At 62.2% G+C, this 57,671-nt stretch carries 52 protein-coding genes, 1 tRNA gene and 4 pseudogenes (2 of these 57 only partly in view); 36 read left to right on the forward strand and 21 right to left on the reverse strand.

Features of this window, described 5'->3' with window-relative positions; genetic code table 11:
* The 5 genes from paaD to C479_RS00295 all read right to left on the reverse strand — a co-directional run.
* Window positions 1–31: the beginning of a 1,2-phenylacetyl-CoA epoxidase subunit PaaD gene (gene paaD / locus C479_RS00275; protein WP_007696227.1), read on the reverse strand. It extends 386 nt beyond the left edge of the window; 31 of the gene's 417 nt are visible here — the first part of the coding sequence; the start codon lies at window positions 29–31; the stop codon falls past the left edge of the window.
* 88 nt (window positions 32–119) lie between these two features.
* Window positions 120–1,037 (reverse strand): 1,2-phenylacetyl-CoA epoxidase subunit PaaC, encoded by a 918-nt coding sequence (gene paaC / locus C479_RS00280; RefSeq protein ID WP_007696228.1) that lies wholly within the window; start codon window positions 1,035–1,037, stop codon window positions 120–122.
* On the reverse strand, window positions 1,037–1,360 hold the full coding sequence (gene paaB / locus C479_RS00285) for a 1,2-phenylacetyl-CoA epoxidase subunit PaaB (protein ID WP_007696230.1): 324 nt from the start codon (window positions 1,358–1,360) through the stop codon (window positions 1,037–1,039). The genes paaC and paaB overlap by 1 nt, the downstream gene beginning before the upstream one ends.
* A 2-nt stretch (window positions 1,361–1,362) precedes the next feature.
* Window positions 1,363–2,304, reverse strand: coding sequence for a 1,2-phenylacetyl-CoA epoxidase subunit PaaA (gene paaA / locus C479_RS00290; protein WP_007696232.1), 942 nt, complete (start codon window positions 2,302–2,304; stop codon window positions 1,363–1,365).
* Window positions 2,305–2,560: 256 nt separating this feature from the next.
* Window positions 2,561–4,360 (reverse strand): NAD(+)/NADH kinase, encoded by a 1,800-nt coding sequence (locus C479_RS00295; RefSeq protein ID WP_007696235.1) that lies wholly within the window; start codon window positions 4,358–4,360, stop codon window positions 2,561–2,563.
* 361 nt (window positions 4,361–4,721) lie between these two features.
* Between C479_RS00295 and C479_RS00300 the strand changes: the two genes are divergently transcribed.
* Both C479_RS00300 and C479_RS16390 read left to right on the forward strand, forming a co-directional pair.
* Window positions 4,722–4,904: a hypothetical protein gene (locus C479_RS00300; RefSeq protein WP_049906992.1), complete on the forward strand. Its 183-nt coding sequence runs from the start codon at window positions 4,722–4,724 to the stop codon at window positions 4,902–4,904.
* Between the two features lie 113 nt (window positions 4,905–5,017).
* Complete coding sequence (locus C479_RS16390; protein ID WP_169317765.1) at window positions 5,018–5,191, forward strand: hypothetical protein; 174 nt, start codon at window positions 5,018–5,020, stop codon at window positions 5,189–5,191.
* A gap of 190 nt (window positions 5,192–5,381) precedes the next feature.
* Here C479_RS16390 and C479_RS16395 read toward each other — a convergent pair whose 3' ends face one another.
* Window positions 5,382–5,546, reverse strand: coding sequence for a DUF7838 family putative zinc beta-ribbon protein (locus C479_RS16395; RefSeq protein WP_007696241.1), 165 nt, complete (start codon window positions 5,544–5,546; stop codon window positions 5,382–5,384).
* A gap of 89 nt (window positions 5,547–5,635) precedes the next feature.
* Here C479_RS16395 and C479_RS00305 point away from each other — a divergent pair, with 89 nt between their 5' ends.
* The 4 genes from C479_RS00305 to C479_RS00320 all read left to right on the forward strand — a co-directional run bounded on the left by C479_RS00305 (window position 5,636) and on the right by C479_RS00320 (window position 7,273).
* A complete protein-coding gene (locus C479_RS00305; protein WP_007696243.1) occupies window positions 5,636–5,908 on the forward strand; it encodes a hypothetical protein in 273 nt (90 codons plus the stop codon).
* Between the two features lie 184 nt (window positions 5,909–6,092).
* Entirely contained in the window at window positions 6,093–6,506 is a 414-nt protein-coding gene (locus C479_RS00310; protein ID WP_241430139.1) for a hypothetical protein, read from the forward strand.
* A 97-nt stretch (window positions 6,507–6,603) separates the two neighbouring features.
* Entirely contained in the window at window positions 6,604–7,140 is a 537-nt protein-coding gene (locus C479_RS00315) for a cob(I)yrinic acid a,c-diamide adenosyltransferase (RefSeq protein WP_007696246.1), read from the forward strand.
* A gap of 58 nt (window positions 7,141–7,198) precedes the next feature.
* Window positions 7,199–7,273: transfer RNA gene (locus C479_RS00320), tRNA-Val, on the forward strand.
* A 382-nt stretch (window positions 7,274–7,655) separates the two neighbouring features.
* Here C479_RS00320 and C479_RS00325 read toward each other — a convergent pair.
* Window positions 7,656–8,840, reverse strand: a complete 1,185-nt coding sequence (locus C479_RS00325; protein WP_007696247.1) for a trans-sulfuration enzyme family protein — start codon at window positions 8,838–8,840, stop codon at window positions 7,656–7,658.
* 671 nt (window positions 8,841–9,511) lie between these two features.
* Here C479_RS00325 and C479_RS16700 point away from each other — a divergent pair.
* From C479_RS16700 to C479_RS16180, 3 genes are all read left to right on the forward strand, one after another.
* Window positions 9,512–10,006 carry a hypothetical protein gene (locus C479_RS16700; protein ID WP_241430141.1) on the forward strand — a complete coding sequence of 165 codons (495 nt, stop codon included), beginning with the start codon at window positions 9,512–9,514 and terminating at the stop codon, window positions 10,004–10,006.
* A gap of 6 nt (window positions 10,007–10,012) precedes the next feature.
* The gene (locus C479_RS15915; protein WP_152415765.1) at window positions 10,013–10,348 is read left to right on the forward strand and encodes a hypothetical protein; all 336 of its coding nucleotides are present in this window, start codon (window positions 10,013–10,015) and stop codon (window positions 10,346–10,348) included.
* Between the two features lie 226 nt (window positions 10,349–10,574).
* On the forward strand, window positions 10,575–10,799 hold the full coding sequence (locus C479_RS16180; RefSeq protein ID WP_338034083.1) for a plastocyanin/azurin family copper-binding protein: 225 nt from the start codon (window positions 10,575–10,577) through the stop codon (window positions 10,797–10,799).
* A 118-nt stretch (window positions 10,800–10,917) separates the two neighbouring features.
* Here the strand turns inward: C479_RS16180 and C479_RS00340 are convergent, their stop codons facing one another.
* The 5 genes from C479_RS00340 to C479_RS16705 form a co-directional block, all read right to left on the reverse strand.
* The gene (locus C479_RS00340) at window positions 10,918–11,931 is read right to left on the reverse strand and encodes a hypothetical protein (RefSeq protein ID WP_007696261.1); all 1,014 of its coding nucleotides are present in this window, start codon (window positions 11,929–11,931) and stop codon (window positions 10,918–10,920) included.
* Window positions 11,932–12,073: 142 nt separating this feature from the next.
* Entirely contained in the window at window positions 12,074–12,850 is a 777-nt protein-coding gene (locus C479_RS00345) for a hypothetical protein (RefSeq protein ID WP_007696264.1), read from the reverse strand.
* Between the two features lie 90 nt (window positions 12,851–12,940).
* Window positions 12,941–13,885, reverse strand: a complete 945-nt coding sequence (locus C479_RS00350) for an SDR family NAD(P)-dependent oxidoreductase (protein WP_007696265.1) — start codon at window positions 13,883–13,885, stop codon at window positions 12,941–12,943.
* A 63-nt stretch (window positions 13,886–13,948) separates the two neighbouring features.
* Window positions 13,949–14,251, reverse strand: coding sequence for a hypothetical protein (locus tag C479_RS00355; RefSeq protein ID WP_007696267.1), 303 nt, complete (start codon window positions 14,249–14,251; stop codon window positions 13,949–13,951).
* A gap of 153 nt (window positions 14,252–14,404) precedes the next feature.
* Window positions 14,405–14,734 (reverse strand): hypothetical protein, encoded by a 330-nt coding sequence (locus C479_RS16705; protein WP_007696270.1) that lies wholly within the window; start codon window positions 14,732–14,734, stop codon window positions 14,405–14,407.
* Window positions 14,735–14,833: 99 nt separating this feature from the next.
* On the opposite strand from C479_RS16705, the gene C479_RS00365 reads away from it, so the two are divergent.
* From C479_RS00365 to C479_RS00380, 4 genes are all read left to right on the forward strand, one after another.
* Window positions 14,834–15,295 (forward strand): ArsR/SmtB family transcription factor, encoded by a 462-nt coding sequence (locus C479_RS00365; RefSeq protein ID WP_007696272.1) that lies wholly within the window; start codon window positions 14,834–14,836, stop codon window positions 15,293–15,295.
* 41 nt (window positions 15,296–15,336) lie between these two features.
* Entirely contained in the window at window positions 15,337–15,528 is a 192-nt protein-coding gene (locus C479_RS00370; RefSeq protein WP_007696274.1) for a hypothetical protein, read from the forward strand.
* Between the two features lie 213 nt (window positions 15,529–15,741).
* Window positions 15,742–18,960, forward strand: a complete 3,219-nt coding sequence (locus C479_RS00375) for an MrcB family domain-containing protein (protein WP_083893766.1) — start codon at window positions 15,742–15,744, stop codon at window positions 18,958–18,960.
* Window positions 18,953–20,302, forward strand: a complete 1,350-nt coding sequence (locus tag C479_RS00380) for a hypothetical protein (protein ID WP_007696278.1) — start codon at window positions 18,953–18,955, stop codon at window positions 20,300–20,302. The genes C479_RS00375 and C479_RS00380 overlap by 8 nt, the downstream gene beginning before the upstream one ends.
* Before the next feature lie 79 nt (window positions 20,303–20,381).
* On the opposite strand, the gene C479_RS00385 is transcribed toward C479_RS00380, so the two are convergent.
* On the reverse strand, window positions 20,382–20,615 hold the full coding sequence (locus C479_RS00385) for a hypothetical protein (protein WP_007696280.1): 234 nt from the start codon (window positions 20,613–20,615) through the stop codon (window positions 20,382–20,384).
* A gap of 639 nt (window positions 20,616–21,254) precedes the next feature.
* Between C479_RS00385 and C479_RS16995 the strand changes: the two are divergent.
* From C479_RS16995 to C479_RS00440, 15 genes and pseudogenes are all read left to right on the forward strand, one after another.
* A pseudogene (locus tag C479_RS16995) lies at window positions 21,255–21,890 on the forward strand (eCIS core domain-containing protein); the annotation flags it as partial.
* A gap of 930 nt (window positions 21,891–22,820) precedes the next feature.
* Complete coding sequence (locus tag C479_RS17005; protein ID WP_394295135.1) at window positions 22,821–23,927, forward strand: eCIS core domain-containing protein; 1,107 nt, start codon at window positions 22,821–22,823, stop codon at window positions 23,925–23,927.
* Window positions 23,927–24,424: an ankyrin repeat domain-containing protein gene (locus C479_RS00395; protein ID WP_007696283.1), complete on the forward strand. Its 498-nt coding sequence runs from the start codon at window positions 23,927–23,929 to the stop codon at window positions 24,422–24,424. The genes C479_RS17005 and C479_RS00395 overlap by 1 nt, the downstream gene beginning before the upstream one ends.
* Window positions 24,425–24,500: 76 nt before the next feature.
* Window positions 24,501–24,857 (forward strand): HNH/ENDO VII family nuclease, encoded by a 357-nt coding sequence (locus C479_RS17050; protein WP_083893768.1) that lies wholly within the window; start codon window positions 24,501–24,503, stop codon window positions 24,855–24,857.
* Window positions 24,854–25,360 (forward strand): ankyrin repeat domain-containing protein, encoded by a 507-nt coding sequence (locus tag C479_RS00400; RefSeq protein ID WP_007696285.1) that lies wholly within the window; start codon window positions 24,854–24,856, stop codon window positions 25,358–25,360. The genes C479_RS17050 and C479_RS00400 overlap by 4 nt, the downstream gene beginning before the upstream one ends.
* Window positions 25,361–25,467: 107 nt before the next feature.
* A pseudogene (locus tag C479_RS15705) lies at window positions 25,468–25,761 on the forward strand (eCIS core domain-containing protein); the annotation flags it as partial.
* 207 nt (window positions 25,762–25,968) lie between these two features.
* Window positions 25,969–26,343, forward strand: a pseudogene (locus C479_RS16715) (MarR family transcriptional regulator).
* Window positions 26,344–26,454: 111 nt separating this feature from the next.
* The gene (locus tag C479_RS16190; RefSeq protein WP_161607154.1) at window positions 26,455–26,604 is read left to right on the forward strand and encodes a hypothetical protein; all 150 of its coding nucleotides are present in this window, start codon (window positions 26,455–26,457) and stop codon (window positions 26,602–26,604) included.
* A 131-nt stretch (window positions 26,605–26,735) separates the two neighbouring features.
* Entirely contained in the window at window positions 26,736–27,101 is a 366-nt protein-coding gene (locus C479_RS00410; protein WP_007696288.1) for a group I truncated hemoglobin, read from the forward strand.
* A gap of 170 nt (window positions 27,102–27,271) precedes the next feature.
* A complete protein-coding gene (locus C479_RS00415) occupies window positions 27,272–27,499 on the forward strand; it encodes a DUF7860 family protein (protein WP_007696290.1) in 228 nt (75 codons plus the stop codon).
* A 322-nt stretch (window positions 27,500–27,821) separates the two neighbouring features.
* Window positions 27,822–28,715 (forward strand): DUF6159 family protein, encoded by an 894-nt coding sequence (locus C479_RS00420; protein ID WP_049906985.1) that lies wholly within the window; start codon window positions 27,822–27,824, stop codon window positions 28,713–28,715.
* Between the two features lie 348 nt (window positions 28,716–29,063).
* Window positions 29,064–29,747, forward strand: a complete 684-nt coding sequence (locus C479_RS00425) for a hypothetical protein (protein WP_049906986.1) — start codon at window positions 29,064–29,066, stop codon at window positions 29,745–29,747.
* Between the two features lie 86 nt (window positions 29,748–29,833).
* Entirely contained in the window at window positions 29,834–30,451 is a 618-nt protein-coding gene (locus C479_RS00430; protein ID WP_007696295.1) for a GAP family protein, read from the forward strand.
* A gap of 172 nt (window positions 30,452–30,623) precedes the next feature.
* Window positions 30,624–31,643 (forward strand): AI-2E family transporter, encoded by a 1,020-nt coding sequence (locus C479_RS00435; protein WP_007696297.1) that lies wholly within the window; start codon window positions 30,624–30,626, stop codon window positions 31,641–31,643.
* Window positions 31,644–32,425: 782 nt separating this feature from the next.
* Window positions 32,426–34,201, forward strand: a complete 1,776-nt coding sequence (locus C479_RS00440; RefSeq protein WP_007696299.1) for an ammonium transporter — start codon at window positions 32,426–32,428, stop codon at window positions 34,199–34,201.
* Window positions 34,202–34,251: 50 nt separating this feature from the next.
* Here C479_RS00440 and gltB read toward each other — a convergent pair whose 3' ends face one another.
* A complete protein-coding gene (gene gltB, locus C479_RS00445; protein ID WP_007696301.1) occupies window positions 34,252–38,868 on the reverse strand; it encodes a glutamate synthase large subunit in 4,617 nt (1,538 codons plus the stop codon).
* Window positions 38,869–39,284: 416 nt separating this feature from the next.
* Between gltB and C479_RS00450 the strand changes: the two genes are divergently transcribed.
* The 5 genes and pseudogenes from C479_RS00450 (at window position 39,285) to C479_RS00470 (ending at window position 44,250) form a co-directional block, all read left to right on the forward strand.
* The gene (locus C479_RS00450) at window positions 39,285–40,025 is read left to right on the forward strand and encodes a formate/nitrite transporter family protein (protein WP_049906994.1); all 741 of its coding nucleotides are present in this window, start codon (window positions 39,285–39,287) and stop codon (window positions 40,023–40,025) included.
* A 135-nt stretch (window positions 40,026–40,160) separates the two neighbouring features.
* Window positions 40,161–40,713 (forward strand): annotated as a pseudogene (locus C479_RS00455) (DoxX family protein).
* Between the two features lie 111 nt (window positions 40,714–40,824).
* Window positions 40,825–41,250 carry a CBS domain-containing protein gene (locus tag C479_RS00460; RefSeq protein ID WP_007696307.1) on the forward strand — a complete coding sequence of 142 codons (426 nt, stop codon included), beginning with the start codon at window positions 40,825–40,827 and terminating at the stop codon, window positions 41,248–41,250.
* Window positions 41,251–41,930: 680 nt separating this feature from the next.
* Window positions 41,931–43,745: a glutamine--fructose-6-phosphate transaminase (isomerizing) gene (gene glmS / locus C479_RS00465; protein WP_007696309.1), complete on the forward strand. Its 1,815-nt coding sequence runs from the start codon at window positions 41,931–41,933 to the stop codon at window positions 43,743–43,745.
* Window positions 43,746–44,043: 298 nt separating this feature from the next.
* Window positions 44,044–44,250, forward strand: a complete 207-nt coding sequence (locus C479_RS00470; protein ID WP_007696311.1) for a DUF7563 family protein — start codon at window positions 44,044–44,046, stop codon at window positions 44,248–44,250.
* A 60-nt stretch (window positions 44,251–44,310) separates the two neighbouring features.
* Here C479_RS00470 and C479_RS00475 read toward each other — a convergent pair whose 3' ends face one another.
* A complete protein-coding gene (locus tag C479_RS00475) occupies window positions 44,311–45,315 on the reverse strand; it encodes a GNAT family N-acetyltransferase (protein WP_007696313.1) in 1,005 nt (334 codons plus the stop codon).
* A 4-nt stretch (window positions 45,316–45,319) separates the two neighbouring features.
* On the reverse strand, window positions 45,320–46,942 hold the full coding sequence (locus C479_RS00480) for an alkaline phosphatase family protein (RefSeq protein WP_007696315.1): 1,623 nt from the start codon (window positions 46,940–46,942) through the stop codon (window positions 45,320–45,322).
* Between the two features lie 221 nt (window positions 46,943–47,163).
* On the opposite strand from C479_RS00480, the gene C479_RS00485 reads away from it, so the two are divergent.
* Window positions 47,164–48,384 carry a DegT/DnrJ/EryC1/StrS family aminotransferase gene (locus tag C479_RS00485; RefSeq protein WP_007696317.1) on the forward strand — a complete coding sequence of 407 codons (1,221 nt, stop codon included), beginning with the start codon at window positions 47,164–47,166 and terminating at the stop codon, window positions 48,382–48,384.
* Window positions 48,385–48,439: 55 nt separating this feature from the next.
* Here the strand turns inward: C479_RS00485 and C479_RS00490 are convergent, their stop codons facing one another.
* Window positions 48,440–50,356 carry a DEAD/DEAH box helicase gene (locus C479_RS00490; RefSeq protein WP_007696318.1) on the reverse strand — a complete coding sequence of 639 codons (1,917 nt, stop codon included), beginning with the start codon at window positions 50,354–50,356 and terminating at the stop codon, window positions 48,440–48,442.
* Between the two features lie 210 nt (window positions 50,357–50,566).
* Between C479_RS00490 and C479_RS16410 the strand changes: the two genes are divergently transcribed.
* Window positions 50,567–50,743, forward strand: a complete 177-nt coding sequence (locus C479_RS16410; RefSeq protein ID WP_007696319.1) for a hypothetical protein — start codon at window positions 50,567–50,569, stop codon at window positions 50,741–50,743.
* Between the two features lie 148 nt (window positions 50,744–50,891).
* On the opposite strand, the gene C479_RS00495 is transcribed toward C479_RS16410, so the two are convergent.
* A complete protein-coding gene (locus C479_RS00495) occupies window positions 50,892–51,845 on the reverse strand; it encodes a transcription initiation factor IIB (RefSeq protein WP_007696320.1) in 954 nt (317 codons plus the stop codon).
* 1,025 nt (window positions 51,846–52,870) lie between these two features.
* On the opposite strand from C479_RS00495, the gene C479_RS00500 reads away from it, so the two are divergent.
* Window positions 52,871–53,467, forward strand: coding sequence for a DUF7344 domain-containing protein (locus tag C479_RS00500; RefSeq protein WP_007696321.1), 597 nt, complete (start codon window positions 52,871–52,873; stop codon window positions 53,465–53,467).
* A 204-nt stretch (window positions 53,468–53,671) separates the two neighbouring features.
* Here C479_RS00500 and C479_RS00505 read toward each other — a convergent pair whose 3' ends face one another.
* The 3 genes from C479_RS00505 to C479_RS00515 all read right to left on the reverse strand — a co-directional run.
* Complete coding sequence (locus C479_RS00505) at window positions 53,672–55,198, reverse strand: hypothetical protein (RefSeq protein ID WP_007696322.1); 1,527 nt, start codon at window positions 55,196–55,198, stop codon at window positions 53,672–53,674.
* Between the two features lie 397 nt (window positions 55,199–55,595).
* On the reverse strand, window positions 55,596–56,615 hold the full coding sequence (locus C479_RS00510; RefSeq protein ID WP_007696324.1) for a hypothetical protein: 1,020 nt from the start codon (window positions 56,613–56,615) through the stop codon (window positions 55,596–55,598).
* Between the two features lie 290 nt (window positions 56,616–56,905).
* Window positions 56,906–57,671, reverse strand: partial view of a hypothetical protein gene (locus C479_RS00515; protein ID WP_007696325.1) — the 3' portion only. Its footprint extends 164 nt past the window's final position; 766 of the gene's 930 nt are visible here — the last part of the coding sequence; its start codon lies beyond the right edge, outside the window; the stop codon is at window positions 56,906–56,908.

The following is a 57,671-nucleotide window of genomic DNA, read 5'->3' on the forward strand; positions in this document are numbered from 1 at the left end:
CGTCGGTCTCGGGCTGTGTTTCGGATGTCATCTATTGTGGTGTGTGGCTCGTGTCCGGTGATGTGGATCGTGTCCGGTGGTATGTTGGTTGTGTCGGGTGGTCGCTGCGGGTCGGTCACTCACTCGGGGCGGTCCATGATCATCGTCGCATCCTCACGGCCGAGCTCGCGGTAGGTGTGCGTGAAGTCCGCGTAGAGGGTGTCCCAGTCGTCGGTGTGGCGCCCGTTGCGACCGCACGCGTCGGGGACGAGTTCGTCCGTAATTTCGCCGTCTGCGGGTACGGGCGTGCGGAGGCCGTGGGATTCGAGCGTCGGCACGACGCGGTCGAGCCAGCGTTCGCCGAGCGTCGCGAGGGAGTCGGTCCGATACCCTTCGGCGACGATGGTCTCCTCGACGGTCGCGGCGTCGGGGAGGGCGTCGGTGTCGGTGTACTGGGACCCCGCTCCGTCCCCACTGACCGTCTCAGCACCGAACGGGACGGGCTCGGTCGGGACGAACAGGGCCAGTGCGTGTGGGAAGAGCCGGTCGACGGCGGCCTGGAGGTGGTCGCCTCCCTCGTCATCGGTGGCCAGCCGTTCGAGCCAGTTTTCGGCGTGTTCTGTGTGGTAGCCTTCCTCGCGCTGGATCTTGCCCACGCGGTCCGCGATGGCCGGGTAGGCCGATTCCTCGAGGGACTCGAGGCGGAGCCCCTCGGCCACGTCGAACAGATACGAGCGAACGATCGCGTCGGCCCACTCGCCCTCGGGGAACGGCAGTTCCGAAAGCGTCGCGTGGCGGAACGTGTCGGGGTCGCGCTCCCAGAGCAGGTCGGTCTCGTCGTAGCCCAGTTCCTCGAGCAGGTCGTACCAGAGGCGAGCGTGACCGAGTTCGTCCTGGGCGATGTTCGCGAGCGCGAGGTCGGATTCGAGCGTCGGCGCGTGGACCTGCCACTCGGTGTAGCGTTCGGCGAGGACGAACTCGTCGTCGGCGAGCGTGCGCAGTTCGGTTTCGAGCGCGAGGCGCTGGTCGGGTGTGAGTTCGATCTCGGTGGCTGCCATCAGTCATCACCTCGCTGGCGGTCGGCTTCTGCCTGTTCCTGTTCCTGCTGGGAGGCGATGACCTCCTTCGCGTGTTCCGTGCTGGAGGTGTACGCCATCGCCCAGCGGTAGGACTTGTCGGTGGTGCCGCCGAAAGCGACCTCGTCGGCGTCGACCTCGCCGACCTCCTCCTGTGGGACGACCCAGAGGCTTTCCGTCGGCTTGCGTCGACCGTGTTGGATTACCGCAAACTGTTTCGCCATCTCGCGGTCGGGCGCGTGGACGTTCCCGCAGTGGGTGTGATAGTCGCCGGGTTTCTCCTGGCGGAAGACTTCCCAGATCATGGTCAGTCGGCCGCCGGGGCGGCCTGGCTCCCGGGTAGGTTGGCGTCGCCTTCGATCGTGTCACGAACCCAGTCGACGGCCTCCTGGGCGGCCTTGCGCGAGTCGATCTGGCCCTTGCCGGGCTCGTACTCGTTCTTCGAGACGGTGAAGAACTCGTCCCAGTCGAGGTCGTCCTCTTCGACGTGGTACTCGCCGTCGCCGACCTCCTCGATGCGCGGGTACTCCGGAATCTCGAGGCCGTAGGACTTCGCCTTCGGGACGTAGGCGTCTAAGAAGGCGTTGCGGAGTTCGTCGTTGGTCTTCTGTTTGAGGCCGACTTCCGCGGAGAAGTCGTGGTGGGTGGACTTGTCGTCGGTCGGGCCGAAGAACTGGATGATGCGCGGCCACCACTCGTCGAAGGCGTCTTGGAGCATCTGTTGTTCCTTGCGCGAGCCGGTCGCCATCCGGGCCATGATGTCCTCGCCGTGTTTGACGTGGAAGCCCTCCTCGAAGCACACCTTGTCCATCGCGTGGGCGTACGGTTCCCAGCTCGAGGACTTGAGCGTCGCCTGCCGGCGCATCGCGGCGCCGTCGACGAAGAAGGCGATCATCGGCACCTCGGCCCACGACTCCATCGGGTAGTGGAAGCAGTTCAAGAACTTCCCTTCCCCGTTCGCGAGTTCGTCTAACATCTCCTCGCGGGTCTTGATGCCCAGTGACTCTGCGGCGCGGTATAGCAACTGGCCGTGGCCGATCTCGTCCTGAACCTTCGCGGAAAACGCCAGCTTACGGTCGATCGACGGCGCCTGGCGGATGAACGGCTTTTCGAGGTACGCCCCCATGATCTCGCTGTTGGCGTGGAACTGGATCATCCGTGTCGCCGCCTTTCGGTACTTCTCGGGCATGTCGTCGGCGGGCGAGAACTCCCGCGGTCCTGCCCGCTCTTTGACGGTTTCGACGTCCATTGCTATCTCTGACTACTTGTCCCACCCCGTAAGTGATTCTCCCGTATGTATGGGGGTTTTATAAAGGAATGTGAAACAGCGTGCGAATCGGCTGTAATGTCAGACGAACTGGCATTTTCGACGCGATCGTCACATTGGTGGTCAGGTGGATACGAACCGGTGCTCTCGTCGAGCGATCGAAGCTGGCACTGGTGACTGGCGCTTGCCTGGGAGGTTCGTCGACAGGAGAGGCACTGCTGATAGCAGTGGGTGGCCGTTAGTCGTCCACGGCGGTTGTCTCCCCGAGGTGATCCAGCAGTCGCTCGTGGAGCGGACCGTTCGAGCCGAGAAGCGGGGTTCGACCGTTCCGCTCGAGTTCGAAGGGGTACGGATCGCCAGCGTCGTCGGTGATCGTCGCGCCCGCCTCGCGCGCGATGACGATCCCGGCGGCGACGTCCCACGGGTAGGTATCGTACTCCCAGATTGCGTCGGTGCTGCCACTCGCGAGGTAGCAGAGGTGGAGTGCGGCACAGCCCAGTCGGCGCACGCCCCGGGCCTGCTGGTAGAACTGGGTGAGAAACGAGCCGTCTGGATCGTAGCCCGATAAGAGCATGCTCTCGTCGAGTCGGGTCCGATCAGTCGTTCCGAGCGGGGTGCCGTCGACGTAGGCGCCCTCTCCGGCGACCGCGCTGAACGTCTCGTCGGTCTCGGGGACGTGGACCACGCCGAGGATCGGCTCGGCGTCGGCGACGAGCGCGATCGAGACGGCGTAGTTCGGATTGCCGTGGGCGAAGTTGCCCGTCCCGTCGAGTGGATCGACGACCCAGGTGTAGGTGGTGGCGTCGTCGCCAGTCTCCGCGTCGTTATCGTAGGGAAGCTCGTCCGTCGTAACCGCTTCGTCGGGAACCGCTGGGCCGCCGGCTGTCCGCGTCGACGCCCGTTCCCCGCCGGCGATCCGGCCTTCACTCTCCTCGGAGACGATGGCGTGACTGGGGAACTCGTTCGCGATCACGGTCGTAATGATCCGATCAGCCTGATGATCGGCCTCGGTGACGAGGTCCGATTTGTCGGATTTGTAGGTGACGTCCTCGACGCGACCGTGGAGTTCGCGGAGGGGCTCTGCGGCGCTGTGGGCCGCTTCGACGGCGATGCGTCGGGCACGTTCGATCATGGACTCGGGTCGGGCTTCGGTGAGCGCCTCGAAGCCGGTCGGCGGCTCGGCGTCGTCCTCGCGGATGGACCAGCCGAGTTTCTTCGTGATCGCGGTGAAAAAGCCGTAGCCGTAGGAGGTACGGACGATGTGGGCGCGAGTGTCGGCACCGGTGATCAGGACGTCGTCGGTCGGGTCGAGGACCGTGTGAACGCGACCGCCGTCGACGGTGAGGCTGGTCTCGCCGTCGGGTCTGACATGGATCTCGCTGGTCGGCGAGCAGACGATCGGCCGGACGCCGAGGGCGTGGGTCTGGAGCGGGATGAGCTGCAGCGCGTAGTTGTTCGCCGGGTAGTGAAGCGGTCCGTTCGCGGAGAGGGAGACGCCGGTCGATCCGGTCGGCGTCGACACCGCGAGGCCGGTCCCCTCGAACTCCCCGACGTACTCGTCGTCGATGGTGACGTCGAGCGTCGTCACCTTTCGGCCGATCGGGCTCTCCGGCGGGACGTGCTCGACCATGACGTCGTTGATCCCCGTAGTGTCGATACCCGGCGCATCGATCGCGAGTTGCTGTCGGCTGTCGACCCGGGCACGCCCGCGGATCGCCTCGTCCAGCGCGGCTTCCATATCGGACGGATCCACTCGGGCCAGGAAGGAGAGCGTCCCTAGGTCGATGCCGAGCATCGGCACGTTCCGCGGAGCGAACGTCTTGATCCCCTCGAGGAAGGTGCCGTCGCCGCCGAGCGTGACCCCCAGCGTGGCCCGGTTCTCGTCGTAAACGGTCCCGATGTCGTCGCCCACGTCGACGGTCGAGAGGCCCAGCCCGCGGTCGGTACACCACGCCTCCAGACGCGCGAGCGCGTCGCCGGCGTCCGGACTGACGATCGCGACTACCTCGTCCGTCGTCGCCAGCCTGCGTCCCTGCATCGTGCGACGGATGGGTCGTGATGGGTAAATTCCTGTCGCACGGTGGCGACCGACCTGGGGTTCACTATAGGCGGCCCCCTCCTTCGTCTCGATGTGATGGGGATCTCTGTCACCATTCGTCTGGGAACCGGACAGCGGTGTTCGTCTGGTCGGGCCACTGTCGGTGGCGATAGAATTCATATTTCAGACAGATCCAATAGGCAAAAGACTCGTCAACTCGACACACTCGTATGAGCGATTCGCTACTCTTCGTCTACGAACGAACGGGGAAATTAGACTTCGACCAACTCAAGGCAGCGGAGATCCCGATCGCGTAGTTGATGGGGTTCTTCTTCGTGTTCGCGCTCTCTGGGTGCTGTTCATGAGTCGGTCGGTGGGTGCGCTCGGATTTTTGTTCCTCGTCGCCGGGCAGTTTTGGCTCGTTCTCGGCGGGGCTATCGTCCTCATGTACACGGCTTTGCGGGCGATCACTCTCGCACGCGTCGACATACCTGCGACCGGCGCCGACTCGGCGGGGCGCTCAGACCTCTCGGACCGACCGTGAACAGGCATCCCTCCAGCGAACGTGGCCGGTTCGTTCTTTCGAGCGTGGGCGGGGTGGCGCCGGAGCGCAGATCAGGGGCAAGAACGGAGCCGATCGAGCCCATCCATGTTCGTATGGGAATGGTCTGTGCGTACTGCGCCAGTGACGTCGACCGCCACGAGCCCGTCTACGTCACCGAGAACCCGACAGACACCGAGCACGAAGCGTTCTGCAACTACGCGTGTCTCTCGGCGTATATCGAGGCCAATCAGCTCACGTTCGGTGCGGCCTGTGAGTGGGAGTCATAAGTACACTGGGACGTTCACTTCGACCCGTACCCCTTCTGGGGCCTCGTTCCGGGCAAGGCGATTCCGTTACGTGGTCACGATGGGTGGCCCCACGTTGTACTCGCGACTCGAGCGTCGCGTGCCGAAAATAGGACGGTAGTGGAGTACGAACTGGCGGTCACCGACACTCAGAGCGGAGGAGCAGGCCGATCTAGGCCGCGCTGGAGTCGATTCCGTCGATCTGGACGAAGCCGTAGTCGCAGTCGGGACAGTGCCACTTGACCTTCTCGCCTAAGTGCACCATCGTGCTCGCGGCGCGGTAGAAGACCTTCTCCTCGCCGCAGTCGGGACACTCGTGCTCAAGTTCGAGGCTCATGTGTGGGTTTCCTTCGTGGACAGAATTGAGTGTGTTGGTTTCTCCGGCAGGTCGGAACCTAGACGACCCGGCGGAACGTTCGGACGGATATGAGTACGACCGTCCACGAACTGCGAAACGAGATCCGTCTGGCCGTCGGGAGACACGGGCGAATCGAATCGACGGCCTTCACCAAGGAGGCCCTCGCTGCGATCTGTGAAGCTGTCGACTACCGACCAGAGAGCGACGGCCGCCCGTCCAAGTCGGAGATGCGCGCCGGAATCTTGTGGACGCTCGACGAATTGGATACCGACGATCCTGCCGAGGCCGACCGTCCGTTCCGCAAGACCGAACTCGAATCCATCCTCGCGGCGCTTTCCTGAGGTGGGCGTCTCGCCGCCCGCCATTCGGGACGACGATCCGACTGGGCCTGCGGCGGGCTGGTCGTCGGTGAGTCGGTGACGACGAATTCGGGTCCGTCATACCCACCGGTGTCTGTTTTTGCGGGGTCGACCCCACTTCAAATCTTCACAGGATAAAGTTTGAGCCTATGATTGTTCGGCGCTCATGTCCGAACGTATGCCGCAACCGTATCGAGGTGGGCCCGACGGCACGTCTAGATTTGTGTTTGCCGATGGGCGAGAGGCGATACACGTTCCACGGGACAAAACGGACTATTCGGCTCTACAAGAAGGGTATCCGCTGGCGGAGGAGTTTCTGGACTATCTCTCCGAGGAGGATGTCGTCCTCCTCGCGATCGACGACGGCGAGCAGGTCTACGTGTTCGAACGGTCGCAGTATCAGCGGGGGAGCCGCGTCGGACACGCTCCGTACCCGATGAAGCGGGTCGCTCCGTTGGACGACGCGACTGTCGGACTGCAAACGAGCGGCGACGGTGGGACGGAGTCGTTCGAGGGGCTCGTCGACGGCGAACGTGAATCTAGATCGGACCGGGACGTATCTAGAGGACCTGATCACTGACGGGTACCGACGTGACGCACCCTGAGGGTTTCGTTCGGTCCCAGCCAGCTGGGTGCGGTGGCCCGGACTTATAGTGTGCCGTCGCAATGGCTCGCGTATGCCCATCTACACCGGTCGCGGCGACGAGGGGAAGACGGATCTGCGGGATATGTCCCGCGTCTCCAAGGCGAGCGAGCGGATTGAGGCCTACGGCACCGTCGACGAACTGAACGCGTTGCTGGGGACGATCCGCCCGACCGGTCACGAGGACGTCGACGACAAACTCGCGACCGTGCAGAATCACTTGCACGTCGTCCAGGCGGACCTCGCGAATCCGGACCCCGACGAGGGGGATCCACAGGTCGGCCCCGAGCACGCGGAACTGATCGAGACGTGGATCGACGAGTACGACGAGGAACTCGAACCGCTGACGTCGTTCATTCTCCCGACCGGCAGCGACAGCGGCGCTGCGTTACACCACGCCCGAGCCGTCAGCCGCCGCGCGGAACGGCGCGCCGTCGCGCTCTGGAACGAAGACGAGTCGATCAACGCCGACGCCGTCCAGTACCTGAATCGGCTCTCGGACGGCCTGTTCACCCTCGCGCGCGTCGTGAATCAGCGTGACGGGGAGGTCGAGGAAGCACCCGAGTACTGAGTCCGCGCTGGAATCTAACGGAACGTATAAGGGCAGCCGTTCGGTACAATCGGGTACCGGGTTGGTGATCTAGTCCGGTTATGATACCTCCTTCACACGGAGGAAGTCGGCAGTTCGAATCTGCCCCAACCCATCTCTCCGACGCACCAACGAGGAACGGAGTGACGAGTCTGCGTCGGAGAGGTGGTTGACAACGATTCGGACCCTGGAAGTCGCAGCGCCGAACGAAGTGAGGCGACCGTCTTCCTCCGGTTCGAATCTGCCCCAACCCACTGATTTTGCTGCGAGCAAATTCGCGAGCTGCAAATCCGTTCCGTTGGACAGTTCGAACTACGCAAGTCGCGCGCAGCGATGCGAGCACGTCTTGCAGCAGTTCGAATCTGCCCCAACCCACTTCTCCGACGCACCAACGAGGAACGGAGTGACGAGTCTGCGTTGGTAGCGTGATTATCGGGTAGCACAGGACGTCTTCCCGCTTGCTGACTGGGACGGTCGGGCAAATAAAGAACGTGCGGCTACGGGAGCGCCGTCTGGAGGTCCTCACAGAGGTCATCGGCGTCTTCGAGGCCAACGGATACTCGGACGAGGGTCTCGGAAATCTCCGCTGACTCCGCACTCCGACTGAATTCGTCGGGAAGCATCAGTGACGGCACCTCGATAAGGCTCTCGACCCCGCCGAGACTGGCTCCCGGCGTGAATATCACAAGTCCCTCGACGAACGCTTCGAGTTCGATGAGTGTCCCATCAAACTCGAAGGAGAGCATCCCGCTGTATCCCGACATCTGCTCGCTCGCAAGATCGTGTTGTGGGTGGCTCTCGAGGCCTGGATAGTGCACACGAGCGACGTGATCGTGGTTTTCGAGGAATCTGGCGACTGTTAGCGCGTTCCTCTCGTGGTGTTCCATCCGGGCAGGTAGTGTCTTGATGCCTCGCGCGACGAGATAGCAGTCGAACGGCGAGAGCATATTCCCGAACCCGACCCGCTGTGCGGATGACAATTGCTCGAAAACCCCACCGTCGTCGGTGATGACGGCGCCACCGATCGAGTCGGAGTGCCCGTTGAGATACTTGGTGGTGCTGTGTACGACGATGTCGGCTCCCAGTTCGAGCGGGGCTTGGTAGTACGGACTCGCGAAGGTGCTGTCCACCCCGAAGGGGGTATCGTAGTCATCGGCGATGGTGGCTATCGTTTGGATGTCGCATACCCTGATCAAGGGGTTCGACGGGGTTTCTGCCCAGATCAAGTCGGTATCCACATCGACTCCATCGGCGACGTTCTCGGGATCACGGGCGTCGACGAAATCGGTAGTAACGCCGAGTTGGCCGGCCATGTATTCCGTGAGCAGTTTTTCGGTTCCGCTATAGATGCTGTCCGAGGAGACGACGTGCCCTCCCGGGGGAACCAGTGACAGCATCGTCGTCGATATGGCGGCCATTCCGGAGGCGAACGCCAGCCCATGGTCGCCGCCTTCGAGGCGTGCTAGCTGCGCTTCGAGGGCTGCCCGCGTCGGATTGCTCTCGCGCGAATAGTCGTGTTCATTGGCGTCTGGCTCGTCAGCCCACTCGAACGTCGTCGAGAGGTGGAGCGGCGGGACGACGTCGTTCGTTCCACCTCGGTGCGGATGCGGTTCGGTCTGGCCTGTGCCGACCGCGATGGTTGCGAATCGATTCCGTTCGGATCGGTGCTTGTGTCTTGTCATCGGATGCTCACCACGGGACCCGCTCGGACCCATTTAGCGCGGTGTACAGAGGACTGTTCCCGGTTGTGAAAGATATGCATGAAGGTCCCGGCGAGGATGGCCAGTGACCAACCCCGATCACCCACTCCTTTTGCTGTGGCGGCGCGGCCGCCACGCGAGCGCCGCAAAGGATTTTCACTCGCGATCAGTGCTAAAGCAGCGCTTCTTCGCCCGCCAACCGTTTTCCCCGCACGTGGCATCGTGTGCCGTCCACCGTCGATCGTTGACCATCGGCGTTCGAATCTGCCACAGACTACTTTCGCACCTTATCTAGTGTAAACTAGTAAATTACAGAGACTGGTGAATTCGTCTCGCCTCCTCCAATAATTCACTGAGCTGCTTCACAACCCTTTGCGGAATCGCAGCACCTGCTCCGGTGCTCATTAGCAATCCGGTATATCTGGTGTATTCGCCAACTGTGGAGATTTTTACCATTCCACCACTTCGTCATATATACAACAAAAATAGAAACACCACTTCATCTGTATGGATAACTGTCTGATACCAGACATCATGGTGGCCGGAATATCCCCTTTTACGCGGCTAGAGGCCTTGGAGAGAACGTAGACAAATTGTCTGACCTTCAATATGTTGCCAGTATATTTACAAATGATCCGTCATACTGATCATATGTGACTAGAATATCACTTGAACAGCCTCGCGATGACGCGAAAACAATCTTAAAAGCCAGTTTGGAACTGACTGATGCCATTGATGCGTATACTGATGACGGTCAGCGTATTGTCGGAAAGCAAAACGCATCAGTCTTCGGTGGAAACGGAGCAAGGTTGATTGTTGAGATCCCAGAAATGCAGGAAAAGGATAAAGAAACGGTAGTGGAGGTGACTGCAGAGAAGAATGTGGCGATAGATATGGCCACAAGCCCTGAAGACATAAAGTCGGATTTCTTGAATGTAGTGAATAATTTGCGAAGAAAAGACCCGGAGGACGTATTGGACAATCTGAGTAAACGGATGTCTCCCAGCGACTCGAAAGAGGTTGGTAGCTCAAACGGGTTTGGCAATGACGCTGCAACTATGGGAAAAGGGTTTGCCATCAATTATATTGTGGTCATGGTCTTCATGGTTTTGTTCACATTCTTTATGATGGCTATGATGATGCCGTGACTACCCATGTCTAACGATCAAAATACTAACTCGGTTGGATGGGTGATAGTGGCTATAGGCGTCATCGTTCTTCTTATTGGACTTGGCATCCCTTCTACGCAAACCCACTCTGCTGAAACATGTGTTGATAGTCCATATGGGGGCCAAGATTGCTATACTAGTTCCGCTACCACGGCAAACCCATTATCTGGCTGGGCAACTGGCATGGGTGTATTTGCCATTATTGGTGGAATTGTTATTCTTCTACTCGGATCGGATGAAGCGGAATCTGTTACTTCTAACCCGCAGCAAACGGGGGATCGAAGTTTTGCAGAACAATTGGAAGAGCGCCAAGACGATTAGTTAATTAGTAACAGCAAGATTGAGACGTGAGTCGACTGGATCTACGGATACAACCGACGATCGGTACTGAAAAATTCCACGCTCGGGGCGAGCCCCCTGGCACTCAGGGGCACAGGAGCGACCGGACAATCGTCGATCAACGGGACCAAGAGGCCGTTACCGTCGGTGTCGGCACTGGCAGTCAAGGCTGGGAGTTCGATCCCGTCGCCATCGCCATCTCCCGGGAATCACCGTCCGCTGGGAGTTGACCGGTCGGGGTGGCGCACACAACGTCGAGGCCGAACCGGACGGGCAGATCGGCGGATCGGATTACGAGTTTAACTCCGGCGGCCCGACCGCCGCGAGCGGGACGACCTACGAGCAGCCATTCGACGATGCGGGTCTCGCCCTGTACCACTGCGAGCCATACCTGTCCGTCGGAATGAAGGGCGCGATCGTGATCGAATCGTAAGTCGGGGGACCAGCCGCTGGTACCCACCGATCACGATTGTTGGACGTCAGCGTCTCCCGTTTCGCGGCAATTTTCTACGGAAGCGAACTCTAGCAGGGGTATCAAGCGCAAGTGACGGTCAGACTACCCATTCGACCGGTTGGAGGGCGTACCATGTCCCCTCGTACTCGATATAGTGCGCGCCGCCATGGGGAAGCGAAAAGACGTCACGGGTGTCCTGGCCCATCCGATCGACACTCTGGAGGTGTGATTCGAGGGTTTCCAATGCTGAGGTGTAGAACGCATCGTCCGATTCCCCGTCGTATTCAGCACAGAACTCCAGCCCATCGGCATCGATTGCGTCGTCGAGCAAGGTTCGGACGTCCTCGTCCGGGTTCTCCAGGGTGATACCGTACGTATCCAGGAAGTGTGTCTCGAACGCATTCTGGTCACCGATCTGCCTCGAGACGTACCGCGTTCGCTCGATAGTACTCGATCTTGTACCGATTCGCTCGACCACGAAATATCGACCGAAGTGTTCGATTTCGTCGGGGAATTCCACGACGAGCCGATCTTGCCCACCGGCGAGGATCGACTCGTCTCGTGCGCTCTGGTCCAGATAGGCGGCGACGAAGGTGTCCGTCGACGACCGAATTCCTTCGACGAGCCGCCACAGATCGGGATCCGGGAGCGCGGTGGACTGGGTGCGCTCTTCGTCGCGTATCTCGTGGTACGATGTCTCAGTCACGCGGTACTTGGGGCCGGTGATCGACTCCGCGTCCGTGATCGTCGCGTCGAACGTGTACACCGTCTCCCCCCGGCGAACGTACGGCGAGGGCTGGAGCGGCGGGGCCCGATCGACCTCGATCGTCGTCGGTTCGCCATCGAGCACTCGGTCGATCCGCTCGGAGAGCCGAGGGATCCGGAGCGTCGGGTCGGCCGTTTTGATTTCTGCTCGCGAGACGGTGATCGATTCGACGAGCCCCTCAGCGGATACCGGGTCGATAGCCAGAGATGTCCCGTTGTCACAGCCACCGGTATCCATGTCGGATGACCCATCGTCCGGTTCATCCGGATCGCCTTGGCTGTCGAGACAACCGCCGACGAGAACCGTTGTGGCCGTGAGCGACGAGAGGAGGGCACGTCGTTTCATATCTCCATTCATGTGGACTAATATATGTGCTTTGTGTGATAACGTGCGCAACGAGTGACTCCGAACGTCTCCACACGGTACAATTCTAGTTCTGGGGACGCCGCATATCCACTACCGTCGGCCAACTCCGTCGTTGATGCCGTCACTGCGAACTCGGGCGCTCTCGCCCGGTAGTCTCGCCGTCACCATCGTACGGCCGGGCGTCGGCCAGGTCGAACAGGTGGGTGATGTCCTCCCGACCGTACTCGTCGAGTGCCGCTCGGAGGGCGCGGCAGGTGAGCGTCTCCGTCGCACCGACGGCGGCCAGTTCCAGATAGCGTTCGCCCAGGACAGGCACGTCTCGATTGGTGAGGTGTTCGACGCCGTGGATAGCCGTCGGTCGAGCTACGTCGAGATCGATTCCGTGTTCGAACGCCGTCCAGTCGGTCCCCTCGGTTTCGATGTCGACGCACTCGCAGGCCTCTTCGAGGGTCGTGTACTCGCCATAGGCCTCCCAGACGTCTGGCTGGAGATCGACGTGGGAAAGGAGTTCGTCGAAGAGGCGGTCGAGTCGATCGGCCGTCGCCGCGTGGTCGGCGGTGGTATCCTCGATGGTCTCGTTGACGGCCTTGACGCGTCCGCGGAGGTGTGGCAGGTCGAACCCTTCGCCGCCGTACGTCAGGCAGGGTGCAGAGTTGGTGGCGTCGTCTGCCCGGGCTTCGATCCAGTCACACGTTCGCTCGACGAGGGCGAGTTCCGAGGCCGGATCGGTCCCGTCGCGAAAGAGCACTGTCTCCTCTCGATCGCCATCGGCGGGGTCGAACGCGAGACAGACGGCGAGCAACTCGAAGTACGACGAATCGCGGAAATCGGGCGGCTTCTCGTAGGCGTCGAGCGTCGGACTCACCGTCTCGATATCGAGGGCGAACCGGTCGGTCATACGGAGAGTCCGCTCGCGCCGATGGGATTAACGTACTGATGCATCGCCGGGGATGCGGTCGGCGGGATCGATGCGACGCGTCGGTGGCCGTCATGTCCAGTCCGGATTCACGCCAGTGAGGTCGGCGCAGGTGTTCCAGAGGGCGCGTCGGTGTGTGCGGTCGTGGACCCGCGGATCCGGGTCTTTCGGCTCGGTGTTATCGTAGTAGATCCCGGCGCCCTCGTCGATTTCGTCGTCGACCAGGTGGACGATTGGGTCCGCGCCATCCGCGACGCTGGTGCCGACGAACGGGAGCAGGTCCGTGAGTCGGATGAACGCCCGAAGCGGGAGGCCGACGTCGCGGTAGAGGCCGCTTCCGGGGACGAATCCCGGGTGGAAGGCGGTGACGGGTACGTCGGGGAGGCGCTCGTCGAGTTCGGCCGCGAAACAGAGATTCGCGAGTTTGGAGCGAGCGTACGCGCCGAAGGCCTCGTAGTCGTCGGTGCAGGCGAGTTGGGCTGTGTCGAGCGTGGGCGCTGAGGCGGTGGTCGCCGTCTCGGTGCGCGCCGATTCGCCGGTCGACGCGGAGGGGTTGATCGGAAGCTCTCCCCGGGTGTGGATCGCCGAGGCGGTGACGACGATGCGGCCGTCTGGAGCGGCCTGGACGCGATCGAGCAGTTCGTGTGCCAGCAGGTAGGGGGCGAGCTGGTTGACCGCGAAGGTGAGTTCGACCCCGTCCCAGCCCTCGGCACACTCCGAGCTGCTGAGGGCGGCGTTGAGTCCGAGCGCGTCGAGCGTCTCGGTGTGGTCGCGGACTGCGTCGACCAGCGTGTGAACGCCTTCGGGATCGGCGAAGTCGGCGCGGAGGAAGGTGGCCCGGTTCCCAGCGGCTCGGATCTCGTCGACGAGGGTCTCGCCGCGCTCGCGATTGCGGCCGTGGACGAGGACGTCCCAGCCGCGGGCGGCGAGGCGTTTCGCGGCGTTGGCGCCGATGCCGGCTGTCGCCCCGGTGAGCAGGACCGTCGGTGGGTTCCCAGTTGCGTCGGCGTCGGACATGGAGAGCCGTTGTGCTGGACGGGAGTTACGTCTTCGGGCGCCAGTAGGGGATTTCGCGAACGGTTAGGTGAGGAGCACGGCGATCGTCGCGGCCGTCGCGATGGCAGCCAGGACGTACTGGTGGGTTGGCGCGGGCTCTTCGCCCCGGTGGATTCGCTCGGGCTGGAGCGTGGTGACGACGGCGGCCCCGATCGCAAGCAGGCCGAGGACGATACCGGCGGTACTGGACGACAGGTAGCCGTCCTCGAGGGCCCCTCCCGCGTTCCCCACGACGAAGATGACGCCGACGAGAGCGATCAGGTAGCTCTGAAGCGTGGCACGGGTCACCAACGGCGCCGGTGACGGGGTATCCGGGGACTGCGTCATGTATGGGTGGTGGACAGACAGTGCTGTAAACCTGACCAATTTTCGGCGGACGGGGGTGCTCGTCGGAAACGGGCGAGTGGGTAACCTGGACTGACCGAACGACCAGAAAGCAGTTTACGGGATATAGCCGTGTATCGGTCTACAGCGTGTAATTCACGGTCGCCACGGGAGGGCGACACGACCGTCGGTGCGCATGACCTCCCGATTCTGTTCGGGCCAGTGGGCGAGTCGATCGCGTAGCCGGTCGCCGTCGTCGGTCGCCGGGTCGTAGCCCAACAGCGTGGCCGTGATCGTGAGGACGATCCAGCCGCCGTAGCCGAGGAAGACGGTGAGCGGGACCAGCAGGACGATGGAGACGACCACGCGGTAGAGTCGGGTGGAAAACGGTGGTGCGGGGTCGGCAGTTGACGTGTCGGCGGCCGAGGCGTTCGCGGTCGACGAGTCGTTCGTCGACGGATCGCTGGCGCCGGTTGCGTCGGTCATAGATTGATATTTCTCGTGCGACGACATCAAGCCTCGCATGACCGAAATCGCCATCTCGGTTATCGGCGGGCTTTTCGGCCCCGTGTGTGATCTGGCGCTATGAGCGGACTGCTTCCGACGGGCGGTGAATCGACGGTGACGCGCAGCGACGACGCGACCGTCTGCTTTCTGGACGACGATCGGGCCGACGACGTTCTCGCAGCCGTCGGATCCGAGACCGCGCGGGAAATCTGCCGACGACTCTGTCTGGAGACGAAAACGCCGAGCGCGCTGGCGACGGACCTGGACCGCACCGTCGAAACGGTCAGCTACCATCTGGATCACCTAGTGGCCGCAGATCTCGTCGAACCCGTCGACACCGTCTACTCCGAGAAAGGTCGCGAGATGACGGTGTACGCGGCGGCCGCCGACCCGACCGTGCTCGTGTTCGGCTCGGCCGACAACGAGGCGCAGCTTCGCGCCGCACTCGGGCAACTCTGCTCGGCTGTCGGCCCGATGGCCATCCTCATCGCGTTGAAGGAGGTCGTCACGGACGGGTTCGACGTGCTGGATTGGGTGTGAGAGGGTGACTGAGAGTGCCGGAATTACGACGCCGTCCAGGGGTGGAGCTCGCCGTCGTCCTCGATCTCGAACTCGGCGACGTTCCAGTTGGCCTGCTCGTCGGCATCGCGAGTGAGTCCATCGATGGACCGGACGTCCGTGGACTCGTCGGTGAAGGGGTTCAGGGACGAACAGCCCGCGAGGGGTGTGGTGCCGGAGGAGGCAGCCGCGAGGAGGGCTCGGCGGCGAGATGAGGGGGCATACGAGTGGATTCGGTTGGGTGAATAAGAAGTTCCTGAAAACAGGGATAGGAAACTGAACACTCTAATAAACTTGATAATAATGTGTTTATGTGTAGGGATCGATAATGGAACGCGCCTTAGTTACTAATTAAAGAACTCTGATAATAGGTGGGTTTTGTATTTTAACGAGTAGCTATATAATGCACCAATACGGATACACTCCTAATGGGATCAACTTCTAATGACCTTTCTGAGTTGCTCAATCAAGTCATATCTGATTACCCAATAGATAAAATTGGGAAACCAATTTCTCCTCATGAGGTAAGGGACATTATTGAGGATTCAATCCCTGATGTTTTGCGTCAAATATTGGATTCAGAACAGATCTCTGTAGATTCTTCTGCAGGAAAAGGCCGTTGGACATCTATCCCATGGGTTGCAATAATGGACCGACGTGAAACAGATAATATTCAGGAAGGTATTTATGCCGTCTTTCTTTTTGAGCCTCAGGAAAACCGAGTCACTTTGTCACTAAACCAGGGTGTTGGAAATCTAAAAAGGGATGTAGGAACTAAAGCTGCAAGAGAGCAATTGAAGTCTACTGCGCGGGATGTGCGGAAGCAAATAGAAATACAGGGATTTTCTGCAGAACAAATCGAATTTCCTCATGCATCCCAACGAAACACCCTCTACGGGCCAGGGACCATCTACTACAAAAGATACTCATTAGCTAATTTTCCTAATGATAAAATCATAAAAAGAGATATATCTTCAATTGTCTCCGCGTATCGGGATTTCGTTATAGAACCTAATGGACAACCCACTGTCTACCAGGTTCCTTTAAACACCGGAGATGGTGCAGTACGGACGAATTATCAGCGGACAATTATAGAAGGAGTCACCAGAAACCAGATCGAATCCATCGTCGACCTCCCCAGCAGTCGAGAGGAATTCATTGTCTGGGGAAATCGTGAGGACGAACCGGCGAACGAGGGAGACTACCTGTTGTTTGCTGACCGAGATGGCCGTGACGGTGGTGAGTACACCCGTCTAGCGAAAATCACCCATGCAACTGTTCTCGACGGTGACACTGCAGCAGCCTTTACAGATGCCGTGGGTTGGGGAGAAGTTACGGATGATATCTTCCCACACGTAATGTTCCTCTCGCCAGTTTACGAAGCAGATCTCGACCGAGAGTCATTCTGGGGCACAATCGGATTCAAAGGGTGGCCTAATGACACGTACAGTGCTATCAATTTCGATCGAAGTGAAGGGAACTTCTTTGAAGAGTATGACTCTGTTCGGGAGTTTATTCAAGCGATCAAGGGCCCACGTCTTTTTCCCGAAACAACGAGGCCGGTATACGATTGGATCGATGCAGCTTGCGACGACGTTCGGATGAAATTGTCTCAGTCCGATAGCAGCGGTTCGTGGGCAACGAAACGTATTGGGGAGGCGGTTATCGAAGACTGGTCTCACGCCCTGTCTGGATTTCAATCGTCAGGTTCAGTCTCACCGGCTACCGGTTCTACTTTCGACCAAATCAGGGCCGTATACGAGAACCTCAGACCCGAACTCGAAGCGAAAGCCGACGACTTAGCCATTGGGACGCTCGATGGACTCTCTCCGCCGCAGGTCCTATTTCTCGGCGCAGTCAGAAACATTCAGGACGACAATGACGTCTCTGGTGGCGTTCTCGACCAACCGCGCCTCAATAGCATTCTAAATGAGGCATATTCAACCGATGGCACGACGATCAACCCCTCGGAAAACGGGAGCCATACAATTTCTACCGTACTTTCCGAGGGTAGCCCGACGGTGTACAAGTTCACTGCCCCGCCCGATTACTGGCTCACGGCAGTGGAATACGGCTCAGTTTCGTTCCGTCGAGACCAGCGCGACCAGTGGAATGACGTTCAAGCAGGCGACGTCGTCCTGTTTCATTCTCGGGAGAAACCGTCGACGGACGAGTTTGCAGACCAACAAAACGGTTTGATCGGTGCTGGCGTGTTTGGAGAGACTTCCGTGAAACAAACATCGTGGTGGTGGGATGAGTATCGTGGGAACGAGGAGTTCCCGTTGGTGGCTACGTTCGACCGAATGTTTCTCACTGGTGACTTCGAGAAGCTTGATTTGTCGCGCGCGGTCGAAGCGAAGTACCAACGGAATTCCGTTGCTCGGATCAACGACGAGCTCAGCGCTCTGACGGAGAATTGTTTGTCGCTCTCAGAAGCGAACGAACGCTGTCGGCGCGTCGGAGGAACTGCGTTCCCTGCCCAGGGGATGTTCGGAACCTTCCGAACCGATGCTGGTGACGTCGATTACGATCGGCCGGTCGCACTCGTCGAAGCGATGAGTGATGACCTGACTGAGGTTCCAGCCGTCAACATTCACAAGCCATTCAGTGGGGCGTTGGTCGACAATTCGGCCGAGATCCTTGACGGTCTCTACTTCCCTGACCAACAGGGCCGAGAGATTTTAGAACAGATCGAAACGGCGCTCAGCGCTGGAAAGCATATTCTCCTTACCGGACCGCCGGGAACGGGGAAAACCGAGATTGCCGAACGCGTCTCGGCCCACCTCGCACGGAATCACCCGTACCTGTTCAGCGGCTACGAGATGACCACTGCGACGGCAGACTGGTCCACGTTCGACACCGTCGGTGGCTACATGCCGAACGAATCCGATGACTCGGGGGAGAATCTGTCGTTCAATCCTGGAATCGTTCTCAATCGGCTCAAACGCACGAACTCCGGTGTTCAATCGAACGAATTGACGATCATCGACGAACTAAATCGCGCTGATATCGACAAAGCCTTCGGCCAACTGTTTACGTTGTTGTCGGGTCAATCAGTTCAGCTCCCGTACACGGTAGACGGTCGCGAAGTCGAACTAACGACGTACGATGACGTGAGTGGCATTCCCGATCCAAACCAGTACGTCGTCCCGAACTCGTGGCGGATCTTCGCGACGATGAACGCTTATGACAAAACCTCGTTGTACGAGATGAGCTACGCCTTTATGCGCCGTTTCGCGTTTGTGCGTGTCCCCGCTCCAACGATCGATGATTCGACAGAAAAACGCAAAGATCCAGCCACGGATTTGGTCCACAACTACGCCGAGGCGTGGGATATCCAGGCCTCCCAACGTGAGGTGGATGTTGTTGGGAAAGTATGGCGCAAAGCGAACAGTGCGGTGAAGGAACGATCAATCGGACCGGCGATCATCGAAGACGTTCTCGAATACGTCTCCCAGCATCCGGAAGATCGACTTGGCCATCACCTCACACAGGCGACGATCAGTTACATTTTCCCCCAATTGGAGGGCGTTCCGAAACGGAAGACCATCGTCCAAGAGATTCAGAAGGTTCCGGATATCGATCAGGACCTCTTGGCTCAAGCCGCCCAAGAAATGCTCCAGATTCCAATTACAGAAGATGCGTAAGACCGAGCTTCTGGAGCGACTGACGGAGGATATCTTCGCGTACGTGATGCGAGGGTCGTTTCCGGAGCGTGAACTGGCACGGTCTCTCAAGCCCGAACAACTTGACGATCGGTTCGAGGAATACGAGCTTCTGCTGGATCTGCACTTTATCCTGCAGGATGACGTGGTCGAGTTCGTTCGTCGGTTACCGGAGCATCTTCGAAGTCTCCGGACCGAGACGAGAACGGTCTCGCGGACGAGACATGGGACCGTCGACGGCAGGATCAACTGGGGTGCGACAGTGAAACAGCGATACAGTCAGCACCCGCACGACAACTCGATCTTCGTGTGTGACAATCGATCTGAGACGTACGATATCCCGGAGAATATCGTCCTCAAAAAGCTCATTTCGATCATCTATCGGACGATTCAAGAAGCCGAAATGTATCTTGTAGATGATTACGACTGGGTCAGCGAGACGTGGCGCGGAAACGAAGAGTTAGTCGACGAATTGCAACGAATCGTCGAACGTAACGTCCACGTCCGGCGGATTCGCGAACCGGACTCGTACGAACCGACTGAACGGATGGTGACGGCCGCAGCTGATTCCCGTCACGACGTCTATCGCAGTGCAGCTGACCTAATTCGTTCCCGAGAACGACTCTTCGACGGTCAGAAGGACGAGATCCGTGGACTGCTTCAGGAAACGGCTATCGCACCTGATGACGAAGATACGCTCTTCGAATTATTTGTCCTATTCAGTTTCGTTGGAACGATAGAGGAGTTGCGCGATACCGAACCCACGTTCCAGACGATCTCGACTAATCGCCAACAGATCGCGAAGTTTGAGGGGGAGAACGAGCTGGTGCTCTATCACGATACGTCTGCGCAAGATCAGAATTTGTCATTCGTAGCAATGCCAGATGAGGAGAAGGAGAACCATTCACGTTCGGACAAAGTGCAGCTGGTCGCACAGGACATTGCCGGGGACTACTTCGACAAAGAGTACCAGAACCACACTGGTAGACCCGACGTCATCGTACTGGAGATAGTTTCCGACGGCGAGGAACCAAACGAGTACCTTATTACCGAAGTGAAAAACAGCACGAACGAAGACACGATTCGGAGAGGAATCAAGGAGACGCTCGAATACTTGGCATTTCTCCGTGTCAACGAGAACTACGTCTTCGGAACAGAACGTGATGAGGAGTACTTCGGATCCGGCTGGAACGGACTGCTCGTTGTGCAAGACATCGAAGACGATACTGCTTCGTTAGATGCTCAGGATGGGAACGAAATCGCCATTCTTCAGGCATCGGAACTAGAAGACCAGTTAACGACCGTATTGAGACACCTGATATAGGGGCTGAGCCAGTTTTGTGGCAGAAATAGAGACGGAGTGCTGGAAATCTACTATAGCGTGAAGTGCCGGAATACGGACACTACCGCCTTGTCTCCTTCTTCACCGCCTCCGAGAACTCGGACAGATTCATCGCGGCCGCACAGTCCGGACAGCAGTACCGCACGGAGTGTCGGTACTCCGCCTCGAGCGGCTCGGGTGGCTTGATGTCCACCCGAAAGAGCCGCGACGGTGCCACGCCCCGATCACACCGATAGCACCCCTGGGAGCGAGGCGCATCGCCGGTCCCGTCCCTCGTTCGCTCGACGGATTTCATCCGAGTACCTCGCAGTTCTGTCGGTCGAACTGGTCGAAGACACTCGGCCCCCAATCCCCAAAAACGAAGAACTGCGACGGATAGCGATACGACTCTCTAAACCAGTGGCGTGCGAGACCTTTTTGTCTCGATGGTGTGTTTCGGAACATGGCAACCAAATTGCTCACCGTGATTTGGAAGCCACGTCTCGGGTGCTGCAACACCCGGGGCATTTCTACCCCTCGTGGTCCGTGGCTTCCGTCCGGTTAATTGACGTGATGGGTAATATAGTTACCGGTGAGTGAGTGGAATCAAATTCGAATTCTGTGGTAGGTTTTGTTGGACTCGCAGATTGACGGTGCCAGCAATGGTAGCGCGCACTCGATAACAGGCGATGGAAAACCCACCGTCACCGCATCGAACCCACGGGGAAAGAATTATCATAATATAGGATAAATTTTGGACCATGAGTGTGTGGCCCCGCCGTATCTTTCGGTGCCGACGATCCCTGGAGGCGAGTCGTCGATGACCAGGCGTCGACGGCGCCGATCACAGCGGTCGTCCGAGGACGAACGCGAGGCGACGGACTCGTCCCGATCCCGTCGGAACGCCCGCACCGAGTCCGCCGGACCGGACGCGCGTGGCCCCATGGGGGTCCCCATGATCGGCGCCGATCAGCAACCGCTCGACGAACCGGTTGCGCTCGGGCCGACGGCGAGCGAACGAGCGGGCGAAATCGTTTCTGACTTCCTGAATCGGCCCGACGAGATCCCGGACGACAATTCACGCCAGAACCTGGCCTCGCTCCAGCGGAACATGGACGCCCACGAGGCGTCTGGGCCGGCGGGCGACGCCGGCGTCCCCGACTCCGTTCGGGAGGTGATTTCCTCGTCCGGCCAGTCACTCGACGCGTCGATCCAGCGAGCGGTCGAAGAGCGAATGGGCGACTCGTTCGGCGACGTGCGAATTCACACAGGATCGAAAGCGGCCGCAGCCTGCGAGGACATCAACGCGCGGGCGTTCACGGTCGGGAGTCACATCGCGTTCAATTCGGGCGAGTACGATCCGGAGAGTCCGGAGGGGCAACACCTGTTGGTGCACGAATTAGCCCACGTCCGCCAACAGACTGGTGCGGCGATTTCGATGATGCCGCAGGCGGACGCGAACCTGGAGATCGATCCCGACCCACAGCTCGAACGCGAGGCCGAGGAGACCGCCCAGCGCGTGATGGACGGCGGTGAGCTGGGAATCCAGCGGCTCGCAGATACGGCGGTCCACGTCCAGCGAGTGCCACAGGGCACAGCCACCCGTTCCGGGTCGTCCCAGCGCCCGGAACACTACACGGTCGAGGAGGGTGAAACGATCCGGGAGATCGCAGAGAAACTCGGCGTCAGCGCCGAGGCACTGAAAACGGCCAACTCGGACCAGCTCCACGGGTCAGAGGACAACCCATACTTCTACGCGGGAGCGACGATCACGATTCCCCAGGAGGCGAGTACGAGCCGAAACACCGGCCTGTGGGTACCGGACAACGCCTTCGAGGAGGTCGGCGAGACCGTAGACGAGGTCGGTGAGTGGGTCCAGTCGCTGTTTGCCACGGCAGAGTCCTCGACCGATACGATCGACACGAGTCGAGTGACGACAGTGATCGAGGACGAACTAGCGGACTATCAGAACCTCGACGTGGAGATCGGGGACGGGGACGAGAGGGAAACGGTCACCGTCGATGCTGCCTACTACATCGCCACGCGCGACGTCGACAGCCGCGGGAGCGAGTTCGAAGATCTGGTGGCCGAGACCAACGAATACGCCGATACCCAGTTCAAAGGGACAGGCGGTGGCACGTTCACGATTGGCCGAGCAGCCCAATTTGGCAAGGCCTCGCCAGGTACGCTCGAGGACTTCCTTCAGCACGCCGTCGACGAGGGGTACGTCACACCGGACGGGGACCGCGAGTGGGCGGACCTTTCGAGCGACGAGAAGCAGTCGGTGCTGCAGAACTGGGTGGACCAGAAGCAGATCGGCGTCGACTGCTCGGGGTTCGTAGCGCACCTTCGGACGGAGATCCGTCGGACGGTCGGCGCAACGGTCGAGCGCGTGGCGAACAGGGGTGCCACGGCCCACCACGAGATCGGCGACCGGGTGGAAACCCCGGAGGATCTCCAGCCCGGCGACGTCTGGGTCTCCCACGATACGGATGCGGGGGATAGCTCCAATCACGTCCGAATGGTGGCGCGGATCGTCGACCAGTCGGCCGAGCGCGTCGAATTCGAGTACGCCGAGTCCGCCGGCGGGGTCGGGCCGAACAGCGACACGGCGGAGCTGGACGCGGACGAGTTCGCGGCGGAGTTTAGCGAGGCCGACGACGTGACGACGGGGTTCTACCGGCCGGATTACGACTCGGACCGGCTCCTTCCCGTCCAGCGCGCTCCGACGGCAGGGACTGCGACCCGTGCCGGCGAAACCGGGGTCCCCGAATCGGTCCGCGACGTCGTTTCGTCGCCCGGCCGGTCGCTCGACCCGTCGATCCAGCGCACGATGGAAGCACGCATGGGCGACTCGCTTGGGGACGTCCGCGTGCACACCGGGCCGAAAGCGGCCGCGGCGTGCGAGGCGATCAATGCCCGGGCGTTCACCGTCGGCAATCACGTGGCCTTCGGTGCTGGCGAGTACGACCCGGAGAGCGAAGACGGGCAGCACGTGATCGCGCACGAACTCGCACACGTGAGACAGCAGACGGGTGGTGCGGTGTCGATGCTGCCGCGGGAAGATGCGGGGTTGGAGATCGACCCCGATCCGCAACTTGAGCGCGAGGCCGAGGAGACCGCAGAGCGTGTGATGGGCGGTGATGAGCTGGGGATCCAGCGGCTGGGCGGGACTGATGTGCACGTGCAGCGGTGGACGGACCAGCCCCGAGACAAGATCGGACGATTCGACTTCAAGGACGAGAAAGCGTATCCGGACAAGAAGTACGGTATCGAGCACCGTCCCCCCTACGCGCCCGGCCAGGTGGAAGAAGTCTGGCAGCGAGCGATACAAGAGAGCCCCGATGGCAAGGTTCGGGATCCAAATAATCCGTCCATTGTACTGGAATGGAATAGGTCAAAATCCAGACGTCGACAGTGGCACATGGGTCACAGGCCTGGGCGCGAATATCGGTACTTATTGAAATTTTATTTAGAAGGTGTGATATCCGAAGATCGGTTCATCAAGGAGTGCCAAAATGCCGAACACTATCAACCAGAAGCACCGAAAGAGAATATGAGTAGAAAGCATGAAAGCAGTGGGCAATACTGGGAAAAGAAATTCGGATCACTGGAGAGTGATATGTAATGTCGAATTGCAATGACGATACAGTCGAATTAGAGTATAGCCCTATCGAGAAGGCGATTATCCACGGCAACATGGATACGTTCTTAGAGGAGGTTGAGAGCGCCGACATCCACCAGCGTGCAGAGAACGGTCAGAACCTCCTCCACAGTGCCGCAGTAGTTGGTGAAGCGGAACTCGCCGCGGAGCTCGTTGACAGAGGTGTCGACATGGATGTTCAGGATTACGAAGGGAAGACACCACTCCACCGCGCGCTGGAAACCGAACACAACGACGTTGTACAGATTCTCGTTGAAAACGGTGCAAGTCTTGACATTGAAGACGACTACGGCGCACAACCGCTGTTGAAGGCGGTCTACAACGGGGACATCGATATTGTCAAACTACTCGTGGAAAACGGTGCGGACCCTAATCACGAGAACAACAGCGGAATGTCCCCGCTCGACCTTGCCAAGGAGTACGGCATTCAAGAACTCGTCAATATCCTCAAGAAGGGATAATTTTCCTCCACGGCGTTAGCCAGAAATGAGGGGTTCGTATGTTCAGTAATACCATCTACCTAACGTTCAGAATTATCTGCCGCCCTGTGCATCCGGACAGGTCAAAGCGGTCTGGCAGCGAGCGAAGCAAGAGAGCCCCGATGGCACGGTTCGAGATCCGAATAAACCGTGGATAGTACTCGAATGGGACAGATCGGAATCGAGAGCCGACCAGTGGCACATGGGTCACAAAGAAAATCGAGAATACCGCCACTTGCTAGAATATTATTTGCGAGACGTAATATCCGAACGAGAGTTAGTCAATGAATATCATGACCCACACCATTATCGGCCAGAAGCACCGAAAGAGAATTCAAGCCGAAAGCATGAGGGAGACGGCGAGTACTGGGTGGAGACGTTTGGGCCGTTGCCCGAGGGAGATGATTCCAGGTGAGCTATAAAAGCACATATCACGCGATCATCCAAGGGGATGAGGAGGAATTCTACTCAAACGTTGACGAAGCCGATCTTGAGGCGACGAGTGAATCGGGCAAAAACCTCTTGAGTACAGCAGCGACGGTAGGTGAAGACGAGATGGCTGCCGCGCTCATCAACAGAGGTATAGACATTCACCTCAAGAACGAAGAAGGGAAAACTCCACTCCATCTCGCGTTAGAGCACGAGAATAATGATGTCGCGAAGTTATTGGTGGAAAACGGTTCAGATCCCAACATTCGGGATACGTACGGGAATACGCCGTTGATGCGGGCGGTTTTCAAAGGAAACGTCGAAATGGTGAAGCTGCTGGTGGGACATGGGGCCGATCCAACCGTGGAAAACGAAGGGGGCAACACCCACTTGATCTCGCCCAGGAGTACGGTATACAGGAACTCCTTGAGGCTCTCAAAGGGCAACAAGATCACAATTAATCTCGGGCAACCAATGACGAATTCATAGGCCAGTTCAGAAACGACGCCGTCGTAACGACGAGATTCTGCCCCAGAGCGATACGCTCGGGCAGAATTTACGATTCAACAGGTTCTCACGGGCGGCACCTCGGCCGTGCTGGCGAAACCGGGGTTCCCGAATCGGTCCGCGACGTCGTTTCGTCGCCCGGCCGGTCGCTGGAGCCGTCGATCCAGCGCACGATGGAAGCACGGATGGGCGACTCGCTGGGTGACGTCCGCGTGCACACCGGGCCGAAAGCGGCCGCGGCGTGCGAGGCGATCAACGCGCGGGCGTTCACCGTCGGCAATCACGTGGCCTTCGGCCCTGGCGAGTACGACCCGGAGGACGAAGACGGTCAGCACGTAATCGCGCACGAACTCGCGCACGTGCGCCAGCAGCCGGGCGGCGCGAACGGAGTGAGGGCCGCGGGATGAGCGCGGGAGGAACGCAGTGACGACACGCGAGTCGGATGCGACAATCTCGATGATGCACGCGCAGCAGCACCTAGAAACACACGGGTGGTGAGGAAACCGCGCTGGATGGCGTCGACACCACCGTTCACACCATTCACAGATCTAACGCCTATCACGATCCCCACGCAATATCCAACTGGAATCATGTCCATCGATCGAGAGACGTTCGAACAGTCGGAACCGGGAGAACCGTCCGACGTCTCGACGCGGAGCAGGAGCTCGTTTTCTCGCGACGAACGAAGAGCGAGCGTTCAAGGCGAGTGAAATCGCGGCACGAACGGAACTCGACGACGGTGCCGTGAGCACCGCACTCACGCGCCTGAAGCGTCGCTCCGTCGATCACAAGGAGACGTTCTGGGCGATCACGAGCGACGAAGAACGCCTCGTCGGTACGACGGGTACGAACGGGCGAGCGCACTGTTCAACGAGCAACTCGGTCCAGAAGGCCGGACGGAGTGGCGCGAGCACGCGCCGGACGCACCCCATCCGAGTCTCGCGGACGAGGGCTGTGACCGATAACGCGCCGATTGACGAATATCGGTGCCGACGGTCGAGATGCACTGTAGGACCTGTCCTGCCTCGCGACGGTCGATGTACTGACCGCCTTGCAGTTCGAACCGCGGGTAGCTAGTGCGTTGCTCGACGTGGGAGTTCCGATCGACGGGCCGGCCACAGTCGGGTGCTAGAGCGGCGGCCACCATCACGGTCGAACACGACGGCGCCGCCGTCGACATCTCGATTTCCGACGCGCTCGATGTGCAATCGGCCGTCGTCGAGTGATACGCGCTCACTGGAGACCCCGAGAGCGGCCGGTTTCGACCGATCCGTGAAGGAAAACTCGCTGATCAAAGTTCTTTCCCCGAACGTGTTTTATCGGTTTCATTTTATACCCGGACACGAACGGTTAGTTGATGGCAACACCTAAATCGGTATATCGTCGAATCGGCGGACAAGAGACCGTCGAGGCGGTCGTCTCTGACTTCTACGACCGAGTGTTCGACGACCCGCTCCTCGAACCCTACTTCGAAGAATCGGACCGTCGTGCGCTGTACGCCCACCAGGTCCAGTTCGTCAGCAGTGTCGCCGGTGGTCCCGTCTCGTACGATGGGGACGACATGCGCACGGCCCACGCTGGTATGGGAATCACCGACGAGGCGTTCGATCGCGTGGCGACATACCTCCACGAAGCGCTCGTCGAGAACGGCGTCGACGACGAGCACGCAGAAACGATCCTCGACGAGGTGAACGCGTTGAAACCCGAAATCGTCGAGGAGTAATCGATACACTTGAGAGGCGACCGGTTTTCGAATCGAACCACCAAGTCGGTGCAGTGTCGGCGGCTCGAATCGATTTCCGACACGCTGTGTGTCGGGCCCATTCACTGACTACTGGCTGTGCACTCAGTTGGATCGAAACAACGATAGGTCGGTTCGCCCGAAATAGGCCTATGTCACGATACGGTGCGATCGATTACGCGCGGTGGACCAAAGGTGGATTCCTGCTGGGTCTGTCCCTGCTCGCGTTCGGCGCAGGCGGTGAGATACTGGGAAACGCGTTCGTCGCTTCGCTTCCGGCCTGGGAGCATACCCTGTTCACGGCCTCCGAAGGTGTCGGGATCCTTATTGGGCTCGTTTCACCGCTGCTCTTTGGAATCGCACTGCCGCTGACGGAGTGACCGAACACCCACGTCGACCGATGTACCTGTGTCGTCGTGCCTCCAACCGTGTTGCCATCATTGTTACCGATTCCATCGATTGACGGGCCATCCAGCTCGACCGCTGTACAGGCTGTTCCGTCCGATGGCGGCGACGGGCGCTCCACGCATCCAGTCGGTCACGTCGACTGGCTTGGACTCCCTCGCACGCTCTCCGCGTCCACGGTACCGAGTTTGTGATGGAATCCATGGAAACCCGTGGCGGCTGTTCGACAACGGCACCGGTTCTCCCGACTGCTAGCAAACAAAGAATCTAAATGCTACTGAGATAATACCTTCATGTATGGGAATATTCAGCCGCCTCAAGATCGGTTTCGGGATGGCCCGTCGGAGTGCTCGCGTGCTCCGGGCACACCCGAAGCTCCTCACGTTCCCGCTTCTGGGAGCGCTGTCGGGACTCGCATTCTTCCTGACGCTCTTCGGGAGCCTCTTCGCCACGGGACCGATTTTCCAGGAACCAGGACCCGCCCTCTTCGCGGCGCTGTTCGTCGCTTACCTCGTCGAGACGTTCGTCGCGTCGTTCTTCACGGCAGCGTTGATCGCGGCGACACGGACCGCATTCCAGGGGGACGAGCCATCGATTCGTGGGGCTCTCGCGACGGCCTGGCAGCACAAGTGGCCCCTCCTCGCGTGGTCGGTCGTCGCGGCGACCGTCGGTGTGCTCATCAAAGCCATCGAGGGAGAGGACAACCTCGTCGCACAGATCGCGGCCGCCGTCTTCGCCGTCGCGTGGAGTCTCATGACGTACTTCATCGTTCCGGTGATCGTCTTCCGTGACCCCTCCGTCCGCGAAATGTTCTCGGAGAGCGCGCGCACGTTCAAAGAGACTTGGGGCGAGTCGATCGGGGCGATGGGGGCGATCGACATCGTCTCGTTCGTGCTGGTGGTCGCCGGAGGGCTGCTCGGCGGGGCTACCTACCTCGTCTTCGGCGGTCTCGGGACGGCCGGCCTTGTCGTGACCGTGGCCATCGGCGGGACGGCGATCCTGCTCGGCTTCCTGGTCGGGAAAACGCTCTCCGGCATCGCGAAGACCGCGCTGTACCTCTACGCAACGGAAGACACCGCCCCGGAGTACTTCGAAGATATGGACTTCGGCGGACTCGGCGGCGACGACTCGGCGGCGAGTTCGAGTGGGCTCTCCGGCGCGATGGGTGGTTCCGGACGCGGCCGGATCTGATTGACGCAGTTCGCGACCCCGCGCTCGAGACTTCGGACGAATCGTTTCGCTACCGTGCAGCTACCTACTAACGTGGTACACACGGGCCACCGTTGGTCGGACCGCCTGACGCCTCATCTCGATCCCTGTCGGTGCCGACGACGCAGTCCGATAGTGTGATTTATCGGGACGTATCCGTCGGTGACGGCGTCGTGGTCGGTACGCTGCTCGTCTTTCTGTCACTCCTCGGCCATCGGCGGCCGCCGCTGACACGATCCGCGCGCGTCGTCCATTCACTCGTAGCCACCCACGCTCGTTCCTGTCTGCGAATTAGAAAGAATAATGTACACGCCTCCCGAAGCTTCGTTCATGCTCGATGCGCTCGTTCGCACGGCCCGCGAACGTCTGACGATACGGCACGTTCTCGGATACGTCGCGGCAGTCGCGATCGTCTACGGCATCTCGCAGAACGGGAGCCTGGTCCTCGGTATTGCAACCGCGTTCGTCATCACCGAGGCGATGGCCGTCGTCCGCGAAGCGCCCGGGATCGACGGCCGATGGGCGGGTGTCGGAATCGGTGTCTTCGTGACGGGCCTCAGCCTCGTCTGGTTCGCCTACGAGTACGCCGTTCCGGCGTCTGACGGCCCCCTGTGGTTTCCGGCACTCACCGCTGGGGTGGGGGTCTGGTTCATGCTGGACGCTCGTCGCGATTTCATCGAGGGTCGACGACGGGATGGTGCGCAGCCAGCGGACGACATGACTTCGAGCGAAGCGATGATCGTCATGAACCACGCCCACCTCGTCAGCACAGAACTCGAATCCGGCCCGAAGACGATCCCCGAGCTCGCCGCTGCATGTGACCTCACCGAGTCCCGCGTCCGCGAGGTCATCGACGTCGTCGGCGACAACGAGACCATTTATCCCGTCGACGACCAGTCGGCGGACGGCGCCACCCGGTACGCGCTGGACGAATCGAAGATGGGAACCGTCGCGTTCGTTCGCTCGATCGTCGGCCCCGCCGCGCGCCGACTGGTCAGACCGTTCCGCGGGTAGGGCCGAGCGCGACGCCGCGTCGAGCCATATGGGCGGCTTGCCCGCACAGGGCGCACGGGATTGATCGCTCGGATCGAAGTGCCATCGTGCAGTTCCTCGAGGTACTCCCGCTGGTCGTGGTGATGGTCTCCGGACCGCAGATCCTCAGCGCCATCTTCCTCGCGACGAGTCAGCGCTGGCGGACGAACTCGGCGGCCTTTCTCGCCGGCGCTGCCGTTTCGATTTCGCTCGTCGTTGGGATCGCGTACGTGCTGGACGTCGGCGTCGTCGGTCGGGGACGACCGTCGATGGTACGGACTGGTGTCGTACTCGTCGCTCTCGCGCTCGCGATGATTCACACCTACCGGACGCGTGAGACGGCCGAGTCGCCGCGGTGGATGGGATCGATCGAATCGGCGTCGCCGCGCGCCGCGTTCCGACTCGGCTTTCTCCTGATGGGTTTCTTCCCGACGGATCTCCTCACCTCGATCGCGGTCGGTTCGTACCTCTCCGGGCGCGACGCACCGTTCTGGCACGTGGCTCCGTTCGTGGGAGCGACACTCGTGGTCCTTGCACTTCCGTCGCTGGCGCTGATTGCGGGCGGCGAGCGCGCTCAGCGTTCTCTTCCATCGATCCGCACCTGGATGGACGACAACGCCTGGCTCGTCTCCGAGTTCGTTCTGCTCTTTTTCGTCGTGATGACGCTCTCGAACGTGGCGCCGTGAGTCCGTGGCAGTCCCGGTCGTTCGCCTCTCGCCTCGTGCGAACACGACACACTCATTTACTCGCTTGCCGAACTGTCAACAAATGATGACACATCGATCGGTGAACACGGTCGGCCGGGCCGCGTCGGGATCGCTCCGCAGTCAATCGAGGTCCACGGAGCCCTGATTCCGGATGCGACTGGCCAGGGGGACCCTCCTCGCGATCGCGGCGGTGTTCATTGCACTCTCGGTGCAACTCGTTTTGCCGTTTCTCCAGTACGTCCTGGGTGCTGTCTTGCTCGCATTCGCCCTGTACCCGCTCCAGCGGCGCCTCGAACGTCGCGTCTCGCCGATGACAGCGGCCCTGTCTCTCGTTAGCCTCGCCGTCGTCGCCGTCGTCGTCCCGTTCATCCTCGTCTTGTCGGCGATCGTCGACGAGGCGCAGTACATCCTCGAGAACGTCGATGCTCGGATGCTCCGGATCGACGCGATCGAATCACGAATTCGGGAGCTCACCGGCTACGACGTGACGCTCGACGGCCAACTGATCGGATCGGGACAGGATCTCGGACGAACCGCTCTCGAGCAGTCGACGGCTGCGTTCAGTTCGCTCACGACGTTTGCGATCGGCATCGTTCTCGCACTCTTTCTTGTATACTACCTGCTGAAAGATGCGGAGGCGCTGGTCGCGTGGCTCTATCGCACGATGCCGTTGCCCGAGGACATCCAACGTGATCTCTACAGTGAATTCACCGACTTGCTGTGGGCTGTACTCTTTGGACACGTCTTCGTCGGCGTCGCTCAGGGGCTCGTCGCCGGGCTCGGCTTTCTCCTCGTGGGGATCCCGAACACCGCTTTCTGGACCATCGTGATGATTGTCCTGGCGATGGTACCGCTCATCGGGACGATTCCCATCTGGGGTGGCGCCGTAGTCTATCTCGTGGTACTGGAGCAACCGGTACTGGCCGGCGCCCTGTTCGTCTACTGCGTCGTCGTGGTGGGCGTCACCGACGATTATCTGCGACCGTTCGCGGTCGATCGCTACGCCGAACTCAATCCGGCCGTTATCCTGCTCGGTATCCTCGGCGGTGCGTACGCGTTCGGCGTGATGGGGCTGTTCTACGGCCCGATCGTTCTCGGCGGGCTGAAAGCCACCCTGCGGGTCATCACCGACAACTGGGAGCGACTGGGTGCCTTTACTGTCACCGAGTGAGGGTGCCGTCCCGAAGACGAATGCTACGAGTCGTATCTGGCGGCACGTCCTCGCGGACGATGACCGGGCCTGCATCCGTTCCGGGCACTGTTCGCGCGGAACATCGACCATTGCGGGACCGAGCCGATCGGCACAGACATCTCCGTTCTCAGACCAGTACCGTTCCCTGTCCGAGTCAACACCATTCACGATACGCGTCGACGGTGCGGATGCGCCGGTTCCAGCGCAGTATCGGAGGCGGTCATCGCCGACGTTCAGTCACCGTGCTGGCGACAGCCCACCGTGGAGCCGCCGACTGGTGGATGAACGTCCACCGGGCTGCAGCGCTGCCTAAAGAGCCTCGATATCGATTCGAGAACAGTTTTTCCTCCGCGGTATCGGCGATAGATGGGAAACCGACTATTCGTCCAAACCCGTTTCGAGACGATCTCGGTTCGTGCAATTACTGCCGCGCGCGAGAAATTCTTCGGTTTCACGGCCTATTCCCTCACGTGTGGGTGTGTTTCTGCCGATTTTTGGTGTGGGAATGAAGTAAAAAACGCCATATAATTGGGTGTCTGGCCGGTTCGAATTCCCTTATACAGTATCGGGTTCCTAATGGACCGACTACTCGTCGCATTCTCGGGCTGTTTTCTGGATATATGGGCTCGATTATCTTTATCTGGTTCTTTGAACTGCACTCTATTCGTGTTCAGAGATCGAATCACAATGTGTTTCGGGGTATCGGTGGATGAATGGTCACACGAATCGGCTGCGTTCGGAACGAAACCGGGTGAGGGTCAATGATCGATGTGTCGGCGCTATCGGTCGCCCCGTCCGACCTCGAGACGCTCGCGACGGGAATGAACCTGCTGTGGGCGCTCGTGGCGACGTTCCTCATTTTCTTCATGCATGCGGGCTTCGCGATGCTCGAAGCGGGTCAGGTGCGATCGAAGAACGTCGCGAACCAGTTGACGAAGAATATGCTGACCTGGGCGGTCGGCGTCGTCGTCTTCTTCGTGATCGGGATGGGGGCGGCGAATTACGTCGGCGCGACGGTGGTCGGCGCCGACGCGGCCGGGCCGCTCTCGATGTTCGGCGTGGGGTCGTACGACTGGACGATGTGGCTGTTCAGCGCGGTGTTCGCCATGACTGCGGCGACGATCGTCTCGGGAGCGGTCGCCGGACGGGCGAGACTCCGCGCGTACGTCACGTACACGTTCGTCCTCGCCGCCGTGATCTACCCGGTCGTCAACGGACTCGTCTGGAACGCGGGGACCGGCGTCCCGCTCCTGACGGACTTCGGATACCACGACTTCGCCGGCGGGATGGTCGTTCACGGGTTCGGCGGGGTCGCAGCCCTGACGGCCGCCTGGATTCTCGGCCCGCGTCTCGACCGGTACGACGACGATGGGAACGTCAACGTCATTCCGGGTCACTCGCTGACCGTCGCCGTCCTCGGGACGCTAATCCTCTGTTTCGGGTGGTTCGGCTTCAACGTCGGTACCGCCGCGACGGTCGTGACGGTCGACACGGCCGCCGAAGCTGGAAGTATCGTCGCGCTGGCCGACTTCTCGTACGTCGGCGGCGTCGCCGTCGTCACCGCTCTCGGGATGGGTCTGGGCGCGATCGGGGCCGGTGTCGTCTCCTACGGTTCGAACGGCAAAGTCGACACGTTATACGTCGCGAATGGCATGCTGGCCGGCCTCGTCGGCGTTACCGGACCGACGGACGTCATCACTCCGGTGGGTGCGATCGCGATCGGCTTCCTCGCCGGTGCGCAACTCCCCATCGTCTTTGGGTTCGTCGAGAAGACGCTCAAGATCGACGACGTCTGCGCCGTCTTCCCCGTCCACGGGAGCGCGGGGATACTCGGCCTCGTCTTGTACCCCCTCTGGTCGAACGCCGAGGGCGCGACGGTCGTCGGTGACGGGCTCGTCGCGGGCGGCATCCTCTCCGTCGAGGCGTCCGCATTCGTCCCGCAGATCGTCGGGATCTCCGTCATCACCGTCGTGACGGTCGCGTTGACGGCGGCCGTCTGGGGACCGCTCAAGCTTCTGGGACAGGCCCGCGTCACGCCGGATCACGAGCGGGATGGCCTCGACTCCGCCGAGCACGGCGTCGACACCTACCCCGAATTCGGCGACCCGACCGTCGCCACCGACGGCGGCGCGATGGTCGAGCAATCGGGCGATTCGACGTCGATGCGCGCCGACGGGGGCGAGACCACCGGCACCGACGTCGAGCTCGTGGTGGCGATCATCAGACCGGGGCGACTCGAGGCGGTCAAGACCGCACTCGCCAAAATCGGCGCCCCGTCGCTCACCGTCACGGACGTCTCGGGTCGCGGTTCCCAGCCGGCTAAAACCGGTCAGTGGCGCGGCGAGGAGTACGCCGTCGACCTTCACAAGAAGGTGAAAGTGGAGGTCGCCGTCGCCGAAGTGCCGACCGAGGAGGCCGTCACGGCCATCGCGAACGCGGCCGACACCGGAGATCCCGGCGACGGGAAGATTTTCGTGATGCCGGTGATCGACGCGCTGCAGGTTAGAACCGGGAAAACGGGGTCTGACGCGGTGTAGCTGGCCGCGACCTGCGTTCTCCCGACCTCCGACGACCGGGTTCAGCGAGCCTAGTCGTCGCTCGAGATGCGACCGGGGATCGAGTGGACCTCCGAACTCGCCGGCCGACTCGGCAGCTCGTTCCGAACGTCGGTGCGACCGTCGGACTCGATAGCGCGCCGATAGGCCTCCGGTATCACGGCGACGAACTCGTCGGCCGCGCAATCCCAGTCGGCGAGGAGGGCCGCAGCCCGCTTCGAGTCCGTGTACGCGACGTGGTTCTCGAGGAGTCGACGAAGGATCGCCTCGTCGCGATCCGAGAGTTCGTCGGTCCCCTGGACGGAGTCGCTGGAGATCGATTCCCGGCGATCGCCGTCGGGATCGTGAATGTAGGCGACGCCGCCGGACATCCCCGCGGCGAAGTTGCGACCGATGTCCCCCAGGACCGCGACGACGCCGCCGGTCATGTACTCGCAGCCGTGGTCGCCGACGCCTTCGACGACGGCTTTCGCCCCGGAATTTCTGACGGCGAAGCGCTCGCCGGCGACGCCTTCGACGTAACACTCGCCGTCGGTCGCGCCGTAGAGCGCGACGTTGCCGATCGAAACCGTCTCGGCGGGGTCGTACCGGACGCCGTTCGGCCCGTCCACGGTTACGATCCCGCCGGAGAGGCCTTTTCCGACGTAGTCGTTGGCGACGCCGGTGAGGTGAAGCGAGACGCCGCTCGCGAGGAACGCACCGAAGCTTTGACCCGCCGTCCCGTCGAGGGACACCGAGATCGTCTCGTCGGGCAGGCCCGCTTCACCGTACCGGCTCGCGACGCGGTTCGAGAGCATCGTCCCGACCGCGCGGTCGACATTTTCGACGCCGGTCGAGAGCGATATCGATTCCCCGTCGGCCAGCGCCGGTTCGGCGCGTTCGATCAGTTCACGATCGACGTGATCGTCAAGTCCGTGGTCCTGCTCGCGCCCCTTCGTTCGCGCGCTCCCGGCCGGTTCGGCGAGCATCGCGGAGAGATCGACCGGCGGAAGCGGGGCGCCCGCTGCGTCGTCGGTGGACGCGGCGGTTCCCCGCGTCGAGCGCTGTCGAAGCGCGCCGACGCGGGCGATCATCTCTTCGACGGTCTCGAACCCGAGCTCCGCCATGTACTCGCGCAGTTCGTCGGCGACGGACGTCAGGTAATTGCTGACGTGAGCCGGTTCGCCGGGGAACCGTTCGCGAAGATCGCCTCGTTGCGTCGCGATTCCCACGGGGCACGTATTCTCGTGACACTGACGGGCCATCACGCACCCTTCCGAGACCAGCGACGCCGTCCCGAAGACGTACTCCTCGGCGCCGAGCAGCGCGGCGACCGCGACGTCACGGCCCGTCTTCAGGCCGCCGTCGACCGAGAGGCGGATGCGATCTCTGAGTCCGGTCTCGCACAGCAGTTGGTTCGCCTCCGCGAGGCCGAGCTCCCACGGCCGACCGGCGTGCTTGATCGACGTCCGCGGCGAGGCGCCCGTCCCGCCCGAGTGGCCCGAAATGTGTACCGCGTCCGCCTTGGCCTTCGCGACGCCGGCGGCGATCGTGCCGATGCCGGCTTCGCTGACCAGCTTGACGTTGACGTCGGCCCCCTCGTTCGCGGCCTTCAGGTCGTAGATGAGTTGCTTCAGATCCTCGATGGAGTAGATGTCGTGCAGCGGCGGTGGCGAGATGAGCCCCACGCCGGGCGTCGACTTTCGGATGCGAGCGATCTCCTCGCCGACCTTCGAGCCGGGAAGATGGCCGCCCTCGCCCGGCTTCGAGCCCTGCGCCATCTTGATCTGAAGTTCGTCCGCTGCGGCGAGGTACGTCGACGTGACGCCGAATCGGGCGGAAGCAACCTGCTTGACAGAACACTCCCGTTCGGTCCCGAACCGTTCGGGCGGTTCACCACCCTCGCCGGTGTTCGCTTTGGCCCCGATGCGGTTGGTGGCGATCGCGTTGTTCTCGTGCGCTTCGGGAGAGAGGCTGCCGAGCGACATCGCCGCGGTCGAAAACCGCGTCACGATCTCCGCGACCGGTTCGACGTCCTCGATCGGTATCGGGTCGCGATCGGAGTCGAATTCGAGCAGCCCGCGAAGCGTCTGGAGTCGCTCGCTCTGATCGTTGATCAGCTCGGCGAACTCGAGATAGCGATCGTAGTCGCCCGACCGAACGGCGTCCTGGAGCGCGCCGACAGTCTGCGGATTCCACTGGTGGTGGACGCCGTCGCGTCGATTGGCGAACTCGCCCGTCCGGTCGAGCGCCGCTTCTGACTCGTCGAACCCGTTTCGGTGACGCGCCAGGAGGTCCGCTTCGAGTTCGGCGAGACCGATCCCGCCGATCGTCGTCTCGGTGCCGGTGAAATACCGCTCGACCAGCTCGTCATCGAGGCCGACGGCCTCGAATATCTGGGCGCCGCGGTAGCTCTCGACCGTCGAGATTCCCATCTTCGCCATCGTCTTCGAAAGTCCGCCCTCGAGCGCACCGACGTACGCATCGATCGCGTCCGCCTCGTCGGCGCCGTCCGGTCCGGCCGTGAGGTTCCTGATGGTATCGAACGCGAGCGTGGGACAGACTGCGCCCGCGCCGTACCCGATCAACGTGGCGACCTGGTGGACCGTGCGGGGATCCCCCGATTCGACGACGAGCCCCGCACGCGCCCGTAGTCCCTCGCGAACGAGGTGCTGGTGGACGGCGCTGGTCGCCAGGAGGCTCGGAATCGCCGCTCGATCGGGACCGATGGTCGCGTCGGAGAGGATCACGAGTTCGTGACCGTCCGCGACGGCAGCGGCGGCGTCGGCCCGCACCCGTTCGAGGGCCGCTTCGAGCGCCTCGCCCGCGTCCTCCGCGGACTCGTCGCTGCCACCGTCCCGTTCGACCGCGAACGTAGTATCGACCGTCGTTGCGGTGATTCCGTTGCGTTCTCCCTCCCGGACGGCGGCGAGGTCGTTCTCGGTGAGGATCGGCGAGTCGAGGACGAGTTGGTGGGCGTGAGCGGACGATTCGTCGAGCAGATTACGCTGGCGGCCCAGTCGACACTCCAGACTCGTCACGAGCGCTTCGCGCACGTAGTCGATCGGCGGATTGGTCACCTGGGCGAACAGCTGTCGGAAGTACGAGAAGAGCGGCCGATTGACCGACGCGAGAACCGAAAGCGGCGTGTCGTCGCCCATGGACCCGACGGGATCCTCCCCGGACGCGGCCATCGGTTCCAGGAGCGATTCGAGTTCGTCGTGCGTGTAGCCGAAGGCGGCCTGGGTGGCGCGCAGTCGCGGCGTTTCGCCGTCGGTGGCGGGCGCCGAGACGGCCGAATTCTCGCGGACGTGATCGAGGTGAACCTGCTCGGAATCGATCCACTCGCCGTAGCGATCGTCGACGAGTTCGTCGAAGACGTCGTCGTCCGCGCGCACCTCGCCCGCCGCCGGGTCGATCAACAGGAGCTCGCCCGGTTCGAGGCGGCCCCGGTCGGCGATAGTACTCGGCTCCAGTTCGAGTGCGCCGGTCTCGCTGGCCATCACGACGCGACCATCCGTCGTCACTTCGTAGCGACAGGGTCGGAGCCCGTTCCGATCGAGGACGGCCCCGACACGCGACCCGTCGGTCGCGGCGACGAGCGCCGGGCCGTCCCACGGTTCGACGAGGGACGCGTGGAAATCGTACCAGTCGCGTCGGTCGGCCGCCATCGTCTCGTCCGTTCGCCAGGCCTCCGGAATGAGCAGTCGGAGACAGTGCGGGAGGGACCGCCCATCCGCGAGGAGGAGTTCGAGCACGGTATCGAAAACGGCCGTATCGGACCGGCCGTCGTCGTCGACGATCGGTCTGATCGCATCGAGATCCGGAATCGTCTCGCTGTCGAGTTCCGATTCCCGCGCTCGCATCCAGTTGACGTTGCCGCGGAGCGTGTTGAACTCGCCGTTGTGGATCGTCCGTCGAAACGGGTGGGCGAGGTGCCAGGCGCCGAGCGTGTTCGTCGAGAATCGCTCGTGAACCATCGCGAACGTCGATTCGACGCGCTCGTCGGAGAGGTCGGGATAGTACGACGCCAGTTGCGTCCCGGTGAGGAGTCCCTTGTAGACGATCGTCTCCCGATCGAGCGAGCACACGTACACGTGGTCAGGTTCGGGATCGTCCAGTTCGGCGAGCGTCGATTCGAGGGCGCGACGGGCGACGTAGAGGCGACGATCGAAGTCGTCTGACGGGATCGCGTCGGCGTGATCCGCCGGTGCCACGAAGCACTGGGAGACGGCCGGTTCCGATTCGAGGGCCGTCTCGCCCAGCCCCGCGTTGTCGGTCGGGACGGCCCGCCAGGTCAGGACGTCGAGATCGTACCGCGCCAGGACGGATTCGACCGCATCGACGACCGTCTCGCGGGCGACCTCGGCACGTGGGAGAAAGAGCGATCCAGCCGCGTACGTCTCCGGTAGCGGGACGTCCAGGACCTCTCGGAAGAAGCGATCGGGGGTCTGGAGCAGGATTCCCGCTCCGTCGCCCGTGTTCGGTTCGGCGCCGGTCGTTCCGCGGTGTTCGAGGTTTCTGAGAAGCGAGAGCGCATCGGCGACGGTTCGATGGCCTCCGCCCGATTCGATGTCTGCCACGATACCGACGCCACAGTTGCTCCGGTGATCCCCCGGTGCGAGTCCATCGACGTGCGATGCGGCGGACGGTGCGTCCGATCGAGACATATGGCATCACATCGCATGATCGGATAAGAGGCTACGCTATAATGATTATATGGTATATAGGTGCATAATAGGTGTTATTAGGTCGGGTGGTCGAAGGGTAGGGTGCGCACCGACGAGCCGTCGTCCACGTCGCTCGATGGGCGGCACCTTCGTCGACTACCTGAACTACACGGCCGTGTCAGCCGCCCGCTCAGCGCAAAATTTCGCGTGATCGATGAACCGATGCGATCGGGCCCGTCTCCGATACAAAGGTTTGCATAGCCGGACGTGGTTGGCACCGTTGAGAGACTCCCGTGTCCGGTCGAGACGACGCTTCGTCGGAAAAGTCGAGCGCGCGTCCCTCCGATGAGGCGGACCAATCGACGCCACCGACCGACTCCGTCGACCAGCGTCCGACGAGCGATGTTCTCGCGTCGGTGATAGACAGCGGCGTTCACGAGATTAATCGCGAGCGCTCCGGACTGCTCCTCTCGGGGTTCTCCGCGGGACTCGATATCGGGTTCGGGCCGCTCCTCATGGCGGTCGTCCTGACGCTCTCGACCGGCGGTTTCGGCGATCTCACCACCGAACTGCTCGTCGCGAGCGCCTACGCCGTCGGATTCATCTTCGTCATCATCGGGCGCTCGGAACTGTTCACCGAACACACCACGCTCGCGGTGATTCCGGTCCTTGACGGCAAAGCGACGGTGACACAGCTCGCGCGCCTCTGGGGACTGGTCTATGTCGGGAACGTCTTGGGGGGTGCAGCGTTCACGATCCTCGCCGTCGTGCTGATGCCGGGCCTCGGCGTCGTCGATCCGGCTTCGTTCGTTGATATCGCGTCGAAGCTCATTACGCACGACCCGCACTGGCTGCTCGTCGCCGGGATCTTCGCCGGCTGGTTGATGGGATTGCTCGCCTGGCTGCTCACCGCCGCGCAGGACACGACGAGTCGACTGTTGCTCATCTGGATCGTCACGGCGACGATCGGACTCTTGCATCTTCCTCACTCGATCGCCGGCAACGTCGAAGTACTCTTCGGGCTCGTCATCGCCGACGCGATCACGGTCGGCGACTACGTGGTCTTCCTGGTGCTTGCGACGATCGGGAACGCACTGGGTGGCGGAATTTTCGTCGCGTCGATCAAGTACGGCCACGTCGTTCGCGGCGGCGGGTAGTGGCCACGTTGTGCTGTCGAGGATTCCGGAGGCGATTGCAGTACTGCAGATCGGGTTTTAGCAGGGCGGCCCTCCAAACCTCACTAGTGGAGCTGACAGTCACTTCTATCAGTAATGAATGCGGTTGGGTACCGTATGGCGACCGAAGAAGTGAATCTAGAGAGTACGATCGGCGGGTTCACCGCGGCCGGGCAACTCCACACACTGTCGGTCTGGTCATCCTCGCGCTCAGGCTGATGATGGGGCTGGCGTTCTTCCAGAGCGGGATCGATAAGGTGCTCTCGGGGGAATTCGGTGCCAGTTTCTACCTCACTACTGTCGTCCCAGACAACGGCAGTCCAGCAGCCGATCTGTTCGTGGCGATGGGCGAGACGGGCTGGTTCGTCGAGTTCGTCAACGTTGCGGTGCCGTGGGGCGAGGTCCTCATCGGGCTTGGCCTCCTGTTCGGCGCGTTCACCCGACTCGCGGCGTTCTGGGGCGCGTTCCTGATGCTCATGTTCTATCTGGGCAACTGGGAGGTGAACCACGGGTACATCAACGGCGACTTCGCGTACATGCTCGTCTTCCTCTCGGTCGCCGCCTTCGGCGCCGGTCGCATCCTCGGCCTCGACGCTACCTCGAATCCTACGACGTCGGTGGACAGCCGCTGATTGAACGGTATCCGGCCCTCAGATACGTACTCGGGTAATCGACGGCGTTCGATAGCTGCGTGTGTCGGTACCGTGGTGGACCGGGCGATCGTCACTGGCCGGCCCGCCACGGGATTTATGCCCGTGGTCGTGGGCAGCTATCCACGCTTATGCCAGTCGAAAACCTCGCCAGAAGCAGGGTCGTCACCGCTGACACAGACGAAACGGTCGCCGAACTCGCCAGTATGATGGACGACGAACACGTCGGGAGCGTCGTCATCGCTGACGGCGACGAGCCGGTCGGGATCGTCACTGATCGCGATCTGGCGACGCGCGTCCTCGGAAACGGGTCGAACCCGGACGAGACGACGGCCGAGGACGTGATGTCGGAGGAGCTCACGATGGTGTCCGAATCGGACGGGTTCTACACTGCGGCCGAACGGATGGCCGAGGAAGGGGTCAGACGGCTACCGGTCACCGACGGCGACGGCCAGCTCTCTGGCATCATCACCGCGGACGATTTCACGGAACTGCTCGCCGACGAACAGGCCCAACTCTCGTCGATCATTCAGGCCCAGCGTCCGGCCTACGACTGAATCGGCCTGGCGGACACCCTCCAGACGATGCGATCGATCGCGTGACCGAGCCACTGCGCGTGATCGCGTCTCTGGGCACGTGTGTGAGTGACCAGGAGCTGGACCGTGGAACCGGTCACGGTACTCGTTTTTCCCGACGACCGAGCTGACTAGACGGGGTGCGACGCGGCAGCGACTCGGCCGTTCGGCCAGTTTCCGCTCGGTGCGAACCCTACTCGCCCAGTGGCTCGTAGGGTGGGACTAGGCGAAGGATGGCTGGGGCTGCTGGTAAGCTCTGTTCTGGCGTCGACCACCTGCTTGCTGGTCGTCAGGGAGCCACAGCCAGTGGTCGTGCGTGAACCCCAATCTTGGGTGACGGACGCGTTCCAATCGAGTACCCCACAGAATACCGAGGTGCAATTCGCTGTCGAGTGAGCGTGAATCCTGCGAGGGCGTGAGGCCTCATTGTGAAGGGCAACTTCCTTCTGCGTCGTCGAGGCGAAAGCGACTCGTGTGGAACCGCCACGACGGCGCCTGTACCCAGAGGCTACCGAACGACGTAGCCGCTCAATAGTAATGCCTGCCGGGCAGTTGGCTGGGGTTATGAGCGACCGATCACTGCTCGTTTGGCCGTCAGAGCCGACACTGGCCGCTACCGCCCGACCGAGTGCCGGTCGGCCTGCCGTCCGGGGTGGCCGATAATGTGCGGGATCATCGGCCACGTTGGCGACGGCGAGGCGATCGAACCCCTGCTCACCGGCCTCGAGAACCTCGAGTATCGTGGCTACGACTCCGCGGGGGTCGCCGTCCAGAACGGGACGGGTATCGAAATCGCGAAGCGATCCGGGACCGTCGACGAACTGGTCGAATCGCTCGAGGGAACGCACCTGGGCGGCTCTCTCGGCATCGGTCACACGCGCTGGAGTACGCACGGGCCGCCGACCGACGAGAACGCTCACCCGCACACGGATTCGACCGCCGATGTCGCCGTCGTCCACAACGGAATCATCGAGAACTACGGTGCGTTGAAAGAGCGACTACAGGAGGAGGGACACGAATTTACGAGTGACACCGACACCGAAGTCGTACCCCACTTGATCCAGTACTACGTAGACCGGGGTTACGACGGCGAGACGGCCTTCCGAAACGCGATCGAGGAACTCGCCGGTAGCTACGCGATCGCGGCCATGTGTGACGGAGACGACCGTCTGTACGCCGCCAGGGACGGCTCCCCGCTGGTCGTCGGGATCGACGGTGACGACTACTACCTCGCGAGCGACGTCCCGGCGTTCCTCGAGTACACCGACGATCTGATCTACATCGAGGACGGTGACGTGGTCGTCCTCGAACCGGACGGTATCTCGATCACCGATGCGGACGGAGCGCCGGTTCGACGCCGTCGGGAGACGGTCGACTGGGACGCCGAGGAGACCGGCAAGGGCGAGTTCGACCACTACATGCTAAAGGAGATCACTGAACAGCCGACGTCGATCGCCCAGACGATAGAGGGCCGATACGATCCGCGACGCGGCTCGGTCTCGTTCGACGCCTGTGAGCCGGAGACATTCGCCGACATCGACCGGGTCGTCCTCGCGGCGTGCGGGACGTCGTACCACGCCGCGCTGTACGGGGCGATCGTGCTGCGGCGGGCCGGCGTCGACGCCGATGCCATCTTGGCCAACGAGTTCGGCGTCTCCGCCCCGCCTATCGACGACCGAACCCTCGTCGTGGCCGTCACCCAGAGCGGCGAGACGGCCGATACGCTCGGCGCGCTCCGGGCGGCCTCCCGGGCCGGGGCGACGACGCTCGCCGTGACGAACGTGATCGGGTCGAGCGCCGCCCGCGAGGCCGACGAGCAACTGTTCATCAGGGCGGGCCCCGAGATCGGCGTCGCGGCGACGAAGACGTTCTCCTCGCAGGCGATCGTCCTCACGCTGCTGGCGGATCGCATCGCGACGGCGTCGACGGGATCCTCGTCGCTGCCGATCGACGACATCTGTGCGGACGTCGACCGACTCCCGTCGCTCGTGGAAACGCTCCTGAATGGCTCCGCGGCCGAGTCGGTCGCCCGGCGATATCGCGGTGAGCGGGCGTTCTTCTTCATCGGGCGAGGGCTGGGCTACCCGGTCGCGCTCGAAGGGGCGCTCAAGTTCAAGGAGATCACGTACGAACACGCGGAGGGCTTCGCCGCGGGCGAACTCAAGCACGGCCCGCTCGCCCTCGTGACGCCGGAGACGCCCGTCGTGGCGATCTTCACCGGAACGGAAGACGAGAAAACGCTCAAAAACGCCGAGGAAGCGGCCACCCGCGGCGCACCGATCGTCGCCGTCTGTCCGGGCGGCCACGACGCCGTCTCCCTCGCCGACGCCCACCTCTCGATTCCGGACGTCCACCCCATGCTCTCGGGCTTGCTCGCAACCGTCCAGCTCCAGCTGGTGTCGTATCACGCTGCGAACTTACTCGATCGGGAGATCGACAAGCCACGCAATTTGGCCAAGAGCGTCACCGTCGAGTGAGTCGATCGGTGGGCCGTCGGTTTCGGTTGGGGTAGCTGTTCCGGGGCACTGAGTTCCCGTCGTTGGCGACCGGGCAGTCACCACACACGGGCTGGAGAGCTTCGAGCGTAATGAGGGGCCAGTATCCCCTCATATCTGGTGATTAATTCCTTGCTACTGTCTGTAAATACGAGAATAAACGCAAGAAGGCAGGCGAATTTCCGCCGTCTTCTATCGTGACACGTAGTGACAATCGCTCGTCGCTCCCGATCCATTACGACCTCCATACCAATGTCGGTTCTGTCGGTATCCGTGATCGATGGCACCCGAATCCGAAACGAAGTGGACGCCGCTCGAGGCAGAACGATCGACGGCCGCACCGAACTGCGTGACCTGTGGCAATCGCGTCACCCGGCAATTCGCCCGGGTGTTCGGTGACAATCGGGACGTCGTCCACGCCTGTCCCGAGTGTTCGACCTACCGAGAGATGAAGACGTCCGACTTCATCCCTAAAGCTCACCGCTGACGCGGACCGTCGTCAGGTCCGCCGGACGCGTCAGGCCCGACCGGGCGCTTCGAGAGCCGGTTACACGGCCTGCTCGTAGCGTTCGACGAGGTGGTCGATTCCGAACGTGCCCGACGTGATCGTGTGGTGGGTCTCGAGACGCGGGTTGAACTTCGCCTTGTACCGGTTGATGGCCGGGACACCGGCGCCAACGAGGTCGTAACTGGTCGCCTCCGAGTCGATCCCGTCGGCGATGATTCGCCAGTCGAGCAGATCGTTGACCGGTACGTCGACGTCCTCGAGTTTCACGCCACCCTGCCACCGGAAGCGCGTGTCGTCCGATTCGAGAACGAGGATGCCGCCGCAGAACTCGCCGTCGACCCGGCAGACGTAGGGTCGAATCGCACCCGCCGGGAGCGCGTCGTACAACGCGCACACGTAGGATGGCTCGAGGTGGAACGGGCGCCCCTGTTTCTCGTACCGCGTCGCGACCTGTTCGACGATCGAGTCGATCGCGTCCGGTCCCTCGACGGTGACGGAGACGCCGTCGGGGACTGATTGGACGTTGCGACGCGCGTCCGAACTGAATCGATCTCTGACGGCTTCGGGTGAGTCCTCGAGATCGACGACGTAGGTGTACTGGAGCGAGACGTCGAAGCCGTTCCAGGTGAACGGCCGAAGATCGTCGATGCCCGCCGTCGTCACTTTCCAGTAGACCGGTGAGCAGGCGTCTTCGAGCCACTCGAGACAGCCGTCGACGAACGATCGCAGGCGTCTGTCGGCCTTGCGTTGCTTCAGGTGACTCATCGAGTGAACGACCGGGCCCAGGTAGCACGACCAAGACTGTGGCGCCGGCGAGAACACCGCCGCGAACGGCCCCTTCGTCAGTTCGAACGCGGGGAAGAGCCCGACGGGTTCCTCGCCCTTGAACCCGGCCAGGGCGTGGACGGTCGTCTCCGTCTCGGCCGCCTGCAGCGCCAGTGCCTCGGCCCGGTAGAACGGGTTCGATCGATGGGCGCGATCGACGAGGCGATTCCACGCGTCGGGCTCAGTCTCGAGGTCGTACTGTCTGATGTCGACGCTCATGATGTTAGAGGTAGCCCAGATCTGAAAGGCGGTCTTCGACGGTCCCGTCGTTCGTCGCCGTCGTTGGTCCCGGATCGTAGGCAGGATAGGAGTCGATCTCCCCCGATCCGACGATCGGAAGTGCTCGTCCGTCCATCGTCTCGTCGATGGGGACGCCGAAGTACGCACAGATCGTGGGCGCGACGTCGAAGAGGTGTGCGTCGGTGAGCGGAACGTCGGCGACGGTGGGCCCCGTCGCCGCGATCACCCCCGTCCGTTTGTGGTTCCACGGTTCGATCGGCTCGCCGAAGGCATCGCCAGCGAGCCTGGCGACGAGAGCGGTGTCGAAGTCACGCGGAACCGTCACGATGTCCGGGCCGTTTGCGAGGTGTGGGCCCTCGAAGAACGCCTCCCGGGGTCCGACGCGGTCGAACACAGGTTCGCCCTGTGGCGTCTCGAGGTCGGCCAGCAGGTCCACGACCCGCGATCGGACGCGCTCGTACTCGGCGGCGGGAACCTGCCCGTTCGGCTCGCGACCCTCGACGTTGAGTCTGACGCCGAGTTCGCTCTTCGATCGAACGTAGGCCGCCGAGGCCGGGAAATCGACCTGCTCGCTTCCGGCCCTGATGACGTCGTTCGGGACGTGCCGGCCGATCGGTTCGGCGAGTCCGACCTGGTCGAGGACGCCCGCGACGCGCTGGGTGGTGATACCCACCTTCGCCGCGAGTTCGATCGCCCGTTCGAGCGCGCCGGGGCTGTGCTCGCTCGCGTCCGCGCCCTCGACGAAGTCGTTCTCGAACGCGCGAGACCACGTGGGCATGCCCTCCCCACCCTGCTTTCGTTCGAGGAGTTGGTGGTCGGAGAGGACCTCGTTCACTCGCACCTCGGCGTCCCGGACCGGGCCGATCCCGTGGTCGCTGACGAGCATTACCGCACCCGGATCGACCGTTTCGAGCGTTCGTTCGAGTTCGCGATCGACGGCCGCGTACACCGTCTCGACGGCCTCGTCGTCTCCCGGCCGTTCGTGAAAGACGGAGTCCGTCAGCTGGAACTGCACGAAGGCGAACTCCGGTTCGAATCGATCGAGGAGGTATCGGAAGGCACGGCCTCGCTGGCGGATAGTCCGCTCGTAGGCGTCGAGCTGGTCGTCGACGTTCTGCCAGCTCTGCGGGTAGATCCGATACGGGCCGATGGCGTCTTCGATCTCGCTCAGGATCCCGTCCGGGTGACACGCCGGGTCTTCCGGTGCGGTGAGCCCGGGGACGAGTGCCCCGTCGAACGCCCGGGCCGGATGGGTGACCGGGACGTTGACGACCACGCTCGAGTAGCCGTGCTCGTCCAGCAACTCCCAGATCGGCCGCGACCGGACGTGCGTCGCGTTGACGACGTCCCAGTCGTAACCGTCGAACGTGAGGAAATCGAAGACGCCGTGTTTCCCCGGATTGGTTCCCGTGTACAGCGACGGCCAGGCGCTCGCCGTCCACGGCGGAATCTGTGATTCGAGCGGGCCGACCGTGCCCGACGAGCACAGCCGTTCGATCGTCGGTGCGGTCCCCGCTGCGAACTGATCGTCGAGCACCGACTGACAGCCGGCGTCGAGCCCAACGAGTAACAGGTCGGGTCCCGACGGTGCTGCGGATCCGTCCATGCAGGCCCGTTCCCACTGGGTCGCTTTGTTATCGCATCGCTTCAGCGCGTACGGTCGCGTTTCAAGGGCAGTCACCGGTCTCGACGGGTTCCACCCGGTCTGTACGCCGATCGTACGGGACCGGCGAACGCCGTAGCAAACGGATGCTAAAGCCAGCCGTTGGCTAGTGTCAAGGCGATGGCCCTGTGTCGGGATGGCCGCGCCCGCGACCGTGATCCTCGATGGTAGCGTCTGGTCGCCAGCGACAGCGGAGAACGCACGAGGACGAACCAGGCGGGCGATCGACGGGAATCGGGTCGTTCCTCGATCGATACGCGCCCGAGTATCGCCTCTATGGAACCGGAAAGGTCGCGCTCAGGGACGCCGTCGCCGCGATGCTTCCCGAGACGGCTGCCGACAGTCACCCGTCCCACTCACTCGACCGTCGACAATCCGCTCGCAGCGAGCCCGTCGACCGAACGACACAGTCGACGTGGAACGTCCTCCTGCCGGCCTACGTCCCGGACGCGGTCGCCGAACCACTCCGGGAACTCGGTGTCGAACCGCGATACTACGCCATCACGCCGGAACTGAAACCGGACGAAGCGGATCTCGCGGCACGGACTGACGAGGGAACGCTCGCCATCGTCTCGATCGATTACTTCGGGTTCCCACAGCCGGGTGTCGATCTCGTCGTAGCCCACGCGGCCGAACACGACTGTTATCACGTCGACGACAACGCTCACGGGGCCCTGAGCGTCGCGGACGGGAAACTGCTGGGGACACTCGGCGATGTCGGGATCACGAGCCTCTGGAAGACGCTCACGGTGCCGAACGGGGCCGTCCTCTACGTCACGAACGAGCGGCTTCGTGAGCGGATCGATCCCTCGACCTGTGCTGGCGTCGCCGACACGGTTACGATGGACGACGTCAGTTTCGTCTGCGCGCGTGGACTCGACCGCGTGCTTGGGGCCGTCCCGGATCTCCGGCGCGTGGTCGACCCGATCGTCGACCGCGTCTCAGGCGACGTTCCCGGGCCAGCGGCCCGGTACGAAGCCGGGAAACGACCGTGTTCGAAACTCACGGCAGCAGTCTGTGCTCGTGTCGACCCGGCGTCGATCCGCATGCGACGCAGAGCGCACTATCGTGCCTGGCTCGACGAACTTCACCAGATCGACGGCCTTACCCCACTCTTCGAGACGCTTCCCGTAGGCATCTGCCCGCAGTGCGTCCCGGTCGAGGCGGCCCGACCGGCCGTCGTCCAGTCCCAGCTCGCGACGGCCGGGCTGGACGTTCACACCTGGCCGAGACTCCCCGCCGACGTCGTCGCCGATCCCACCTACGAGACGGCGCAGACACTCGGCGCGAGCGTACTCGCGCTCCCGGTCGACCAAGCTGTCGACACGGACCGGATCGCATCGCTGGGCGCCACGCTTCGGTCAGTGAACGACCGTCGTTGTTGACGGGGCATCAAATTCAGGTCGCCGGTGATCTGCCGGGTCGTCGGCACTCTGTTCGTCACTCCGCTCCAGATTCTTCCGTCGAGTCCGTTTCGTCGGGACGGTCGACGGTGTGTTCCCTGACGGAGATGCCCTTGCGCCCGAGGTGCTGGAGCTGGCGGCGGGCGAAGTCCTCTTCGCGAGAGCCCCGCGTCGCGAGCACGTAGACGAGCGCGCCACCCGCCGGGCGCATCGTTCGCCCGGCACGCTGGGTACCCTGTCGTCGTGAGCCGCCGAGGCCGGAGGCGATGATGGCGAGGTCGGCCGTCGGGAGGTCGAGTCCCTCGTCGCCCACCCGGGAGACGAGCAATTGCTGGCACTCGCCGGCGCGGAATTCGTCGAGGAGACGCTGGCGCTCGTGGTGGGGCGTCTCCCCGCTGAGGAAGGGAATCGAGAGCGCGTCGGACAGTTCCCGGCCCTGGTCCAGGTACTCGACGAAGATCAGCGCCTGACCAGACGGGTGGGCAGCGAGCAAGGTTCGGACCTCGTGGATCTTCGCGGGATTCTCCGCGGCGATACGATACCGTTCACGCCCGTCGGCCGCGGCGTGGGCGTTGCCCGCTTCGTCCGCCCAGGGAACGTACCGAATCTCGAGTTCGGGTTCGGCGACGAAGCCGGCGTCGAACAGGGCGTCCCAGTCGGTGCCGATCGGTGGGCCGACGAGGGTGAAAATTTCGGCCTGCCGCTCGTCTTCACGGATCGGTGAGGCGGAGAGTCCGAGCCGGTAGCGCGACTGTAAGTGTGTCGCGCGCCGGTAGACGTCACTCGGGACGTGGTGGACCTCGTCGAAGATCGTCAGTCCCCACTCGCGGTCGTCGAAGAGGCTTCGGTGGCGATCCATGCCCGCGATCTGGTACGTCGCGATCGTCACCGGCCGGATCTCTTTCTGGCCGCCGTGATACTGCCCGATCTGGGCGGGATCGAGCGTCGTGTCTGCCGCCAGCGCGTCGGCCCACTGGCGAGCCAGGTCGCGACTCGGAACCAGGACGAGCGTTTCGCCCCCGACCCGTTCCATCGCGCCCATCGCGGCGACCGTCTTTCCGCTACCCGGCGGCCCGACGAGCACGCCAGCGCCCTGGTCGTCGAACCGTTCGACCCAGGTTCGCTGGTAGTCTCGTAGCGAGACGGTGAGTTCCAGATCGAGTGGGTCCCCACCGTCCAGTTCCCGATCGTCCTGCACGGGGTAGCCGGCCTCGTAGAGTTCGCGCTTGATCGCCGCCTCGGCGCCCTCTCGGACCCAGTCTTCGGTCTCCGAAATCGGTGCGTGAACCTGCTCTTCGTCGAGGAGCGGTCGCGCGACGTTGCCCATGATCTCGGGCGACTGCGCTTCGAGCACGGTGTAGCCGTCCGGATGCGTCGTGAGGCGGAACTGCCGTGCCCGGTCCCACTGGCTCTCGATCCAGTCTTCGAGGGTGTCGTTTCGCTCGCCGAGGGCCTGGCGGATGGTCCGTCGAAGGCCATCGAGGGTATCGTGAGGAGCCTGCCAGACGTCTTCGGGGCGGACGACGTACCGGTAGCCACCGTCACCGGTCGTCTCCGCGAGGTGGGCGAATTGCGAGAGCTGGGCGCGCGTAAACTGCTGGGGCTGGTCGACGACGATCTCCCGGCGCTTCGGAAAGACGACGACGCGTTCGCGGGCGCGGGGATCGTCGAGGTCGCTCGGGTACCAAACGACGGGATCCGCCTCGACCGACAGACGCGTGACGTCACCGTCGTCGGCGAGCCGGTCGAGCGCCGCGTTCGCTGCCTCGTGGCTCGTTCCGAGTGCCGTCGCCACGGTTCCGGCGGTCAAGATCGGTCGACCCTGCGTCTCGCAGATGTCGTAGAACGACGCGAGTGAGAACGAACTCGTCGGCTCCTCCGCGCCATCGGTGTCGGTATCGGCCGTCGGCTCTGATGGGTCCCCACCTGTGGGCTCCCCGGTCTCGTCGGTCACGCCAACGGGTATTGCGCTCGGGGCTAAACCCGTTACGCCTCGTGAGTCCGACGCCTACGTGTCCGCCCGCGAACGAAGCGAACACGTGGTATCGTGTCCGTGCGCTGCGTTACGCATCCCACGCAGGACGGCTGCGACTCACCGCTGATCGACGTGACTGAAGACTGATTGGTGGGAACGGCTAAGCGGCTTCAGTCCGTACGGTGACCCATGTATCGGGCTATCCTCCCGGAAGGCCAGATCGTCTGTGAGCGCTACGAGCACGTAGAGGAAGGGATCGAACTGTACGACGACGATGACGCGTTCGTCGCGTTCGTTCCGTACTCGACGTTAAACGCCCTGATCGACGAGGACGCCTACGGGTCGGACGAACGCTCGATTATGTAACGGAGCCCGGCCTGGACGGGCCGACCGTGCGGATTTCGTGACCGACCCGGTCGATGGATGCCGATCCGATGATGGCTGGTGTCGTCGCTTCGAGCCAGATCCGCCTCTTCTGTAGTTCCTCGCAGACCCGCTGTGGGGACGCTCTCGATCAGGCGGCTGGCTGCTCGTCGATCGCGTCGAGCTGTTCGCGGTAGCGGTTTCTGACCGTGACGACGGTCGTCTGGGCGGTTTCGGCGACCGCACGCTGTGGAATGGTCTCTTCACACAGCAGGCCGGCGGCGTAGATCGCCGCGGCGGCGAATCCGGTCGGCGATTTTCCCGAGTGCAGGCCGAGCTCGGTTGTCTCGTCGATGATATCGATCGCGGTGGTCTCGACCTCGCTGCTGACGTCGAGTTCCGAACAGAATCGGGGGACGAATTGCCGGGGGTTGGTTGGTTCTAAGTTGATGTCGAGCTCGTCGGCGATGTACCGGTAGGTGCGCCCGATCTCGCGCTGGTCGACGCGCGAGACGGCGGTCACCTCTTCGAGACTGCGCGGGATATCGTCTTTCCGACAGGACATGTACAGCGCGCTCGTCGCAACGCCCTCGATCGAGCGCCCGCGGATCAGGTCGCGATCGAGCGCCTGTCGGTAGATGACGCTCGCGGTCTCCTTGACCGGTTTCGGCACGCCGAGGGCGCTCACCATCCGATCGATCTCCGAGAGCGCGTACTTCAGATTTCGTTCGCCCGCGTTCTTCGTCCTGATTCGCTCTTGCCAGACTCTGAGCCGGTGGAGCTGTCCGTGCTTGCCGGCGTCCATCGAGTGACCGTTCGCGTCCCGATTCCGCCAGTCGATCGTCGTCGTCAGGCCGCGATCGTGCATCGATTGTGTCAGCGGCGCGCCGACCCGGGACAGTTCTTCGTGCTCTCGGGCGTCGAACGCGCGCCACTCAGGCCCGTAGTCGATCGGTTCGTCGCTCAGGACGAGCCCACACTCCTCACAGACGAGTTCCCGCCTGTCCGGATCGTGGACGACCGTCTCCGTCTCACAGTCCGGACACTGGCCCTCGCCGACGCTGGTCTCTTCTCGGACGTTCTTCGTGGTGACGGACCGTGTCATCAGTGGATTGGCAGACTCAGGCACTCACTGTAAGGCCTTGCCATGGTTTCAGTGGAAATACGTACTTACTGCGGCCGATTCGACCCGTTGCGACCGATCGTCTCACCGTTGCATTCGGACAGTCCGTCCGATTTCCTCGCAAGTGAGCGCAGCTGCTTGCGTCGTCTGGCAACGCTCGTCTGGCAACTCATCGGCCGGGTATCCGAGCGACTCCCGGTCAGTACTACCCTGGGGTGTCTTATCAGTCAGGTGCCCACTGGGCGACCTATTGGCCAGCTGGACACCGGATACCTCTCCGGTCGAGCCACCGCTTAGACGTGCGAGGCAGCGGTGACTGTCTAACGTATGAACGAGCGACTCGCAGGTGGGCTGTACACCGCCTCGACGGTCGACGTACCCGGATACGGCCTGGCCGATCGGTTTACCTGTTCGTAACCGGGACGGGGCTGGGACGAACGTTACTGTGATGCGTTCGGCTGCTCGACCATCACTCGAACGAGCACCACTGTGACACTGTTTCGAGCGTCCGGTCCGTCGGTGCGCTGGAGTAAGGGCGGGTTTCGGTGAGCGGTCTCTGCGCACGCTTTTGGGGACCCGTCCCGTCCGCTCGACGCGATGCGTCCCTCCCCTCGGTACAGTCTACTCGCTGGAACGGCGTCGACGCCTGGGTTCGTGCAGGTGCCGAATACGCCACCGTTACCGTCTTTGGCGACTGATTTCGCCACCATCCGCCGCCGATTGGGCCTCGCTACGTCGTCGGGACGGCCGCCGACAACACTTACGTTATTGGAACTTGACACTCAGATCGATCGCGATCAATCGGGCCATAGACGTTTGCAAACGGTGCAAAACGTGGGGGTGTTTAAGAGTGTCACCGTTGGGATACCAGTTGGTGTGTCATACGTGAATCTGATCGGTAGCCCGAGGGAATCGACGAGCAACACGAGCGGCTCTTCTACCCCGGCCGACCCCGGACCGACAGCATCGAACGAGTACGACCGCCATCGAGACGAGGGTCGGAGGTAATGTCGTCCGTCGATACATCGCTGCCGGAGGAAATCACGTCGGTTACCGAAGATACGAGTGCCGATGGCCTCTCGAAGGACGTCATTTTCGAACTACTAAAGAACCGGCGCAGACGCGAAGTGTTGACCTACCTCTTGGATTGTGACGAGACCGTCACGCTCTCGGAACTGGCCGAACAGATCGCCGCCTGGGAGAACGACACCACGGTCAATCAGCTCAACTCCGACCAGCGAAAGCGCGTCTACGTCGCCCTCTACCAGACGCACCTGCCGAAGATGGACGACGCCGGTATCATCGAGTACGATCAGGATCGTGGGCTGATCGAACTGTCGGACAACGCGGACCTGCTGGTGATGTACCTCGATACGGAGTCACATAAGCACGATCGGTGGGATCGGTGGTACGCGGCGCTGAGCGTCGTCGGACTCGTCGTGTTACTCGCCGGCTTCCTCGAGTTGCCGCTCGTCGGCGCCGTCTCTATGCCACTGCTCTCCGCGCTGGTCGTCGGGGCGTTTTGTTGTCTCACGGCGCTTCACGTCGTCTTCAACCAGCGGTTGCAGCGCCACGTGGACGGCAAACTTTCCCGCATCGAGTGAGTCCGCCTGCAACTGTCCCTTCCACCTGTTGAGTCCGACCGACGGGACCTTTTTGTCCATTGAAATCCTACGTGCAAATGGCTCCCGTCGACAGTATCGGTCCGGTCCAGTTCGCGTGCCAGCTTGCTGTTCCGGTGCGGGAGCCAATTTCTCTCGTGACCGGTAACGCCGATTTCTCGTCAGAAGCGAAGACGCTGTCGAGGACTACTCGAAGCGTTTGTGATCGACGGATTCGCCGTCGATAGCGAGCGTCCTGACCGCGGTCCGACCCTGGTGTGGGCTGATGTCCAGCGAGGTAATGTCACCGGTGTACTCCCAGACGGTGCGCGCTTCGTCGGACCCGGAGAGCCACCACTCCGCCCAGTCGTCGCCGTAGGCCTCACCCTCGGTGAGCCACTGTGCGTGGGCGGCGGCCGGTTCGATCTCGCCGTCGATCTCGACTCGATAGTCGAACTGGCCGGCAAGTTCGAGGGTGTGTGTACTCGGCGTGACGTACTTGTCGTGGTCGAGTTCGTCACCGTTCACGGCCAGTGTCCGAACGCTCGTAGTGCCGTCGTACTCGGTCACTTCCAGCGAGGTGATGTCCCCGGTGTACTCCCAGACGGTGCGTGCCTCGTCGGACCCGGAGAGCCACCACTCCGCCCAGTCGTCGCCGTAGGCCTCACCCTCGGTGAGCCACTGCGCGTGGGCGGCGGCCGGTTCGATCTCGCCGTCGACTTCGATCCGGTAGCTGAACTGGCCGCTCAACTCGATCCGATTCGTCGTCTGTACTTGCGTTCGACCACCGGCAGCCGCTTCCCTGGCACTAGTAGGGCAGCCGTCCGGCAGTCGACTCCCGTCGGGATTCGTTCCGTTCCCTTGCTGCAGGTCGACGGTGGATCCGTTGGCCTCGCGGATCCCGCCGTGGAACGCCGTACTGTATTGCGTATCGGACACCGCGACGTGCGTCCCGCTGCCGTTCGCGCCGGCGGCGATGGCGTAGTGCCGACCGTTCATGTCGAGATCGCAGTCACGCACCTCGACGGTGCCGGGCGCCCACGCCCAGATACCGCGGCCGTCCTTGTGACGGTCGTCGTTGAGCGCGACGCAGTTCTCGACGGTACCCTTCGCGAGGCGGTAGTGAGCCACCCAGGAGTTCGCCGAGTAGCAATTTCGGAGTTCGACCGTGCCGTTGTTGCCCGGCGCGGAGCAGTAGAACGAGTTGTCGCCCATCTCCTGGATGTTCACCCGGTCGATGACGAGGTGGCCGGAGTGTTCGGGCGATACCCACAGTCCCAGCCCGTGGCGGTGTCCCGCGCTCGCGCCGTCGCCGAGGTAGACGTTCTCGATAACCGACGTTCCGCCACCGGTGTCGGACGCCCCAATAATTCCCGTCGGTGGACTGTCCATCCGACCCTCGAACCCGACGTTGCGAACCGTCGTATTGGGGGCGTGACAATCGATCGTCGCCGATGCCCCGTCGGCCGTGACGTCGATGAGGACGTTTTCCAGTGTCTCGCCCGCGCCGACGCGGAGGACCTCGTGCGAGCCAGCGTCGACCTCGACGACGTCGTACGATGCGGCGTTCGCGCGACCGGCTGCGCTGGCGATCGCAGCCCCGCCGACGGCAGCCCCTGCGAGCTGTAGATAGGATCTGCGATGCAGTAAGCCGGTGTTACTAGTCGCCGATTCGGCTGTTCCGTCTTCAGCGTTCGCTTGCCCGTTGTCGCTTTCCGGAGGTTCGCGTGCCATAGCCGGGTAACGAAAGGATACCGGCATAAACTTTCTTGTATCTGTGTCTGTAAAATACTGTGAGTCTCACGGTATCCTGACTGTTTATCGGGATGCGTATCGGGCTGATATCGCTGGCCAGAGGAAACTCCGCCCGCTGCAGCGCACGCGCTGGTATCGATCGAGACCGAGGCTGGTTCGCCTCCCAGATTCGAGAAGCGGCGTAAAACTTCGAAGCGAGGAACGGTACGGCACAGTCCCGTATACAGGTGGTGTTACGGAGGGGGAGCAATCACCGCCGTGCGAATCGAACGGGCCTCGGTCAGCCCTGTGAGCCAGGGACCGTCGCCACTGGCTCGGTCCGCGCTCGCTTCGGCCGGCGTTCTCCTCCCCACCGGTGAACCAGCGAAGGAGGGATTCAGACGGTCCAGAAATCCCAGTCGGACAGCCAGCCATCGGTGCTCGACTCGTCGGTATCGCTCGTAGCCGATTCGTTTCCCCGTGCTGTCCGCCCGGACGCCGCTTCGGCGGCACCGGTCGGGCAGCCGTCCGGGATCCGACTTCCGTCAGGATCGTCGGTCTCGCCGTCTATCGAAATCGTCGAGCCGTTCGCCCGCTTCAATCCGCCGTGGAAACCGGTGTCGAACCGGACGTCGGTCCCCTCGATGGTCGTGGACGCCCCGTTCGCGCCGGCGGCGATGGCGTAGTGCCGACCGTTCATGTCGAGATCGCAGTCACGCACGTCGACGGTGCCGGGCGCCCACGCCCAGATACCGCGGCCGTCCTTGTGCCGGTCGTCGTTGAGCGCGACGCAGTTCTCGACGGTGCCCTTCGCGAGGCGGTAGTGAGCCACCCAGGAGTTCGCCGAGTAGCAATTTCGGAGTTCGACTGTGCCGCCACCCTTCGAGCCGGGCGCAGAGCAGTAGAACGAGTTGTCGCCCATCTCCTGGATGTTCACGCCGTCGATGACGAGGTGGCCGGAGTGTTCGGGCGATACCCACAGTCCCAGCCCGTGGCGGTGTCCCGCGCTCGCGCCGTCACCCAGGTAGACGTTCTCGACCGTCGACGTTCCGTTTTCAGGTTCGGTCACGCCCATGATCCCCGTCGGCGGGCTGTCCATTCGACCCTCGAACCCGACGTTGCGGATCGTCGTGTTCGGTTCGTGGGCATCGATTGTCGCCGACGCGCCGTCGGCCGTGACGTCGATTACGGTATTTTCGAGCGTCTCGCCGGCTCCGAGACTCACGACGCGGTGGTCTCCCGTACCGACGGTGATCGTCTCATATTCAGTCGCGCTGGCGACGCCGGTCGTACCGATGCCGACGACAGCAGCGCTAGTGGTGCCGATACCCTGGAGGTATCGTCGTCGCCCAAGGGGGTCGGATTCGGAGTTTGGTCGTCTCGACTTCTCGTTCTCGGTCTGACGTTCACGTGCCATGGCTGGTAACGAGACAATACCGTCATAAACTTTCTCGTATTCTTCTCATAATAGTTCCAGAAAGTCAATCATTAGAGTTGATAACGTTGGATACGTTCGTCGAATGTCGGGGAAATATTCTAATTAAGCAGGATGTGGTCATTACCTCGCCCCGTCAGGAGTAATCGACTGTTATCGTGGATTCGCTTCGTGCCGTCGAAGGGATGAGCGGAAGTACCAGCTGTTGGGACCGGCAAAATCCTCAAAAACGGCGACGGACTGGACGTTGGGGGCGAGCGTCGGTCGTGCGGTTACTGCCCGGCTGCGGCTTCGGTCGGTGATTCGGGACACGACTCGGGACAGACGTCTTCGGGTCGTCGATCGGCTTCGTCGACGACGTCAATCGTGCCGCCGTCGACCTCCTTGAGGCCGCCATGGTAGTCGGTCGAGAAGGCCGTATTCGACAGTTCGACGGTAGAGCCGGAGCCATTCGCACCGCATGCGACGGCGTAGTGGCGGCCGTTCATGACGAGGTTGCAGTCGCGCACCTCGACGGAGCCGGGTGACCACGCCCAGACACCGCGACCGTCTTTGTGCTGCTCGTCGTTCACGGCGACGCAGTTCTCGACCGTCCCCTCGGCCAGTCTGAAGTGCGAGACCCAGGAGTTGGCCGAGTAACTGTTCCGAATGTCGACGGTCCCGCCACCCTTCGAGCCGGGCGCAGAGCAGTAGAACGAGTTGTCGCCCATCTCCTGGATGTTCACGCCGTCGATGTCGAGGTGGCCCGAGTGGTCGGGTGCCACCCAGATGCCGAGACCGATCCGGTGACCGTCGCTGGCACCATCGCCGAGGTAGACGTTCTCGATCGTGGAGGTGTTGCCACCGGTATCGGCGACACCGAAGACGGCTTCCTTCCTGTCGACGCGGCCTTGGACACCGATATTTCGGACGGTCCAGTCAGTGCCCATCGCGCTGATCGTCACGTGCGTATCCGGCGCGGTGCAGTCGTACAGGACGTTCTCCAGGGTCTCTCCATCGCCGACAGTGACCGTTTTCCGCTCTCCCGCAGCCAGGGTA

Origin of the sequence: Halovivax asiaticus JCM 14624, from assembly GCF_000337515.1 — an archaeon.
GTDB lineage: Archaea > Halobacteriota > Halobacteria > Halobacteriales > Natrialbaceae > Halovivax > Halovivax asiaticus.

What these genes read in the sequence shown, in the direction of transcription:
- paaC (WP_007696228.1), bottom strand. Translation starts at nt 1,037, where the DNA reads ATGGCAGCCACCGAGATCGAACTCACACCCGACCAGCGCCTCGCGCTC.
- C479_RS15915 (WP_152415765.1), top strand. Translation starts at nt 10,013, where the DNA reads ATGTCTAACGATCAAAATACTAACTCGGTTGGATGGGTGATAGTGGCT.
- C479_RS00395 (WP_007696283.1), top strand. Translation starts at nt 23,927, where the DNA reads ATGTCGAATTGCAATGACGATACAGTCGAATTAGAGTATAGCCCTATC.
- C479_RS00485 (WP_007696317.1), top strand. Translation starts at nt 47,164, where the DNA reads ATGGTAGCGTCTGGTCGCCAGCGACAGCGGAGAACGCACGAGGACGAA.
- gltB (WP_007696301.1), bottom strand. Translation starts at nt 38,868, where the DNA reads ATGTCTCGATCGGACGCACCGTCCGCCGCATCGCACGTCGATGGACTC.
- C479_RS00410 (WP_007696288.1), top strand. Translation starts at nt 26,736, where the DNA reads ATGGCAACACCTAAATCGGTATATCGTCGAATCGGCGGACAAGAGACC.
- C479_RS16395 (WP_007696241.1), bottom strand. Translation starts at nt 5,546, where the DNA reads ATGAGCCTCGAACTTGAGCACGAGTGTCCCGACTGCGGCGAGGAGAAG.
- C479_RS00380 (WP_007696278.1), top strand. Translation starts at nt 18,953, where the DNA reads ATGCGTAAGACCGAGCTTCTGGAGCGACTGACGGAGGATATCTTCGCG.
- C479_RS00345 (WP_007696264.1), bottom strand. Translation starts at nt 12,850, where the DNA reads ATGACCGACCGGTTCGCCCTCGATATCGAGACGGTGAGTCCGACGCTC.
- paaA (WP_007696232.1), bottom strand. Translation starts at nt 2,304, where the DNA reads ATGGACGTCGAAACCGTCAAAGAGCGGGCAGGACCGCGGGAGTTCTCG.
- C479_RS00500 (WP_007696321.1), top strand. Translation starts at nt 52,871, where the DNA reads ATGTCGTCCGTCGATACATCGCTGCCGGAGGAAATCACGTCGGTTACC.
- C479_RS00340 (WP_007696261.1), bottom strand. Translation starts at nt 11,931, where the DNA reads ATGAAACGACGTGCCCTCCTCTCGTCGCTCACGGCCACAACGGTTCTC.
- C479_RS00435 (WP_007696297.1), top strand. Translation starts at nt 30,624, where the DNA reads ATGCGACTGGCCAGGGGGACCCTCCTCGCGATCGCGGCGGTGTTCATT.
- C479_RS00415 (WP_007696290.1), top strand. Translation starts at nt 27,272, where the DNA reads ATGTCACGATACGGTGCGATCGATTACGCGCGGTGGACCAAAGGTGGA.
- paaB (WP_007696230.1), bottom strand. Translation starts at nt 1,360, where the DNA reads ATGATCTGGGAAGTCTTCCGCCAGGAGAAACCCGGCGACTATCACACC.
- C479_RS00470 (WP_007696311.1), top strand. Translation starts at nt 44,044, where the DNA reads ATGGCACCCGAATCCGAAACGAAGTGGACGCCGCTCGAGGCAGAACGA.
- C479_RS00495 (WP_007696320.1), bottom strand. Translation starts at nt 51,845, where the DNA reads ATGACACGGTCCGTCACCACGAAGAACGTCCGAGAAGAGACCAGCGTC.
- C479_RS00505 (WP_007696322.1), bottom strand. Translation starts at nt 55,198, where the DNA reads ATGGCACGCGAACCTCCGGAAAGCGACAACGGGCAAGCGAACGCTGAA.
- C479_RS00365 (WP_007696272.1), top strand. Translation starts at nt 14,834, where the DNA reads ATGAGCGGACTGCTTCCGACGGGCGGTGAATCGACGGTGACGCGCAGC.
- C479_RS00315 (WP_007696246.1), top strand. Translation starts at nt 6,604, where the DNA reads ATGCCCATCTACACCGGTCGCGGCGACGAGGGGAAGACGGATCTGCGG.
- C479_RS00460 (WP_007696307.1), top strand. Translation starts at nt 40,825, where the DNA reads ATGCCAGTCGAAAACCTCGCCAGAAGCAGGGTCGTCACCGCTGACACA.
- C479_RS00480 (WP_007696315.1), bottom strand. Translation starts at nt 46,942, where the DNA reads ATGGACGGATCCGCAGCACCGTCGGGACCCGACCTGTTACTCGTTGGG.
- C479_RS16410 (WP_007696319.1), top strand. Translation starts at nt 50,567, where the DNA reads ATGTATCGGGCTATCCTCCCGGAAGGCCAGATCGTCTGTGAGCGCTAC.
- C479_RS00375 (WP_083893766.1), top strand. Translation starts at nt 15,742, where the DNA reads ATGGGATCAACTTCTAATGACCTTTCTGAGTTGCTCAATCAAGTCATA.
- C479_RS00325 (WP_007696247.1), bottom strand. Translation starts at nt 8,840, where the DNA reads ATGACAAGACACAAGCACCGATCCGAACGGAATCGATTCGCAACCATC.
- C479_RS00510 (WP_007696324.1), bottom strand. Translation starts at nt 56,615, where the DNA reads ATGGCACGTGAACGTCAGACCGAGAACGAGAAGTCGAGACGACCAAAC.
- C479_RS00295 (WP_007696235.1), bottom strand. Translation starts at nt 4,360, where the DNA reads ATGCAGGGACGCAGGCTGGCGACGACGGACGAGGTAGTCGCGATCGTC.
- C479_RS17005 (WP_394295135.1), top strand. Translation starts at nt 22,821, where the DNA reads ATGGTGGCGCGGATCGTCGACCAGTCGGCCGAGCGCGTCGAATTCGAG.
- C479_RS00305 (WP_007696243.1), top strand. Translation starts at nt 5,636, where the DNA reads ATGAGTACGACCGTCCACGAACTGCGAAACGAGATCCGTCTGGCCGTC.
- C479_RS00300 (WP_049906992.1), top strand. Translation starts at nt 4,722, where the DNA reads ATGAGTCGGTCGGTGGGTGCGCTCGGATTTTTGTTCCTCGTCGCCGGG.
- C479_RS00420 (WP_049906985.1), top strand. Translation starts at nt 27,822, where the DNA reads ATGGGAATATTCAGCCGCCTCAAGATCGGTTTCGGGATGGCCCGTCGG.
- C479_RS00355 (WP_007696267.1), bottom strand. Translation starts at nt 14,251, where the DNA reads ATGACGCAGTCCCCGGATACCCCGTCACCGGCGCCGTTGGTGACCCGT.
- glmS (WP_007696309.1), top strand. Translation starts at nt 41,931, where the DNA reads ATGTGCGGGATCATCGGCCACGTTGGCGACGGCGAGGCGATCGAACCC.
- C479_RS16705 (WP_007696270.1), bottom strand. Translation starts at nt 14,734, where the DNA reads ATGACCGACGCAACCGGCGCCAGCGATCCGTCGACGAACGACTCGTCG.
- C479_RS00440 (WP_007696299.1), top strand. Translation starts at nt 32,426, where the DNA reads ATGATCGATGTGTCGGCGCTATCGGTCGCCCCGTCCGACCTCGAGACG.
- C479_RS16390 (WP_169317765.1), top strand. Translation starts at nt 5,018, where the DNA reads ATGGGAATGGTCTGTGCGTACTGCGCCAGTGACGTCGACCGCCACGAG.
- C479_RS00310 (WP_241430139.1), top strand. Translation starts at nt 6,093, where the DNA reads ATGTCCGAACGTATGCCGCAACCGTATCGAGGTGGGCCCGACGGCACG.
- C479_RS00385 (WP_007696280.1), bottom strand. Translation starts at nt 20,615, where the DNA reads ATGAAATCCGTCGAGCGAACGAGGGACGGGACCGGCGATGCGCCTCGC.
- C479_RS00475 (WP_007696313.1), bottom strand. Translation starts at nt 45,315, where the DNA reads ATGAGCGTCGACATCAGACAGTACGACCTCGAGACTGAGCCCGACGCG.
- C479_RS00350 (WP_007696265.1), bottom strand. Translation starts at nt 13,885, where the DNA reads ATGTCCGACGCCGACGCAACTGGGAACCCACCGACGGTCCTGCTCACC.
- C479_RS00425 (WP_049906986.1), top strand. Translation starts at nt 29,064, where the DNA reads ATGCTCGATGCGCTCGTTCGCACGGCCCGCGAACGTCTGACGATACGG.